This is a genomic window from Devosia sp. FKR38 (assembly GCF_005222805.1).
GTDB lineage: Bacteria > Pseudomonadota > Alphaproteobacteria > Rhizobiales > Devosiaceae > Devosia.
This window is the reverse complement of the sequence record NZ_STGC01000005.1, coordinates 1,399,514-1,457,184: the sequence shown is the minus strand read 5'-3', so window position 1 is coordinate 1,457,184 and position 57,671 is coordinate 1,399,514. Positions and strand designations below refer to the sequence as shown.

General features: G+C 64.3%; 48 protein-coding genes (1 of these 48 cut by a window edge). 23 read left to right on the top strand and 25 right to left on the bottom strand.

Going from position 1 to position 57,671, the window contains the following annotated elements:
• Positions 1-1,039 carry the 5' portion of a glutamate--tRNA ligase gene (gene gltX, locus E8M79_RS11975; protein ID WP_137152121.1) on the bottom strand. It extends 422 nt beyond the left edge of the window, so 1,039 of the gene's 1,461 nt are visible here — the first part of the coding sequence; its start codon is at positions 1,037-1,039; the stop codon falls past the left edge of the window.
• A 35-nt stretch (positions 1,040-1,074) separates the two neighbouring features.
• Here gltX and E8M79_RS11970 point away from each other — a divergent pair, with 35 nt between their 5' ends.
• Positions 1,075-3,222, top strand: a complete 2,148-nt coding sequence (locus E8M79_RS11970; protein ID WP_137152120.1) for a ComEC/Rec2 family competence protein — start codon at positions 1,075-1,077, stop codon at positions 3,220-3,222.
• Here the strand turns inward: E8M79_RS11970 and E8M79_RS11965 are convergent.
• From E8M79_RS11965 to E8M79_RS11950, 4 genes are read right to left on the bottom strand one after another with little or no spacing between them, the layout of a single operon-like run.
• Positions 3,191-5,149 (bottom strand): beta-galactosidase, encoded by a 1,959-nt coding sequence (locus E8M79_RS11965; protein ID WP_137152119.1) that lies wholly within the window; start codon positions 5,147-5,149, stop codon positions 3,191-3,193. The two genes, E8M79_RS11970 and E8M79_RS11965, sit on opposite strands and share 32 nt — an antisense overlap.
• Positions 5,150-5,160: 11 nt before the next feature.
• Positions 5,161-6,039 carry an SMP-30/gluconolactonase/LRE family protein gene (locus E8M79_RS11960; protein WP_137152118.1) on the bottom strand — a complete coding sequence of 293 codons (879 nt, stop codon included), beginning with the start codon at positions 6,037-6,039 and terminating at the stop codon, positions 5,161-5,163.
• A complete protein-coding gene (locus tag E8M79_RS11955) occupies positions 6,036-6,647 on the bottom strand; it encodes a 2-dehydro-3-deoxy-6-phosphogalactonate aldolase (RefSeq protein ID WP_137152117.1) in 612 nt (203 codons plus the stop codon). Before E8M79_RS11955 ends, E8M79_RS11960 begins: the two co-directional genes overlap by 4 nt.
• A 3-nt stretch (positions 6,648-6,650) precedes the next feature.
• Complete coding sequence (locus E8M79_RS11950; RefSeq protein ID WP_171015837.1) at positions 6,651-7,577, bottom strand: 2-dehydro-3-deoxygalactonokinase; 927 nt, start codon at positions 7,575-7,577, stop codon at positions 6,651-6,653.
• Positions 7,578-7,860: 283 nt separating this feature from the next.
• Between E8M79_RS11950 and E8M79_RS11945 the strand changes: the two genes are divergently transcribed.
• Positions 7,861-9,669, top strand: coding sequence for an IlvD/Edd family dehydratase (locus E8M79_RS11945; RefSeq protein WP_137152115.1), 1,809 nt, complete (start codon positions 7,861-7,863; stop codon positions 9,667-9,669).
• A gap of 151 nt (positions 9,670-9,820) precedes the next feature.
• Complete coding sequence (locus E8M79_RS11940) at positions 9,821-10,606, top strand: SDR family oxidoreductase (protein ID WP_137152114.1); 786 nt, start codon at positions 9,821-9,823, stop codon at positions 10,604-10,606.
• Here E8M79_RS11940 and aat read toward each other — a convergent pair whose 3' ends face one another.
• The 5 genes from aat to E8M79_RS11915 form a co-directional block, all read right to left on the bottom strand.
• Positions 10,607-11,254, bottom strand: coding sequence for a leucyl/phenylalanyl-tRNA--protein transferase (aat, locus tag E8M79_RS11935; protein ID WP_137152113.1), 648 nt, complete (start codon positions 11,252-11,254; stop codon positions 10,607-10,609).
• Positions 11,255-11,426: 172 nt separating this feature from the next.
• Positions 11,427-12,773 (bottom strand): acetyl-CoA carboxylase biotin carboxylase subunit, encoded by a 1,347-nt coding sequence (gene accC, locus E8M79_RS11930; RefSeq protein ID WP_137152112.1) that lies wholly within the window; start codon positions 12,771-12,773, stop codon positions 11,427-11,429.
• Between the two features lie 10 nt (positions 12,774-12,783).
• Positions 12,784-13,278: an acetyl-CoA carboxylase biotin carboxyl carrier protein gene (gene accB / locus E8M79_RS11925; RefSeq protein ID WP_137152111.1), complete on the bottom strand. Its 495-nt coding sequence runs from the start codon at positions 13,276-13,278 to the stop codon at positions 12,784-12,786.
• A 34-nt stretch (positions 13,279-13,312) separates the two neighbouring features.
• A complete protein-coding gene (aroQ, locus tag E8M79_RS11920) occupies positions 13,313-13,750 on the bottom strand; it encodes a type II 3-dehydroquinate dehydratase (RefSeq protein WP_137152110.1) in 438 nt (145 codons plus the stop codon).
• Positions 13,751-13,843: 93 nt separating this feature from the next.
• Entirely contained in the window at positions 13,844-14,716 is an 873-nt protein-coding gene (locus tag E8M79_RS11915; protein ID WP_171015836.1) for a DsbA family protein, read from the bottom strand.
• Between the two features lie 158 nt (positions 14,717-14,874).
• Between E8M79_RS11915 and E8M79_RS11910 the strand changes: the two genes are divergently transcribed.
• Together E8M79_RS11910 and E8M79_RS11905 are read left to right on the top strand one after the other, a co-directional pair.
• Positions 14,875-16,026, top strand: a complete 1,152-nt coding sequence (locus E8M79_RS11910; RefSeq protein WP_137152108.1) for an aminotransferase class I/II-fold pyridoxal phosphate-dependent enzyme — start codon at positions 14,875-14,877, stop codon at positions 16,024-16,026.
• A gap of 70 nt (positions 16,027-16,096) precedes the next feature.
• Complete coding sequence (locus E8M79_RS11905; RefSeq protein WP_137152107.1) at positions 16,097-16,678, top strand: hypothetical protein; 582 nt, start codon at positions 16,097-16,099, stop codon at positions 16,676-16,678.
• A 12-nt stretch (positions 16,679-16,690) separates the two neighbouring features.
• Here E8M79_RS11905 and E8M79_RS11900 read toward each other — a convergent pair whose 3' ends face one another.
• The 3 genes from E8M79_RS11900 to E8M79_RS11890 all read right to left on the bottom strand — a co-directional run bounded on the left by E8M79_RS11900 (position 16,691) and on the right by E8M79_RS11890 (position 20,570).
• Positions 16,691-17,053: a VOC family protein gene (locus E8M79_RS11900; protein WP_137152106.1), complete on the bottom strand. Its 363-nt coding sequence runs from the start codon at positions 17,051-17,053 to the stop codon at positions 16,691-16,693.
• 64 nt (positions 17,054-17,117) lie between these two features.
• Positions 17,118-17,810, bottom strand: coding sequence for a YafY family protein (locus tag E8M79_RS11895; RefSeq protein ID WP_137152105.1), 693 nt, complete (start codon positions 17,808-17,810; stop codon positions 17,118-17,120).
• Positions 17,811-17,858: 48 nt separating this feature from the next.
• Positions 17,859-20,570 (bottom strand): ribonuclease E/G, encoded by a 2,712-nt coding sequence (locus E8M79_RS11890; RefSeq protein WP_137152104.1) that lies wholly within the window; start codon positions 20,568-20,570, stop codon positions 17,859-17,861.
• A 607-nt stretch (positions 20,571-21,177) separates the two neighbouring features.
• On the opposite strand from E8M79_RS11890, the gene E8M79_RS11885 reads away from it, so the two are divergent.
• From E8M79_RS11885 to adhP, 5 genes are all read left to right on the top strand, one after another.
• The gene (locus E8M79_RS11885; RefSeq protein ID WP_171015835.1) at positions 21,178-22,443 is read left to right on the top strand and encodes an N-acetylmuramoyl-L-alanine amidase; all 1,266 of its coding nucleotides are present in this window, start codon (positions 21,178-21,180) and stop codon (positions 22,441-22,443) included.
• 188 nt (positions 22,444-22,631) lie between these two features.
• Positions 22,632-25,103 (top strand): penicillin-binding protein 1A, encoded by a 2,472-nt coding sequence (locus E8M79_RS11880; RefSeq protein ID WP_137152102.1) that lies wholly within the window; start codon positions 22,632-22,634, stop codon positions 25,101-25,103.
• Positions 25,104-25,598 carry a peptide deformylase gene (locus tag E8M79_RS11875; RefSeq protein ID WP_137152101.1) on the top strand — a complete coding sequence of 165 codons (495 nt, stop codon included), beginning with the start codon at positions 25,104-25,106 and terminating at the stop codon, positions 25,596-25,598.
• Between the two features lie 57 nt (positions 25,599-25,655).
• Positions 25,656-26,781 (top strand): peptide chain release factor 2 gene (prfB, locus tag E8M79_RS11870; RefSeq protein ID WP_137152100.1). Its coding sequence is split into 2 segments (ribosomal slippage): positions 25,656-25,724 and positions 25,726-26,781, totalling 1,125 coding nucleotides; the frame shifts between segments, so codons are not numbered across the junction.
• 126 nt (positions 26,782-26,907) lie between these two features.
• Positions 26,908-27,957: an alcohol dehydrogenase AdhP gene (gene adhP, locus E8M79_RS11865; protein ID WP_137152099.1), complete on the top strand. Its 1,050-nt coding sequence runs from the start codon at positions 26,908-26,910 to the stop codon at positions 27,955-27,957.
• Between the two features lie 54 nt (positions 27,958-28,011).
• Here adhP and E8M79_RS11860 read toward each other — a convergent pair whose 3' ends face one another.
• Together E8M79_RS11860 and E8M79_RS11855 are read right to left on the bottom strand one after the other, a co-directional pair.
• Positions 28,012-29,082 carry a peptidoglycan DD-metalloendopeptidase family protein gene (locus E8M79_RS11860; protein ID WP_137152098.1) on the bottom strand — a complete coding sequence of 357 codons (1,071 nt, stop codon included), beginning with the start codon at positions 29,080-29,082 and terminating at the stop codon, positions 28,012-28,014.
• Between the two features lie 161 nt (positions 29,083-29,243).
• A complete protein-coding gene (locus E8M79_RS11855) occupies positions 29,244-29,732 on the bottom strand; it encodes a peroxiredoxin (RefSeq protein ID WP_137152097.1) in 489 nt (162 codons plus the stop codon).
• Positions 29,733-29,925: 193 nt separating this feature from the next.
• Between E8M79_RS11855 and E8M79_RS11850 the strand changes: the two genes are divergently transcribed.
• The gene (locus E8M79_RS11850; protein WP_137152096.1) at positions 29,926-33,366 is read left to right on the top strand and encodes an AsmA-like C-terminal domain-containing protein; all 3,441 of its coding nucleotides are present in this window, start codon (positions 29,926-29,928) and stop codon (positions 33,364-33,366) included.
• Between the two features lie 97 nt (positions 33,367-33,463).
• Here the strand turns inward: E8M79_RS11850 and E8M79_RS11845 are convergent, their stop codons facing one another.
• The 6 genes from E8M79_RS11845 to E8M79_RS11820 form a co-directional block, all read right to left on the bottom strand.
• The gene (locus E8M79_RS11845) at positions 33,464-34,543 is read right to left on the bottom strand and encodes an AraC family transcriptional regulator (RefSeq protein ID WP_137152095.1); all 1,080 of its coding nucleotides are present in this window, start codon (positions 34,541-34,543) and stop codon (positions 33,464-33,466) included.
• Between the two features lie 85 nt (positions 34,544-34,628).
• The gene (locus E8M79_RS11840; protein ID WP_137152094.1) at positions 34,629-35,198 is read right to left on the bottom strand and encodes an HdeD family acid-resistance protein; all 570 of its coding nucleotides are present in this window, start codon (positions 35,196-35,198) and stop codon (positions 34,629-34,631) included.
• Between the two features lie 11 nt (positions 35,199-35,209).
• Complete coding sequence (locus tag E8M79_RS11835; RefSeq protein ID WP_171015834.1) at positions 35,210-35,611, bottom strand: PRC-barrel domain-containing protein; 402 nt, start codon at positions 35,609-35,611, stop codon at positions 35,210-35,212.
• Position 35,612: 1 nt separating this feature from the next.
• On the bottom strand, positions 35,613-36,029 hold the full coding sequence (locus E8M79_RS11830; protein ID WP_137152092.1) for a hypothetical protein: 417 nt from the start codon (positions 36,027-36,029) through the stop codon (positions 35,613-35,615).
• A gap of 338 nt (positions 36,030-36,367) precedes the next feature.
• Positions 36,368-37,618 carry a tyrosine--tRNA ligase gene (gene tyrS, locus E8M79_RS11825; RefSeq protein WP_137152091.1) on the bottom strand — a complete coding sequence of 417 codons (1,251 nt, stop codon included), beginning with the start codon at positions 37,616-37,618 and terminating at the stop codon, positions 36,368-36,370.
• 84 nt (positions 37,619-37,702) lie between these two features.
• A complete protein-coding gene (locus E8M79_RS11820; protein WP_137152090.1) occupies positions 37,703-38,365 on the bottom strand; it encodes an alpha/beta hydrolase in 663 nt (220 codons plus the stop codon).
• A gap of 289 nt (positions 38,366-38,654) precedes the next feature.
• Between E8M79_RS11820 and E8M79_RS11815 the strand changes: the two genes are divergently transcribed.
• From E8M79_RS11815 to aroA, 8 genes are all read left to right on the top strand, one after another.
• Complete coding sequence (locus E8M79_RS11815) at positions 38,655-39,785, top strand: aminotransferase class V-fold PLP-dependent enzyme (protein WP_171015833.1); 1,131 nt, start codon at positions 38,655-38,657, stop codon at positions 39,783-39,785.
• A 64-nt stretch (positions 39,786-39,849) separates the two neighbouring features.
• Positions 39,850-41,352, top strand: coding sequence for a Fe-S cluster assembly protein SufB (gene sufB, locus E8M79_RS11810; RefSeq protein WP_137152088.1), 1,503 nt, complete (start codon positions 39,850-39,852; stop codon positions 41,350-41,352).
• A 100-nt stretch (positions 41,353-41,452) separates the two neighbouring features.
• Positions 41,453-42,202, top strand: a complete 750-nt coding sequence (sufC, locus tag E8M79_RS11805; RefSeq protein ID WP_137153361.1) for a Fe-S cluster assembly ATPase SufC — start codon at positions 41,453-41,455, stop codon at positions 42,200-42,202.
• Positions 42,203-42,204: 2 nt separating this feature from the next.
• Positions 42,205-43,413, top strand: coding sequence for a Fe-S cluster assembly protein SufD (gene sufD, locus E8M79_RS11800; RefSeq protein ID WP_137152087.1), 1,209 nt, complete (start codon positions 42,205-42,207; stop codon positions 43,411-43,413).
• Between the two features lie 147 nt (positions 43,414-43,560).
• The gene (locus E8M79_RS11795; protein WP_137152086.1) at positions 43,561-44,781 is read left to right on the top strand and encodes a cysteine desulfurase; all 1,221 of its coding nucleotides are present in this window, start codon (positions 43,561-43,563) and stop codon (positions 44,779-44,781) included.
• Positions 44,782-44,797: 16 nt separating this feature from the next.
• Entirely contained in the window at positions 44,798-45,223 is a 426-nt protein-coding gene (locus E8M79_RS11790; protein WP_137152085.1) for an SUF system Fe-S cluster assembly protein, read from the top strand.
• A 53-nt stretch (positions 45,224-45,276) separates the two neighbouring features.
• Positions 45,277-45,657: an iron-sulfur cluster assembly accessory protein gene (locus E8M79_RS11785; protein WP_137152084.1), complete on the top strand. Its 381-nt coding sequence runs from the start codon at positions 45,277-45,279 to the stop codon at positions 45,655-45,657.
• A 96-nt stretch (positions 45,658-45,753) separates the two neighbouring features.
• Positions 45,754-47,031, top strand: coding sequence for a 3-phosphoshikimate 1-carboxyvinyltransferase (gene aroA, locus E8M79_RS11780; protein WP_137152083.1), 1,278 nt, complete (start codon positions 45,754-45,756; stop codon positions 47,029-47,031).
• A 3-nt stretch (positions 47,032-47,034) separates the two neighbouring features.
• On the opposite strand, the gene E8M79_RS11775 is transcribed toward aroA, so the two are convergent.
• The 3 genes from E8M79_RS11775 to parE all read right to left on the bottom strand — a co-directional run bounded on the left by E8M79_RS11775 (position 47,035) and on the right by parE (position 52,166).
• Positions 47,035-48,093, bottom strand: a complete 1,059-nt coding sequence (locus tag E8M79_RS11775; protein ID WP_171015832.1) for a GGDEF domain-containing protein — start codon at positions 48,091-48,093, stop codon at positions 47,035-47,037.
• A 143-nt stretch (positions 48,094-48,236) separates the two neighbouring features.
• Positions 48,237-49,817 (bottom strand): DEAD/DEAH box helicase, encoded by a 1,581-nt coding sequence (locus E8M79_RS11770; RefSeq protein ID WP_248304979.1) that lies wholly within the window; start codon positions 49,815-49,817, stop codon positions 48,237-48,239.
• Between the two features lie 336 nt (positions 49,818-50,153).
• Positions 50,154-52,166, bottom strand: coding sequence for a DNA topoisomerase IV subunit B (gene parE, locus E8M79_RS11765; RefSeq protein ID WP_137152080.1), 2,013 nt, complete (start codon positions 52,164-52,166; stop codon positions 50,154-50,156).
• Between the two features lie 212 nt (positions 52,167-52,378).
• Between parE and E8M79_RS11760 the strand changes: the two genes are divergently transcribed.
• The 4 genes from E8M79_RS11760 (at position 52,379) to E8M79_RS11745 (ending at position 56,135) form a co-directional block, all read left to right on the top strand.
• On the top strand, positions 52,379-52,867 hold the full coding sequence (locus tag E8M79_RS11760) for a hypothetical protein (protein ID WP_137152079.1): 489 nt from the start codon (positions 52,379-52,381) through the stop codon (positions 52,865-52,867).
• A 30-nt stretch (positions 52,868-52,897) separates the two neighbouring features.
• Positions 52,898-53,215, top strand: coding sequence for a hypothetical protein (locus tag E8M79_RS11755; protein WP_137152078.1), 318 nt, complete (start codon positions 52,898-52,900; stop codon positions 53,213-53,215).
• Positions 53,216-53,784: 569 nt separating this feature from the next.
• Entirely contained in the window at positions 53,785-55,305 is a 1,521-nt protein-coding gene (locus E8M79_RS11750) for an ATP-binding cassette domain-containing protein (protein ID WP_137152077.1), read from the top strand.
• A 134-nt stretch (positions 55,306-55,439) separates the two neighbouring features.
• A complete protein-coding gene (locus tag E8M79_RS11745) occupies positions 55,440-56,135 on the top strand; it encodes a hypothetical protein (RefSeq protein ID WP_137152076.1) in 696 nt (231 codons plus the stop codon).
• A 94-nt stretch (positions 56,136-56,229) separates the two neighbouring features.
• Here E8M79_RS11745 and glnA read toward each other — a convergent pair whose 3' ends face one another.
• On the bottom strand, positions 56,230-57,639 hold the full coding sequence (gene glnA, locus E8M79_RS11740) for a type I glutamate--ammonia ligase (RefSeq protein ID WP_137152075.1): 1,410 nt from the start codon (positions 57,637-57,639) through the stop codon (positions 56,230-56,232).
• Positions 57,640-57,671: the final 32 nt, after the last annotated feature.

Sequence of the window (57,671 nt, the reverse complement as noted above, 5' to 3'; positions counted from 1 at the left end):
CCAGTTCCTGGGCCGTGGCCAGCATGACGTCGTACAGATAGTCGGGCGTAGCCTCGCGGATATAGTGGCCGTTGATGTTCTCGAGCTTGACGAAGTCGAAGCGCGCCGCGCCCTTGTTGAGGGCATCCAGGCTAAACCACTCCACCATCTGGTCGGTGGTGAAAAACTCGTCGTCGCCATGGCTCCAGCCCAGGCGGGCCAGATAATTGCGCAGGGCGGCGGGCAGATAGCCCATCTGGCGATAGGCCTCGACGCCCAGCGCGCCATGGCGCTTGGACAGCTTTGCGCCGTCCGGACCATGGATCAGCGGGATATGCGCCATCTCTGGCACGGTCCAGCCCATGGCGTTGTAAACCACGATCTGGCGGGCGGCATTGGTCAGATGGTCGTCGCCGCGGATGATGTGGGTGACGCCCATGTCGTGGTCGTCGACCACCACGGCGTGCATATAGGTCGGGGTGCCGTCCGAGCGCAGGATGATGAAATCGTCCAGATTCTCGGCCTTGAATACCACCTTGCCCTGCACATGGTCGTTGACGACGATGTCGCCGCTCAGTGGAGCCTTGATGCGGATCACCGGCGCGACGCCGGCCGGGGCCTCGGACGGGTCACGGTCGCGCCAATAGCCGTTGTAGCGCGGCGGCTTGCCGGCGGCGCGGGCCTCTTCGCGCATCTGGTCGAGCTCGGCGGGCGAGCAATAGCAGTAATAGGCATGGCCGATCTTGACCAGTTCATGGGCGATCTCGGCGTGGCGGGCGGCGCGGCCGAACTGGCTGATCGGCTCGCCATCCCAATCCAGGCCGAGCCATTTCAGGCCATCGATCAGCGCCACGACGGCGGCTTCGGTCGAGCGTTCCCGATCGGTGTCCTCGATGCGGAGCAGCATCTTGCCGCCCTGGTTCTTGGCGAAAGCCCAGCTGAACAGCGCAGTGCGGGCGCCGCCGATGTGGAGGTAGCCGGTGGGCGAGGGGGCGAAACGGGTGACGACCTGGGACATGAGACCGGAGTGCTTGGAGAGAGTGTGCGCCGTGTGTAGCATAGAAGGGCACGAGCGCAAGGGCGGGGGCAGGGCCGGTGCAGCAGGGCGAAAGTCTGGAGACGGATCGGCTGGCCGCGCTTGATGTTGCGGCGCCACCGCCAGCTGTGCCCGGCCGGCTGGCACGCGGGCCATTCCAGCCGCCGCCCAGCCGTCTTTCGCGCGTCCGCACCGCCTGCGTTGATGCGGTGAACCATCGACGCGTCTTCGTAATACTGCCCTTTGCCATGATCCTGGGGCTGGTCGGCTATAGCGTTGCGCCGAACGAGCCGAGCGCCCTTGCGCTGGGTCTGGCCTGCGTCGCTATGGCCTGCCTGCTGATCCTGCTGCGACACGCGACGCATCGCTTCTGGGCCGGGCTTGTGGCGGCAGGATTGGTTGGCGCTTGTCTGCTGCCCGTCCATGGCTGGCTGTTTGGCACACCCATGCTGGCGCGCCCTGCCTATGGGCTTTTCGCGGCCCGCGTCGACGAGATTGTTCTCGCCACCGATGAGGTCCGCCGGGTGATCATCTCGGGGCTGGTGCCGCTCGAGGACACGCGGGCGGTGCCGATCCGCAAGGCGCGGCTGACAGTGCCGCCACAACCGCCGCTTGCGCCGGGCGACATCATCCAGGCGCAGATGCGTCTGGCGCCGGTGCCAGGACCGATCCTGCCGGGCAGCTACGACGGGCAGTTCCACGCCTTTTTTGCCGGCGTCGGTGCCTATGGCATGGCGACCGGTGATTTCGCCCTGGTGGAGACCGGCTCCAGTCTTGACCTGCTGCGCGGCGTCGAGGTCCTGCGCATGGGGATCGGTCAGCGCATTGACGCCCGGCTCGACGGCGTTTCCGCGGCCATTGGCCGGGCCATGGTGGTGGGTGACCAAAGCGCGATCAGCGACGAGACGCGGGATGTCATGGCGCGATCGGGGCTGGCGCATATCTATTCGATCTCGGGCCTGCACCTGTCGATCGTCGCTGGGGGCATCTTCTGGCTGTTGCGCTGGCTGCTGGCGGCTGTTCCCGCTGCGACCGGCCGCCTGCCGGTCAAACGCATTGCTGCCGTGGCGGGCCTCTTGGCGGCCGCGGGCTATATGCTGCTGGCCGGCGGGCTGGCCAATGTGCCGGCCCTGCGCTCGGCCATGATGCTGGGCCTGATCTTTGGCGCGGTGCTGGCGGGGCGGCGGGCCCTCACCATGCGCAATGTCGCGCTGGTCGCCATTGCCATCATCATCATCGACCCGGCCAGCGTGTTCCGCGCCAGTTTCCAGTTGTCCTTCGCCGCCGTGGTGGCGCTGATCGGCGTCTATGAAATGCCGCGCCAGCAACTGCCGGTTCTGCGCTCCTGGGCTGACCGGCTCTGGGAAACGATCTGGGCGACGGCCCTGACCAGCCTGATCGCCGGCGCGGCGACGCTCTTATTCTCGGCCTATCATTTCCAGCAGACGGCGCCGCTGGGCGTGGTCAGCAATGTGCTGGTGCTGCCGGTCGTCGGCCTTATCATCATGCCCTTTGCCGTGCTCTCGGTCTTGGCAATGCCGCTGGGCATCGAGGCGCCGTTCCTCGTGGTCATGGGCTGGGGCATAGATCGCATGGTCGATGTCGCCACGCTGATCGCAGGCTGGAGCGAGAACTGGACGGGTAACCCATTGCTGACGGGTTGGGCCCTGGTGATCGGCCTGCTCGGGCTCGCCTGGTTTGCCTTCTTTCCCGGGCGACTACGCTTCCTGGGGCCGGCTGCGGCGCTGCCGCTGGTGCTGATCGTCGGCCTTGATATCCGCCCAGACGTGCTGGTTGCCGACAGTACCCAGGCCGTGGCGATCCGCACGGGCGAGGGCATGGGGCTGATCAGCGGCAAGAGTGACAGCTTTGTGGTGCAGGCCTGGAGCGACCACTATCAGTGGCCGATCACCGAGGGCTTTGCTGATCTGGCCTGCGACAGCCTGGGCTGCATCGCCCATACGCCGGACTTCAGCATCGCTTTGGTCAAGAGCGCTGCGGCCTTTGCCGATGATTGCGGTGTTGTCGATCTGGTCATTGCCCGCATGGACGTGCCGCAGTTCTGCGCCGGCAGTCAGATCATCGATGCCGATATTCTGGCCACCGGCGGGGTGCAGTGGCTGGCCTGGAACAGGACGGCGGCGCGGTTTGATATCCGCGCCGCCATCCCGAGCATTACGAGGCCGTGGCGAGTCGTGCCACGGTGACACCGGCAGGCGGCATAGCGGCGGTGCCCAGCGCATAGCCGGCTTCGTCGCTGGCCGGCACCAGTGTGGCCGCATGGGCGCCGTAGTTGACATAGATGCGGAAGCCGTCGCGAGTGCGGCAGCGGACGCCGGCGGGCAGGGCCAGCGTCGGCAGGTCGGCTTCGGCGATCAGATAGTCCACCACGCGCTGCACCAGCGCCTTGGTGCCTGCGGCGCCGAGGTAGAACAGCTTGCCCTGCGACATCAGCACCGGCCAGCCTTCGACGTCCTCGAAGATCACATTGGCCTTGGTCTCGATGCGCTCACGCCAATGGGTGACGGCGCCGCCGCCCTTGACCTCGACTTCGACCGCCGGATTGATGCTGTCGATGCGCATGACCTTGACGTCGAGCAGATTGGCCGAGAGATCCGGTGCCAGGCGCGCCGGAATGGAGAAGTTCTCGGTCTTGGAGCCGGTGCGCGGGCCGATCAGCAGATGGCCCTCGAAGGCCTCCATGGCGGCACGCAGATCGTCGTTCCAGGTGAACAGCGCCGGGATGGCGACAATGTCGTAGCCGGCAAAGCTCTTGGTCTTGGGCGAGATGATGTCGATATCCACGCCATGCTTGCGGAAGGCCGCATAGAGGCCGCGCACATGGGCGCCATGCGAGAAGCCGTCGGCCTGCGGCTGGATCTGCCAGGCCCATTCGCTCTCATAGTCATAGACGATGGCAACGCGGCCCTTGTTGGCCGTGCCGGCGAGACCGATCTCGCGCAGTTCGCGGGCGACCTGGGCGGCTTCGCCATAGGCCGGTGCGGGTTCGCTATCGGGACGCAGCAGGCCGGCGTGCATCTGTTCCTGGGCAAAGGGGGCCTGGCGCCAGCGGAAGTAGGACACCACTTCGGCGCCATGGCCAAAGGCTTCCCAGGCCCACAGGCGGGCCATGCCGGGCAGGGGATCAGGATTGTGCGTGGCCCAGTTCACCGGGCCGGGCTGCTGCTCCATGATCCACCAGCGGCCATGGCCGACGGTGCGGTAGAGGTCATGGTAGAAGGCCTGAAAGTCGGGCTCGCCCTGACGCATATAGGCGCGCTTGACTTCGTCGGATTCCGGACCGCCATCGAGATGGCCGAGCGGATAGGCGTCCCAGGCGGCCACATCCAGCGTCTCGGCCAGATCGTAATGGTCGAAGTCGACAAAGCGACCCATGAAATTGTGGATCACCGGCAGGTCGGGGCGACGGGCCTTGAGGATGTCGTACTGCACCTTGTTGAAGGCGCCGACCTGATCGGACGAGTAGCGGCGGAAATCGAGCAGATGGGCCGGGGCGCCATCGGTCACCAGCAGATGCGGCAGCTCGATCTGGTCGAAGCGGTCGTAATCCATGGACCAGAACACCGTGCCCCAGGCGTGGTTGAGCGCTTCGATCGTGCCGTATTTTTCTTCCAGCCAGCGCTGGAAGCCAGCGGTGGCCGCGGGCGAATAGGACAGCGTGGTCTGGTGGCAGCCATATTCATTGTCGGTCTGCCAGCCGCCCAGCGCCGGGTGGTCGCCGATGGCGTCCGACAGCAGGCGCACGATGCGGGCGCATTCCTCGCGATAGCCGAGGTGCGAGAAGTCATAATGGCGGCGCGAACCGAAGCCGCGGCGGCGGCCCTGCACGTCGACGGCGAGCATATCGGGGTGCTTGTCCACGATCCAGCGCGGCGGGGTCGCGGTGGGCGTGCCGAAGATCACCTTGAGGCCGTGGCGGCCCAGCACATCCATGGAGCGGATCAGCCAGTCGAACTGCAGCTGGCCCGGCTTGGGTTCGAGGCGCGACCAGGCAAATTCGCCGATGCGGACATATTTGATGCCGACTTCGGCCATGCGGGCGGCGTCGGTTTCCCAGACGTCTTCGGACCAGTGTTCGGGATAGTAGCAGACGCCAAGCGTGGGGGTGGTCATGGGCAAAAGTCTCAGAGGGTAATTTTGGCTTCGGGGAGGCCGGCGATATCGAGGTCGATGGCGAAAAGGCCACCGGCCACCTTCTCGGCCGCGAGCTGTTCGGGGCTCATATTCTTGTTGGCGGTGGTGATGAACAGCGTCTTGAGGTCCTTGCCGCCAAAGGCGGGGCAGGTGACCTGGCTGACGGGGACGTCGATGATGCGGTCAACGCTGCCATCGGGCGCATGGCGCACCACGCAGCTGCCGCCCCAGCGGGCGTTCCAGAGATAGCCCTCGCTGTCGATCACCGCGCCATCGGGATAGCCGGGTTGGTCAGAGACATCTGCAAATAGCGTCCATTCGCCCACCGGCATGCCGGTGGCGGGATCGGTGGCGCACTGCATGATGCGGCGGCTGGGGGTATCGGTCCAATAGGCAATGCGGCCATCGGGCGAGAAGCAGGTGGCATTGGGGATGGCAATGCCGGACTTGAGCGTGGTCAGCACGCCGGCGCGATAATGATAGACCGCGCCAATCGGCGCCTCTGCCGGCCCGCGATCCATGGTGCCGATCCAGAAAGCGCCCGAGGGATGCACGCGGCTGTCATTGGTGCGGGTCTGGGCATTGTCTGCCTCGATCTCGTTGATGCGGTTCATGCCGCCGGTGGCGAGGTCGAACTGCTTGAGACCGGTATCGGTGGCCAGCACCAGCGTATCGTCATCCAGAATGGCCGCAGCGGCCACCGTCTCGTTGAACATCCAGCTGTCGGCGAATGCGCCGTCGGCAGTCACCGCAAACAGCGTCTCGTTGTTGATGTCAAAAAAGAACAGCTGCTGGCGGCCGGGGTGCCAGATCGGGCCTTCGCCCAGGGCGCACTGGCTGTCGATCAGAAGGCGGGCGGTCTGGTTCATGCGGGCTTTCCTGCGTCATAGGCGGTGACGGCAGCGGCGGCGCGCTCGGCGACCTGGCCGGCGTCCATGCCGGGCTTGTAGATATAGGTGCCCAGGCCAAAGCCCGCGCAGCCCGCGGCGAAATACTCGTTGAAATTGTCCGGATTGGCGCCGCCCACGGCATAGAGCGGCAGCTCGGGCGGCAGCACCGCCTTCATGGCCTTGATGCCCTTGGGGCCCAGAACCTCAGCCGGGAAGAATTTCAGCCCGGTGGCCCCGGCCTTGATGGCGCGGAAGGCGTCGGTTGGGGTGAACACGCCGGGGAAGGAGAACATGCGCAGGCGGATGGTTTCCTCGATCACCTGCTTGTTGGTGTCGGGGGACACCACAAAGGTGCCGCCCGCGTCGGACACGGCCCAGACCTGCTTCTTGCTCAGCACCGTGCCGGCGCCAATGGCCGAGCGCTCGCCCAAGGCATTGGAGGCCATGGCGATGGACGTCAGCGCGTCAGGGGAATTGAGCGGCACCTCGATCATGGTGATGCCTGCGTTGATCAGGGCCTCGCAGACGGCAATCGTCTCGCCGGGGGTGATGCCACGCAGAATGGCAATGAGATGGCGATTGTTCATGGTCTACTCCTGGGCGGTCCGGCTGCGCGCGGCCTTGAGCCCCGCCAGCACAATCTTGGTTGTATCCTGCGGCACGCCGGTCGCGCCGATCATGGCGAGCACCTGGGCATAGAGTCCGCACAGCGCTGCCGAGCCGATCAATGGCACGGGGTGTTCGCCAATCAGATGACGCTTGCTGCCCACCTCGGTGCCGATCAGCAGCCCCGAGAGATAGCCCGCGCACCAGTCCGGCTGGCGGTCGGAGAGCAGGGCGCTGGCGCGCACCTTGAACAGCGTGCCCAGCAGCTGATCGGGATGGTCCAGCCCGGCGCGGGCGCCGCTGACGAAGCCGGCGCTGCGGTTGGGACCATCGAGATCGCCCGTGAGCGAATGGCGCAGCACGGACTGGCTGCGCAGCAGCTCGAACATTTCCCCGGTCATGGCCGTGGAAAAATGGGTGATGCGGGTGCCTTCCAGGCGCGCCCATTTCGAATGGGTGCCCGGCATGCAGACCATGCCGTTGAAATCGGGATGCAGCGCCGCCAGGCCCAACAGCTGGGTCTCCTCGCCGCGCATCACATCATCGGCGCCGCCGCGCTGGCACACGCCGGGCAGGATGGCGGGCGCAAAGCGCGCGTCCGGCATGGCGGGGCGCACGGCGCCAGCGAAAAGATCGGCAAGATCGGTTGGGGCTTCGAGATAGGGCGCTTCCAGCCAGCCCTGGCGGGCCCCGGCCATGCCACAGATCAGCACCTGGATGGGGCCATCGTTGAGCCCGGAGATGCCATCCAGCAATTCGGTCAGGGCCTCGGGGAACTGCTCGCGGGTCAGCTTGCCCATGCCCTTGGGAGAGCTGCGCTCAACGGCCACGCTGCCGTCGGCGGCCAGGCCCCAGGCGCGCAGATTGGACGTGCCCCAATCCACCGCAATCCAATCTACTTTATCCGTCACAAATGCCTCGCTGATGCCCGGTTGCGGGCGCGACCCTACTGGTTGAGGGCCATTTCATCCAGACGGAATCTGACGGCGCCAGCCGGGCGCACCAAAGCGGCAAGACCGCCTTGCGTCTCCTCGATTGGTAAGCTTTTCGGGGCGTTCCGGCAGATCGAATGACCTCCAACGCATAAGTATGATTTTTCTGCGGATTCCCATTCACAGCTCCGCCAGCCATGCTAGAAAGAGGCCAAACCCGATGCGGCACAGCTGCGTCGGGCAGCAGCAAGGAAAGATCAAAATGACGGCAGGAAACGGCGGTACAGCGCCTCAAAAATTGCGCTCGCGCGCCTGGTTCGACAATCCCGACAACCCGGACATGACCGCGCTCTATCTCGAGCGCTACATGAATTTCGGTGTGTCGCGCGAAGAGCTGCAGTCGGGCAAGCCGATCATCGGCATCGCCCAGACCGGTTCGGACCTCAGCCCCTGCAACCGTCACCACATGGTGCTGGCCGAGCGCGTGCGCGAAGGCATCCGCGAAGCCGGTGGCATTGCCATCGAATTCCCGGTGCATCCGATCCAGGAAACCGGCAAGCGCCCGACCGCCGGCCTTGACCGGAACCTCGCCTATCTGGGCCTGGTTGAAGTGCTCTATGGCTATCCGCTCGACGGCGTGGTGCTGACCATTGGCTGCGACAAGACCACCCCGGCCATGCTGATGGGCGCGGCGACCGTCAATATTCCGGCGATTGCGCTGTCGGTCGGGCCGATGCTCAATGGCTGGCACAAGGGCGAGCGCACCGGCTCGGGCACCATCGTGTGGAAGGCGCGCCAGATGATGGCCGCTGGCGAGATCGACTATGCCCAGTTCATCGAACTGGTGGCGTCGTCCGCGCCCTCGACCGGCTATTGCAACACCATGGGCACGGCCTCGACCATGAACTCGCTCGCCGAGTCGCTGGGCATGCAGCTGCCCGGCTCGGCCGCCATTCCCGCGCCCTATCGCGATCGCCAGGAAATGGCCTATCGCACCGGCAAGCGCATCGTGGACATGGTGCATGAGGACCTCAAGCCCTCCGACATCCTGACCAAGGACAATTTCATCAACACCATCGTGGTCAATTCGGCCATCGGCGGTTCGACCAATGCCCCGATCCACATCCAGGCGATTGCCAAGCATATCGGCGTCGAGCTGGACCTGCAGGATTTCCAGACCTATGGCCATAAGGTGCCGCTGCTGGTGAACCTGCAGCCGGCCGGCGAGTATCTGGGCGAGGACTTCTACCATGCCGGCGGCGTGCCGGCGGTGGTCAACGAGCTGATGAGCCAGGGCCTGATCCGCGAGAACGCGCCCACCGTCAACGGCAAGACCATTGGCGAGAACTGCAAGACGACGACGATCCAGGACGACAAGGTCATCCGTCACTTCAACAATCCGCTCAAGACCGAGGCCGGGTTCCTGGTGCTGCGTGGCAATCTGTTCGACAACGCCATCATGAAGACATCAGTGATCTCGTCCGAGTTCCGCGATCGCTACCTCAACAACCCGGCCAGCCCCGGCGCGTTTGAAGGCAAGGCGGTGGTGTTTGATGGTCCGGAGGATTACCACCACCGCATCGACGATCCCGCGCTCGAGATCGACGAGAACACGCTGCTGTTCATGCGCGGTGCCGGCCCGATCGGCTATCCGGGTGCGGCTGAAGTGGTCAACATGCGGCCGCCGAGCTATCTGATCAAGAAGGGCATCACGGCGCTGGCCTGTATCGGCGATGGTCGCCAGTCGGGTACCTCGGGCTCGCCCTCGATTCTGAACGCCTCGCCGGAAGCGGCTGCCGGCGGCAATCTGGCCATCCTGCGCACGGGCGACCGCGTGCGGATCGATCTCAACACCGGCCAGGCCAACATCCTGATTTCCGATGATGAAATCGCGACGCGCCGGGCCGATCTGGAATCGATGGGTGGCTACAAGTTCCCCAAGAGCCAGACGCCCTGGCAGGAAATCCAGCGTGGCATCGTCGGCCAGCTCGGCGACGGCGCTATTCTCAAGCCCGCCGAAAAGTACCAGCGCATCGCCCAGACCAATGGTGTGCCGCGCGACAATCACTGATCGATTGGTCAGCGAAAAGTTACCGGAAAGGCCCGCCAGCAATGGCGGGCCTTTTTTGTTTTATGCGTGTCGAGACGGCCAAAGCTCGCCCGTCGTAGAGAGTGGGGCGGGCAGGGCCGCACGATTGGTGTGCCCAAAGAGGGGGAAATCCATGTTGCTCAAGAACAAGACAGCCATCGTCTATGGCGGCAGTGGTGCCGTCGGGGGCGCAGTGGCGCGGGCCTATGCGCGCGAGGGCGCACATGTGGTTCTGGCGGCGCGCAATCGGCCGCCGCTGGACACCGTGGCCGATGCGATCCGGGCGGCTGGCGGCAGCGTCGAGGTGACGACGGTGGATGCGCGCGATCCCGAGGCGATCCGCCAGCATCTGGCCGAGGTCTCTGGCCGGGTGGGGCCGGTCAAGATCATGTTCAACGGCATCTTCTGGGACGATGTGCAGGGCAGCCATATGGCCGAGCTGGGCTATGACGCGGTGATGGCGCCGATCCTGGGCGGCATGACCACCTGGTTCCACACCGGGACGATTCTGGCGCAGCACATGGCCGACAATGGTGGTGGCGTGATCGTGGGGATCACGGCCAATGTCGGCCGGGTCACCATGGCCAATGTGGGTGGCTTCGGCATTGCCTGTGCGGCGGTGGAGAATTTCCTGCGCCAGCTGGGCCAGGAAGCGGGCCCCAAGGGTGTGCGGGTGTGCTGGGTACGCTCGCCGGGCTCGCCCGATGCCCCGGGCGTACGTGACGCCTGGATGCAGCATGCCGCAGCGGTGGGCAAGACGTTCGAGGCGCTGTCGCAGGAATGGGGCAGTGGCGTTCCCCTCGGGCGGGTTACGGCGCTGGCGCAGGTGGCCGACGCGGCCGTGCTGCTGTCGAGCGATCTGGCGGCCGGCATGACGGCGACCTTTGCCAATGCCACCGGCGGGGCGCTGATCGACTAGTCAATCCGGCTGCTGCGCCAGTCGGTCAAACGCGTGCCAGTCGCCCTGGTGGAGGAGCGCGCCAGCGAGGCGCTCCTCATAGTCCTGGCGGGCAATTTCGATGCCGCCCAGCGAGGCCAGGTGATCGGTGAGGAACTGGGTGTCGAGCAGCACGAAGCCGCCGGCATTGAGCCGGGCGACCAGATGGGCCATGGCGATCTTGCTGGCGTTGGTGCGGCGGTGAAACATGGATTCGCCGAAGAAGGCGCCGCCGATGGCCAAGCCATAGAGGCCACCAACCAGCTCTGTGCCGTCCCAGACCTCGACGGTGTGGGCGACGCCGCGGTTGAACAATTCGCCATAGACCTGGCGAATGGTGCGGTTGATCCAGGTGGTGTCGCGGTCTTCCCCGACCGTGGCGCAGCCGTCGATGATCGCGGCGAAATCGGTGTCGACGCGCACGGTGAAGCCGGACTTGCGGATGGCCTTGCGCAGGCTGGTGGAGAGGCGGAACCCATCGAGCGGGAGAATGCCGCGGTGTTCGGGGCTCACCCAGAACAGGTTCTCGTCCTCGGCATCTTCGGACATGGGAAAGATGCCGGCGCTATAGGCGCGGATGATCAGCTCGGGCGTGATCTCGATGTCAAAGGGGTCTTGGCGTCGGGCCATCAAGCTATTCTCCCTTGGTGCCGCGACCGCCGGGCGGCACCTCCCCCTTGATGGGGGAGGCTGGGAGGGGGTGCGGGAGCCCCGATATCGGGACTACCCCCCTCCCTTGATCCCTCCCCACAGAGGGGGAGGGTGTCGACTGCACCATCAGCGCAGGCCAAGTGCAGCTCAATCAGACCTTGTTTTCCGCCAGGTATTTTTCCAGCCAATGGATGTCGTAATTGCCGGCCAGCACGTCGGGTTCGCGGATCAGGCGCTGGAACAGCGGCAGCGTGGTCTTGATGCCGTCGATGACGAATTCGTCAATCGCGCGGCGCAGGCGCTGCAGGCATTCGTCGCGGGTGCGGCCGTAGACGATGAGCTTGCCGATCAGGGAGTCATAATAGGGCGGGATCTTGTAGCCCTGATAGACCGCCGAATCGACGCGCACGCCCACGCCACCGGCGGGGTGGTAGAAGGTGATGGTGCCGGGCGAGGGCGCAAAGGTCTGCGGGTCTTCGGCATTGATGCGCACTTCGATGGCATGGCCATAAAAGCTCACCTGGTCCTGCGTCATGGACAGCTTTTCGCCCGAGGCGACGCGGATCTGCTCATAGACGATGTCGATGCCGGTGATGCGTTCGGTCACCGGATGCTCCACCTGCAGGCGGGTGTTCATCTCGATGAAGTAGAAATTGCCGTCCTCGTAGAGGAATTCCACCGTGCCGGCGCCGGAGTATTTCAGCTTGCGCATGGCGGCGGCGCAGATCTCGCCGATCTTGTCGCGCTCTTCGGGCTTGATGGTCGGGCCACCGGCCTCTTCCCAGACCTTCTGGTGGCGGCGCTGCAGCGAGCAGTCGCGGACACCGAGATGGACGGCATTGCCCTGGCCGTCGCCCATGACCTGGACTTCGATGTGCCGCGGCTTGCCGAGGTATTTTTCCATATAGACCGAGTCATTGCCGAAAGCGGCCTTGGCTTCGGAGCGGGCGGTCGACCAGGCGACGAGAACGTCGGCCTCCGAATGTGCCACCTTCATGCCGCGACCACCACCACCGGCGGTGGCCTTGATCAGCACGGGATAGCCGATTTCGCGGGCGGTCTTGATCGCCTCTTCGTCGCTTTCCACGGCGCCGGCAGAGCCGGGAACCACGGGAATGCCCAGCTCGACGGCGGTCTTTTTGGCCGTGATCTTGTCGCCCATGATCTCGATATGGTGCGACGAGGGACCGATGAAGGTCACCTTGTGCTCGGTCAGGATCTTGGCGAAACGGGCGTTCTCGCTGAGAAAGCCATAGCCGGGATGGACGGCGTCGGCGCCGGTGATCTCGCAGGCCGCCATGATGGACGGAATGTTGAGATAGCTGTCCTTGGCGGAGGGCGGGCCGATGCAGACGCTTTCGTCAGCCAGGCGCACATGCATGGCATTGGCGTCGGCGGTGGAGTGCACCGCCACGGTCTGGATGCCGAGCTCCTTGCAGGCGCGCAGGATGCGCAGAGCGATTTCGCCGCGATTGGCGATCAGGACCTTCTGGAACATGAAGTCCCCCTTACTCGATGACGACGAGTGGCTCGCCGTATTCCACCGGCTGAGCATCCTGGACGAGGATGCGCGTGACGGTGCCCGAGCGATGGGCCGGGATCTGGTTCATGGTCTTCATGGCCTCGATGATCAGCATGGTCTGACCTTCGGTGACCTTGGCGCCCACTTCGACGAAGGCCGGCTTGCCGGGCTCGGGCGAACGGTAGGCGGTGCCCACCATGGGGGAAGTGAGGGTGCCGGGGTTGGACGAGAGGTCTTCCACAGCGGCCGGCGCGGCGGCAGGCACAGAGCCGGCCGGGGTCACCGAGGCCGGTGCGGCCTGCGGCGCCTGCACATAGTGCTGCTGCGGCGCGGCATAGGTCACGGCCTCATTGGGATAGGAGCGGGTGACGCGGACCCGGAAATCCTCCTGCTCGATTTCGATCTCGGCGAGATCTTCCTTGTTGAGCAGTTCGGCGATGGCACGGATCAGGTCCTGATCCACTTGCGATGACTTGGTCATTCTTGTCGGTCTCCCGCGCGGTACGCGTTGATCGTTATTTGAGTTTCTCTGCGAGGGCTATGAGCGCCAGTCTATACCCGGTCACACCAAACCCGCAAATGACGCCCAGCGCGACAGCCGACACAAAGGAATGGTGCCGGAACGCCTCGCGCTGGTGAATGTTACTGAGATGGACTTCGGCCACCGGAAGCCCCACGGCCTTGATCGCATCGGCAATGGCCACCGATGTATGCGAATAAGCCGCCGGATTGATGACCATGGCATCGGCAGTCTTGCGGGCGTCCTGGATCCAGGTGACCAGCTCGCCCTCATGATTGGACTGGCGGAAATCGACGTGCATGCCCAGCTCGGTGGCCGTCTGCTTGCACAGCGCCTCGACATCCTTGAGCGTATGCGCGCCATAAATGTCCGGCTCGCGGGTGCCGAGCAGGTTGAGGTTCGGGCCATTGAGGACGAGAACGCGCTTTGCCATTATGTGTGCCTTGTGCACTGTGTCCGGATACTCAGGCAAGCGCGGTTACACGAATTGCACTGAAAAGGCAAAGCGCTCTGCAAGCGGCCCGTGTCAGCCGTCGCAGGCCGTCTCGCCACAGGCGCGCATATTGGCGATGCGGCTGCGCAGTTCATCCACGCCAATGGCACCCGGAATGATCTCATTGCCGATGATATAGGTCGGCGTGCCGGTGATATTGAGCGCCTTGGCGATCTCGTAGGAGGTCTGGATGGTCTGGGACACGGCAGGCGTGCCCATCTCGAGCTCGAGGTTCACCGGGCTCAGGCCCAGGCCGGCCGCTGCATCGAGTGCGGTCTGCTTGTCGACCTTGCCGCGGCTGGTGAATAGGGCCTCGTGGAAGCTCCAGTAATCGACGTCGGCATCGCTGACCAGAACGGCGACACGGGCGGCGTCGATCGATTCATTGGACAGAATGGGGAATTCCTTGAGCACGACGCGCAGATTGGGGTCTTCGGCCAGCAGCGCGGCCATGTCGGGCAGGGCGGAGCGGCAGTAGCCGCAATTGTAGTCGAAGAACTCGACCAGCGTGACATCGCCATCGGGATTGCCGAGCACGACCTGGCCGGGGTCGTTGAAGATCTTGTTCTGCATGGCGGCGATGGCCGAGGTGGCCTTGGCCTTTTCCTCGGCGCGCAGCTTGGTGTCGAGCGCCACCGACATGCGCTGCAGAATGGTGGGATCGGCCATGAGGAAGGATTCGATCATGGGATTGATCTGGTCCTGGCTGATGGCGGCGACATCCTGGCGCGGCGCTGCGGCTTCGGCACCCTGGCGCTTTGCATCATAGGCGGCGATGGCGGAGTCGATCATGGCCTGCACGCTGGTGGTGTCGGTCTGCGCGACGGGCTTGCTGAGCTGGGAATAGCCCAGGGCGCCGGCAAGAATGCCGGCCAGAGCGACAAGGGCGATGGAAACGCGCGACATGGGGGATTCGAACTCCGGAAGGGCAGGTGCGCAGCGTTCTAGCAGACGCCGAACCAGTTTAGCAGTGCGGAGTAAACGCCTGCCTTGCGGCGCCATCAATTGTTGTTGAGAGGGGCGGCTATTCGGGCTAGGCGGAAGCCAGAGCGAAGGGATGCGCCATGACCGATGCAACTGACGATGGACTGATGCCGTTCCAGGCCATGGAAATCCTCAAGCGTGCCAAGGCGCTGGAGGCCACGGGCCGCAGCATCTGCCATCTGGAGGTGGGCGAACCCGGCGCGCCGCCGGCGCCGCGCGTGCTGGAGGCGGTGCGCAAGGCGCTGCCCGATGCCCAGGGCTATACCAATGCCAAGGGCCTGGCTGAGCTGCGTGCGGGCCTGGTGGGCTATTACCAGAGCCAGCATGGCGTGGCGGTGGACCCCGAGGCCATTGTCTGCACCATGGGCTCCTCGGCCGGGTTCATCCTGGCCTTCCATGCCGCGTTCCGCCCCGGCGCACGCATCGCGGTGACCCGTCCGGGCTACCCGGCCTATGTCAATACGCTGCTGGGCCTGGGCTTTGGCGTGGCGGAAATTCCGGTGACGGCGGCCAATGGCTGGCGCCTCACCGGCGCCGATATCGCCGCTGCCCATGCGCGGGCGCCGTTCGACGGGCTGCTGTTCGCCAGCCCGGCCAATCCGACCGGCGCGGCAGTAGACCGGGCCGGCTTGCAGGAGATCGTCGAGACCTGCGCCCGCCTGGGCGTGACCTTCATTTCCGACGAGATCTACCATGGGCTGGACTATCGCGGCCCGTCGGTGAGCGCGCTGGAGCTGACCGACCAGGCCATCATCATCAACAGCTTCTCGAAATACTACTGCATGACCGGCTGGCGCATCGGCTGGATGGTGGTGCCCGAGCGCTTTGTGCGCCGCGCCGAAATCCTGCAGCAGAACCTGTTCATCTCGGCGCCGACGCTCAGCCAGATCGCGGCCACGGTGGCGCTGGGCGAGCGCGACTATGCCGAAGAGCAGAAGGCAGCATACGCAACCAATCGGTTACGGCTTAATGCCGGGCTGGCCGAGCTGGGGTTCGCCGTGGGGAGCCCTTCCGACGGGGCGTTTTACGCCTATGCGGGGATTTCCGCCTTCTCCAATGATGCGATGGAATTCTGCGCGCGGCTGCTGGACGAGGCCGGCGTGGCGGCGACGCCGGGCGTCGATTTCGACCGCACCGATGGGCATGGCTTCGTGCGCTTCTCCTATGCCGGGACGGGCGAGAGCATCGAGCGGGCCATCGAGCGCTTGCAGGGCTGGCTGCGGCGCGCCTGAAAGTCCTAAGGCATCGTTAAGCCCTTGCTGGCACGATTGGTGGGAGCACGATGGATTGGGAGGTCCGGACATGCATACCCATCCCGCCGACCCCAGCATATTGGCGCATTGCGTGGCGATCGTGCGTTCCGGCAACGACACCGATGGCGCGGCGCTGATGCGGCTGGCCGAGAAGCTGCGGTTCGGGGCCGTCCTGGGCCCAACCACCAAGGTGGTGCCGCATGATTACGACCACCGGCTGGTGTTCTTCCTGGTGCATTTCGATCTCGATGTGGCGGCGCGGCGGCTGGTGCTGCAGGCCGTGCGGCAGTCGGGCTCGGTGAGCCTGAGCTTTGCGCCGGTGGTGCTGTTCCTGCGCGAGGCCAAGCCGGAGGAGGTGTTGGCCAATGTCGAGCTGGGCTTTGACGATGTGATCAATGTGCCCGAGGACGGCCGGGTGATGGCGACCCGGCTGGCCACCCAGATCGGGCAGGAGCACCTCTATATCGAGACGCGCAATTATCTGGGGCCGGATCGCCATCGGCTGGACCGGCACCAGCCCGTAACGCCCAACCGCAAGCCGGAGGAGCCGCATGCGCGGCTGACCATCCTGCGCACGGTTGAGGCGGGGGTGACCATTGTGCGCCGCCAGGAGGCGCACAAGCCACACTGAGCGGCGCGGCGGTCAAGCGGCCGGGGCGAAGACGCGCAGGCGGTGGCCATCGGGATCGGCAGCGACAAAGGTGAAGCCGAAATCCATGGCGGTGGGCTGCTGCAGGATGGTGGCATGCTGCTGCCAGGCGGCGTGGGTGGCCCGGACATCATCGTCGCTGCTGGTGCTGAAGGTGACTTCGACGCCGCCGGCCGGCTGGGGCGCCGGGACGATCTCATTGGCAATCCACAGGCCCAGTTTGATGCCATTGGGCAGCACATAGAGCACGAAGGTGGGCGAGTTCTCGACCGGCTCGCGGCCGAGCAGGGCGGTGTAGAAGCGGGCGCTGGCGGCTGGGTCGGCAACGGCGAGCAGGATGTAGTTGAGGGTCGGCATAGTGTGTCTCCTTGGGTGTGCGGAGACCCTAGCGCTTGGGGCTGTCAGTTTTCGGCAGTGGCTGTCAGGCCTGGGGCGGCACGCTGTTGATGGTGCGCCATTCCTTGAGCATGACGGCGCGGCGGCGCGGGTAGCGATCCCCGCGCTCGGTCAGCGCGGTGATGCGGTCAATGCGGAAATGGCGATAGGCGGCGCGCAGTTCGCACCAGCCGGCCACGACGCGGGCCTCGTCAAAGAAACCGATCAGGAAGGGCCAGATGGTGCGCTCGGTCTCGGCGCCGTCGGGGCCGCGATAGGTGATGGTCAGCCTGTGCTCGTTGCGGATGGCGAGGCGGATGAGGCTGGCGTCGACCTGGGCGGGCGCGGGGGCATTGCGAGCCACAAGCAGATTGGTGGCCTCGGCGCGTTCGCGCAGATCCTTGGGCAGCACGGCGGTGATCTTGGCCAGAGCCTGCTGCGCCGATTGGCTCAAGCGGTGGTCATCGGAGCGGGCGGCGACCCAGCGTGAGCCGAGCACCAGCGCCTCGATCTCATCGGCCGAGAACATCAGCGGCGGCAGGGTGAAGCCGGGGCGCAGCACATAGCCCAGGCCCGGCTCGCCGACGATATCGGCGCCCTGGCCCTGCAGCGTCGCGATATCGCGATAGAGCGTGCGGATGGAAATGCCCAGCTCCTGCGCCAGGTCTGGCCCGGTGACCGGGGTGGAGCGGTTGCGCAGCAATTGCAGCAGGTCGAGCAGGCGGCTGGTGCGGGACATGATAGCTCAAAAGCAAAGAGGCGGCCCGGGGGCCGCCTCTTGTTGGTTCTAGCCGAGGCCGAGGCGGCGCTGCCACCAGCCGGCCTTCTTCTTGGGCTCGGGCTCGTCGCCGGCGGGCGTTTCGGCCGCTGCGGCGCTCGAGGACACCACGATGCCTTCGGCCGGCAGGTCCTTCTTGACGCGGCGCGACTTGGGCGCGGTCTCTTCGGCGGGCGCGGCAGCTGGCGCGGGCTCGGGAGTCGGGGCCGGCTCGGGGGCGGTCACGGTTTCGGGTACGGCTGCGGCAGCCACGGCCTCAGGAGCTGCGGCGGCTTCAGCTTCGGCCTTGGGCTTGCGCGTCCGCGGCTTGCGCTTGGGCTTGTCCTCGGCGGTTGCTTCGGGCGCAGCCTCGGCAGCAGGAGCAGGGGCGGCTTCAGCGGCCGGAGCCTCTTCGCCGGCAGCCGGCTTGCGGCGGCGGGTGCGCTTGGGCTTTTCAGCCGGTGCATCCTCGGGCGTCGACACAGCCTGGACTTCGGCATCGGCCTCGGCCGGCGCTTCAGCGACAATGCTAGCCTCGGGCTCGGCGTGCAGCGGGGTTTCGGCAGCATCGCTCACGGCAGCGGCGACGGCGGGCTGTTCGCCACCCTCTTCGCCATCGCGACGGTTGCGACGACCACCCCGACGGCCGCGGCGGCGACGCTTGCGCAGTTCGCCCTCGGCCTGGGTTTCGCCAGCCGGTGCGGCTGCGTTCTCGTCAGCATCATCGCTTTCGCCGGTGTCTTCACCCTCGGCATCGGCCTCGGCTTCAACACGCGGTGCCTGCGCAGCGCGCTGCTGCTGCGGACGGCCGCCATTGTCGTCACCGCGCTCGGCACCGCCACGACGGCGGCGACGGCGGCGGCGGCGGCCATTCTCGCCTTCGCCGGCTTCTGCGGCGGCTGCGGCGGGCTTGGCTTCAGCGTCGCTGTCTTCATCCTCGACCTCATCGACGATGTCATCGTCGATATCGTCCTCGATGATGGCGCTGTCGACGCGCACATGCTCGGTGGCGCGCTGGTCAGCATAGGCCATCACGCGGGCTTCGCCCTTTTCGATGGCGAACTGGTGACCGGTCATCTTGCCGTCGGCAGTGATGGTGATCGAGAGCTGGTTGCGCATTTCGAGCGCGATCAGGGTCTCGCGCTTGAAGTTGAGGATATAGAGCGCGACATCGACCGGCACGCGGACGTTGATCGACTGGCCCTGACGGCGCAGCACGTGATCCTCGATGTGGCGCATGATCATCAGCGCCAGCGATTCGGTGGAGCGCACCAGGCCCGTGCCATCGCACATCGGGCACTTGTGGGTGGAGCTTTCCACCACGCCAAAGCGGATGCGCTGGCGGCTCATTTCCATCAGGCCGAAATGGCTGATGCGGCCAACCTGGATGCGGGCGCGGTCGTCCTTGAGGCAATCCTTGAGCTTGCGCTCGACGGCCCGGTTGGAGCGGTTCTCCATCATGTCGATGAAGTCGATGACGATCAGGCCTGCCAGATCGCGCAGTCGCAGCTGGCGGGCGACTTCCTCGGCGGCTTCCAGATTGGTCTGGAGCGCGGTGTCCTCGATATTGTGCTCCTTGGTGGAGCGGCCCGAGTTGACGTCGATGGAAACCAGCGCCTCGGTCGGGTTGATCACGATATAGCCGCCCGAGGGCAGGGTGACCGTGGGCGAGAACATGGAGTCGAGCTGGGCTTCGATGCCATATTTGGAGAACAGCGGCTGATCGTCCTTGTAGAGCACCACGTTCTTGGCGTGGCTCGGCATGATCATGCGCATGAAGTCCTTGGCCTCGGCGAAGGCAGCGTCGCCGGCCACAAAGACCTCGTCGATCTCCTTGTTGTAGAGGTCGCGAATGGTCCGCTTGATCAGCGAGCCTTCCTCATAAACCAGGCATGGCGCCTGGCTCTTGAGGGTGAGTTCGCGCACGCTCTCCCACAGGCGCATCAGATATTCAAAGTCGCGCTTGACCTCGGCCTTGGTGCGGGCAGCACCGGCCGTGCGCAGGATCACGCCCATGCCCTGGGGCACTTCGAGATCGGAGGTGATTTCCTTGAGGCGCTTGCGATCGGCCGCATTGGTGATCTTGCGGGAAATGCCGCCGCCACGGGCGGTATTGGGCATCAGCACCGAATAGCGGCCGGCCAGGGACAGATAGGTGGTCAGGGCAGCGCCCTTGTTGCCACGTTCTTCCTTGACCACCTGGACCAGCATGACCTGGCGGCGCTTGATGACTTCCTGGATCTTGTAGTGCCGGCGATTGGGGCTCTGGCGGCGACGCTCGGGCACTTCCTCGAGCGCATCGGCGCCGCCGATGGATTCGACCGGCTCGGTGTTGGCCGGGGCCTGCTCGATGTGGCTGGCGTCATCATCGCCATGGGCATCGGCATCGCTGTCGGCGTCGGCCGCTGCTTCGGGGGCAGGGGTCTCGTCGATCTCATCGGCATGATCGTCATCGTGCTCTTCGTCGCGCAGCAGGGCTTCGCGATCGGCAACGGGGATCTGATAGTAGTCGGGGTGGATTTCGCTGAAAGCCAGGAAGCCATGGCGATTGCCGCCATATTCCACAAAGGCTGCCTGCAGGGACGGCTCTACGCGCGTGACCTTGGCGAGGTAGATATTGCCCCGCAGCTGACGGCGGGTCGCTGATTCGAAGTCGAATTCTTCGAGGCGGTTTCCCTCAGTGACGACAATCCGTGTTTCTTCCGGGTGGATGGCATCCACCAGCATTCTCTTGGTAGCCATAGAAAACTCCGCGCGCTCGCGCGCCGACAAGAGGGCGCCGGATAACCGGGGCCCTTCTGGTGGCGCAGTGCGAGGCGAATGGTTTGGGGGTGAGTGCGCGCAAAAGCTCTGCCCCATGCGCGCCGGTATGATTGATCAGGGCCGAAAGATGCAGCATGGCAAAACGGCAATCGTCATGTTCGATCGCGTCGCGTCTTGTCCGCTTGCGGGCCATCTGACCTCTTCCTATTGGGTTGTCCGCGACATAAATCACGCTGACAACCGTCCGGTCCGACAGGAACCGAAATTCGTAGCGAAGCGCTGGAATTGCCGCTTCTGAACCTGTCCCGGAGAATAGTCTTCGCTCCTGAACGGGCCCCCTCCCGCGTCGCTGTGGTGGTCCAAAGACTACCCAAACAGGTCTTGCGAGAAGCTCGCGCTTCCCCTCTAGCGTGTAGGGATGTTGCGTCCGATTGGCAACAGGAAAGTCAGAATCTGAATGGCCGGGCAAATTTATGTGCGCCGGTTGGCCGCGCCTGCAAATCATCGCATAAGAGCGCTCGCGCCGCAGAGTCGGGCCGTCTTGGGCCGCTGCGGCATCATCAAGTCTCCGGGAGCCGGCCTGCGCGTGTGCACACCTTTCCGTGAAGTGATGTTGGCCCTGGCCCTGGTGCTGGCGACGCTGATGCCGGGCCTGTCGCCGGCGCTGGCGCAGGAGGCGCCGGCCGACAGCGCCGCAGCTGCCGCCGCCGTTCCCATTGCCCTGCCCAATGTGATGGATGTGCGCGTGACCGCCACGCCCGAGCGGGCGCGGCTGGTGATCGACCTGGCGGCCAAGACCGAATTCGCGCTGGTGTCCCTCGACAATCCCAATCGCCTGGCCATCGACGTGCGTGCCGCGACCTTTTCAGTGCCCGAACCGGTGGGTACGCCGGCGGGCGGCGGCATGATCGAGCAATATGCGGTCGAGCAGGCGGGCCCGGACCGGGTGCGCACGACGCTGACGCTGACCGGGCCGGCGCAGGTGCAGCAGGCTTATGTGCTCGACCCGTTCGAGGACCAGCCGGCGCGGCTGGTGGTCGACATCATCCCGGCCACGGCTGCGGAGTTTGCCACCAATGTCGCCAGGGACCTGGTGGCGTCCAACAGCGTGCCGACTGCGGCCGCGTCAACGCCGGCGGGTGGCTCGGAACTGCCGCTGGCCACGCGGCCACTGGTGGTGATCGACCCCGGCCATGGCGGCATCGACAGCGGCGCCGAAGCGGTCGGCGGCGCCAAGGAAAAGGACATCGTGCTGGCCTTTTCGCTCAAGCTGCAGCAATTGCTGATCGCCTCGGGCCGCTTCGACGTGGCGCTGACGCGCGAGGATGATTCCTTCCTCAAGCTGGAAGAGCGCGTGGCCCTGGCGCGCGCCAACAAGGCCGACATCTTTATCTCCATCCATGCCGACAGTTTCCAGCAACCCGACATTCGTGGCGCGAGCGTCTATATCCGTGACGAAAATGCGACTGATGTGCTCGACAAGTTGCTAGCAGAATCCGAGAATAAGTCTGACATTATCGCCGGCTTTGCGGCGCCGCAGATGGCGCCGGAAGTGGTCGATATCCTCCTCGACCTGATGCGGCGCGAAATGCGGCAGCTGTCCTATACGCTGGCCGAGGACGTGGTACGTCAGCTCGAGCCCAGCGTCACCATGCGGCGTTTCCCGGTGCGTCAGGCCGATTTCTTCGTGCTGCAGGCGCCCGACGTGCCCTCGATCCTGGTGGAGCTGGGCTTTCTGTCCAACGCCGACGATATCGCCAATCTGATGCAGGGCGATTGGCAGGACCGCACGGCCGAAGCGCTGGCGCGGGGCATCTCGGCCTATTTCGACAACTTGGCCAAGCCGGAGTGATGTGACAAATCGGTCACGTCAGCCAGCAAGCGGCGGAGCTCCGGCTGTCCAACCGGCTTGTGATCCCCAACCGAGGCCGGTTCTGCTATGATTCTGCCAAATTTCGCATTGCGTCGCCGCCATGGCGTCCGTGCTGACATCATGCGCGCCGGCCGGGTCCGGACTGGCGCTGCGGAGAGACTGATCTGATGCTGCGCTTGTTCGGCTGGCTGTTCGGCTTTGGGATATTTCTGGCCCTGGTGGCTGTGGTCGGGGCCGGAGTCTATCTGACGACAGTGTCGGCGCAGTTGCCCGACTATACTGTGCTCAAGGACTATCAGCCGCCGGTGACCACACGCGTGCATGCGGCTGATGGCACGCTGCTGGCCGAATTTGCCCGGGAGCGCCGGCTGTTCCAGCCGATCGAGACCGTGCCGCCGCTGCTGATCCATGCCTTCCTGTCGGCCGAAGACAAGGACTTCTATACCCATGGCGGCATTGCTTTGGACGGCGTGTTCCGCGCGATCCGCGACAATGCGCTGGCGCGCATCGACGGCAATTCGACCATCCAGGGCGGCGGCTCCTCGATTACTCAGCAGGTGGCCAAGAACTTCCTTTTGACCTCCGAACAGACCTGGGACCGCAAGATCCAGGAAGCGCTGCTGGCGATCCGCATTGAATCGACCTTTTCCAAGGATCGGATCCTTGAGCTCTATCTCAACGAGATCTTCCTGGGCCTGAACTCCTATGGCGTGGCGGCAGCGGCGCTCAATTATTTCGACAAGGCGCTCTATCAGCTGACGCTGAGCGAAGCGGCCTATATCGCCGCGCTCCCCAAGGGGCCGAACAACTACCACCCATTCCGCCGCCCGCAGGCGGCCATCGAGCGCCGCAACTGGGTGATCGATCGCATGGTGGAAAATGGCTATGCCACGGCCGAAGAGGGCGCTGTGGCCAAGGCCGAGCCGCTCAATGTGGTGACACGCGCTGGCGGCAGCCAGCTTTATTCGGCGGAGTATTTCACCGAGGAAGTGCGGCGCGAACTGGCCAAGCTCTATGGCGAAGACCAGCTTTATGGCGGCGGTCTTTCGGTGCGCACCACGCTCGAGCCGCAGATGCAGGAATACGCCCGCCGGGCGCTGATGGATGGGCTGATCGCCTATGACCAGGGCAAGGGCTTCCGCGAGCCGGTGGCCAGTATCGCGCTGGGCGAGGACTGGGGGCTCGATGTCGCCAAGATCGCGCCGCTCAGCGACGTGCCGGAATGGCAATTGGCCGTGGTGCTGGAGCTGGGCGACAACCAGGCCCGCATCGGGTTGCGACCAGACAGCGCGGCCGACGGCGGGGTAGCGCCGGATCGTGTGGTGGGCACCTTGTCGGGTCCGGAAATCAAATGGGTTTCCAAGCCGGTCGATCAGTTTCTTAAAGTGGGGGATGTGGTCTATGTCGCCCCTGTGGCGGGCAAGACGGGCATCTATACGCTCGAACAGGTGCCTGAGATCGAGGGCGCTCTGGTGGCGATGGACCCACGCACCGGCCGCGTGCTGGCCATGGTGGGCGGGTTCTCCTATGCACTGAGCGAGTTCAACCGCGCCACCCAGGCGCTGCGCCAGCCGGGCTCGTCGTTCAAGCCGATCGTCTATGCGGCAGCACTGGACAATGGCTATACGCCGGCCTCGGTGGTGCTGGATGCCCCGGTGGAAATCCGCAACAGCGACGGCTCGATCTGGCGGCCGGAAAATTATGCGCAGGAATTCTATGGGCCGCAGACGCTGCGGCGCGGCATTGAGCGCAGCCGGAACGTGATGACGGTGCGGCTGGCCAAGGACATCGGCATGCCGCTGGTGGCCGAATATGCCAAGATGTTCGGCGTCTATGACAGCATGCAGCCGGTGCTGGCCATGGCGCTGGGCGCGGGCGAAACCACCGACATGCGCATGACGGCGGCCTATGCCACCATTGCCAATGGCGGGCGCAAGATCGTTCCGACGCTGATCGACCGGGTGCAGGACCGCTATGGCGCCACCATCTACCGGCATGACCAGCGGCTGTGCCAGGGCTGCGAGGCCGAGAGCTGGACCGGGCAGGGCGAGCCGGTGATCATCGACAATCGCGAGCAGGTGCTCGACCCGATGACGGCCTATCAGATCACCTCGATGATGGAAGGCGTTGTGCAGCGCGGCACCGGCACTGCCGCCAAGGTGCTCAACCGGCCGGTGGCGGGCAAGACCGGCACGACCAATGACTATAAGGACGCCTGGTTCGTGGGCTTTACCCCCGAACTGGCCGTGGGCGTCTATGTCGGCTACGACAAGCCGCGCTCGATGGGGCGCTCGGTGACCGGCGGCACGTTTGCCGTGCCGATCTTCACCGAATTCATGCAGAAGGCGCTGGCCGGCAAGCCGGCGACGCCGTTCAACGTGCCAGCAGGCATGAGCACGGCCTGGATCGACCCCAATTCGGGCGTGCAGGCTTTTGACGGCCAGGGCGGCATCGCGGAATCGTTCAAGCCAGGCACCGGGCCAAACCTGATGACCTCGGTGATCGGGCTCAGCACCACCGACTATGACGCGATCCTGCGCGAGCAGCAGATGCAGCAGCAATATGGTGGCGGCATCACCCAGCCGAGCGGCAATGGCACCTTCCTTGATCCCAACCTTGGCCGTGGCGGACTGTTCTAGGTGAGCGAATTCGTCACCTGGCCCGATGCGGCGCTGACCAGGGCTGCTATGGCGCGGCCGGTCGATGCCGCGCTGCTGGCGGCGGGCGCACGGCTGCAGGCTGCGGCTGCGGATGTGCAGGCCTATGGGCTGGCGGCGGCGCATCTGGGGCTGGTGGAGCCGGTGGTGGTGGTCAGCGTCAGCGATGCCAAGGCGGCGCGCGACTATCGGCTGCTGTTCAATCCGGTGATCGAGAGCCTAGCCGAGACCGGCAGCGCCGGGGCCGAGGGTTCGGTGTCCTTGCCGGGGATCGAGGTGCCGATCACCCGCGCCGACTGGTGCGTGCTGAGCTATGACGATGCGGACGGCGTGCGGCAGACGCTGCGGCTTGAAGGCTTTGCCGCGCGGGTGGCACAGCATGAGATCGAGCAGATGAACGGGGTGTTTTTCCTCAGCCGGTTGTCCCGGCTCAAGCGCGAGACGGCGCTGCGCAAGTTTGGGAAAAGCCAGCGCTAGGTTGATCGGGCCGGGCGTGTCGGCTACAGGATGCGGCCAAATCGAAGGAATTGTGCAATGCGTGCGGAAATTGAAAAGACCGTCGCCGAAATCGAGCGGGTTCTGACCCTGCTGAGGAGGCATCTTTGACTGGGATACAGCTGAACTTCGCCTCGACGCGCTGACGGCGCAGACGGAATCGCCGGACTTCTGGAATGACCCCGAGAAGGCCCGCGTCACCATGCGCGAGCGTGATGAGCTCGACGTTGCCGTCAAGTCGGTGCGCGAACTCGAGAGCGGCATTGCCGACAATGTCGAGCTGATCGAACTGGGCGAGGCCGAGGGCGACGCCGACATCGTGCGGGACGCTGAAGCGGCGCTGATGGCGCTGGCCGATCTGGCGCGCACAAGGCAGATCGAGACACTGCTGTCCGGCGAGGTCGACAGCAATGACTGCTATGTGGAAATCCACTCCGGTGCCGGCGGCACCGAGAGCCAGGATTGGGCCAATATGCTGCTGCGCATGTACACGCGCTGGGCAGAACGGCGGAAGATGAAGGTCGAAGTGCTCGAAATGCACGACGGCGAAGAAGCCGGCATCAAGTCGGCGACGATCAAGGTGTCGGGCCACAATGCCTATGGCTGGCTCAAGACCGAGAGCGGCGTGCACCGGCTGGTGCGCATCAGCCCCTATGATTCTGCAGCACGGCGGCACACGAGCTTTTCGAGCTGCTGGGTCTATCCGGTGGTGGACGACTCCATCGACATCGAAATCCGCGAATCCGACCTCAAGGTCGACACCTATCGCGCTTCGGGCGCCGGCGGCCAGCACGTGAACACCACGGACTCGGCCATCCGCATTACGCACGTGCCGTCAGGCATCATCGTGGCTTGCCAGCAGGAGCGCAGCCAGCACAAGAACCGGGCCACGGCCATGGCGATGCTGAAATCGCGCCTCTATGAGGCTGAGCTGCAGAAGCGGGAAGAGGCGGCCAATGCCCAGGCGGCCAGCAAGACCGATATCGGCTGGGGCCACCAGATCCGCTCCTACGTGCTGCAGCCCTATCAGATGGTCAAGGACCTGCGCACGGGCGTGGAAAGCAGTCAGCCGGCGGCGATCCTCGACGGTGACTTGGACGCCTTCATGCAGGCGGCATTGGCCCAGCGCGTGGGCGTGGCGACGGACGTGGTATCCGAAGACTAGAGCCTGCCTGGACCAAAGATGACGGCGGCTGGCCTTCTGGCGTGATCCAGGTCAAGGCAGCCCATGGCGCCATGTGAAATCTCTCTGGGCGGCGGGACATGACCCGCCGCCAATCAGGAGAGTGCAATGGCCAACATGATGAAAGCCGCAGTGGTTCGCAGTTTTGGGGAGCCGCTGTCGATTACCATGGTCCCGGTTCCAACGCCCGGCCCCGGAGAGGTTCTGGTCAAAGTGGTGGCCTGTGGCGTGTGTCACACGGATTTGCATGCGGCCGAAGGCGACTGGCCGGTCAAGCCAACGCTGCCCTTCATTCCCGGCCATGAGGTTGCCGGTACGGTCGCGGCCCTGGGGGAAGGTGTCACAACCCTTGAGATTGGCGACGCCGTCGGGGTTGCCTGGCTGCATGACGCCTGCCAGGCCTGTGAATATTGCCAGACGGGCTGGGAAACGCTGTGCGAGCACCAGCACAATACCGGCTATGGCGTTGATGGCGGCTTTGCCGAATATGTCATCGCTTCGGCGGCCTTTGTCGCCCGGCTGCCAACCAATGTCAGCTTTGCCGACGTCGCGCCGATCCTGTGTGCCGGGGTGACGACTTATAAGGGCCTGCTGGAAACCGAGGTGCGGGCCGGCGAATGGGTGGCAATCTTTGGCATCGGCGGACTTGGCCATGTTGCGGTGCAATATGCTGTCGCCATGGGCATTCGTGTCGTTGCCATCGATATCGCGCCCGAAAAGCTGGCGCTGGCCAAGGCCTCTGGCGCCGAGGTCGTGGTTGACGCCCGCGATGCCAATGCGGTGCAAAAGGTGCTGACAGCGACAGGCGGCGGCGCGCAGGGTGTCCTGGTGACGGCGGTATCGCCGCCGGCGTTTTCGCAGGCGCTGCAGGTGGTTCGCCGCAAGGGCACGGTGGCGCTGGTCGGCCTGCCGCCCGGCGAGTTTCCGACACCGATCTTTGATGTGGTCCTCAAGCGCCTGACGGTGCGCGGCTCGATCGTCGGCACGCGGCGCGACCTTGACGAAGCGCTTGCCTTTGCTGGGCAGGGCAAGGTCCATGCCGAGATCACCAAGGTCCCGCTCGAGCAGATCAACACGGTTTTTGCCGACCTCAAGGCCGGCAAGATCGAGGGGCGGATTGTGATCGATTTCACCGACCATTCCGGCGAAGCGGCCTAGACGGCCGACGGCAAACCCTGGCTGCCGCGGTCCCTCGGGACTGCGGCGGCGCTGCTATGAAGCCTCAAAGAGCCGGACCAAGCGATCACCGGCGGACAGGAAGACCTGCGGGTTGACTGCGGTGTCGTTCTTGCGCACCTCGAAATGCAGGTGCGGGCCGGTGGAGCGGCCGGTAGAGCCGACCTTGGCAATCGGGGTGCCGGTATTGACGGCCTGACCCTCAACGCTGAGATAGCCCGAGAGGTGACCATAGCGTGTCACCAGGCCATTGCCATGGGTGACCTCCACTGTCTTGCCATAGCCGGAGCGTTCCCCCACGAAGGTGACAACACCCTTGCCGGCGCTGAGGACAGCGGAGCCCGAGGGGGCCGCGAAATCAAGGCCGGAATGGAAGGCGCGACCGCCCGAGAAGGGATCGGTGCGATTGCCGAAGCCGGAACTCCTGCGGAAATTGCCGGTGATGGGCATGTGGACAGGGGCGCTGTCGATGCCGTCGCGCGCCGCCTTGTAGCGCACCAGCGCGGTCAGCACCGCGTTGGCGTCATCCACCATGGGGCTGGCCTCTGTGCCATCCTGTGGCGGCAGCAGGGGGCCGCCGACGCCATCGTCAGGGTCGGGCAGGGTGAGCCTGATGCCCAGATCCGAGAGTTCGGAGACGATGGAATCGGTCCGCGTGATGGCCGTCTCGGCGATCGAGGCCATGGCAGACTGGGTCTCGTCCATCATCCGGCTGACCGAAGCGGCAGTGGCGCCAATATCGGGGTTGCCCGAGGCCGTTGCAGGTGTGGCGAGGGCGACGGGCGTGTCGACTTCGCCGGATTGGGCCAGCGTTGCCGGCTCGATGCCCAGCTCGCCCGCCTTGTCGACCAGGGCACGCACCAGCTGATGCTGCTCGAGCAACACCTGCTGCTGTTGGGAGAGTTCCTGGAGCTGCAGATTGATGTCGCCAGCCTGGGCATAGCTGCGCGAATGCAGGCGATCGACTTCGACGCGCAGTTGGGCGATGCGATCCTCATAGGCTTCCATGACCTGTTCGGACTGCTGGCTGAACAGGCGGGAAATGTCGGGGCTGAGCAGCAGGGCCGTGCCGAGCAGGCCGTTACCACCGAGAAGTACGGCAAACATGGCATAGAACAGGGCCGGGTGGATGCCCTGGCGCGCCGGTCTATGGCTCGCGGAAGCCCCGGATTCAGTTCGGCCAAACTGGGCATGTTTCCGCACGCAAGGCACTCCAGCACGTCATCACACACGATGGCCGGAGTGTGACGCAGTATGGTTAACAAAGGCTATTTTGCTGGCGGATTGCCCAGCGCAAGCTGCAGCGCTTCCAGCACTTTCTGGGCATGGCCGAGGATGCGGGTAGCGCGGATGATGCGCAGGATGCGCCCGTCGGCGCCAATGATGAACGAGGTGCGGATCAGGCCCATGAATTCCCGGCCATAGAGCTTTTTCAGCTGCCACAGGCCAAAGGCCTCAATGGCGATGCGCTCGGGATCAGCGCCCAGGGGCAGGGTGAATCCGTATTTGCGACGGAACTTGATGTGCTTGTCGATGGGGTCGGGGGAAATGCCGACGAGGCGCGCGCCCAAGGCGTGGAAGGCCGCGGCCCGGTCGGAAAACTCGCGATTTTCGTCGGTGCAGCCGCCAGAATCATCCTCGGGATAAAAGTAGAGCACAATGGGATGGCCGCGCTCGGCCGAGAGGGTGAACGAACTGCCGTCATCCAGTGTCACGGTGAAGTCGGGGGCAAGATCGCCTTCATACAATTGTGTCATGGTGCCGCTTCCATCAGTTCCGGGCTGCCGACATTGTGGGTGTTGGCGCCTGATTGTGGCCGGTATCATCGTGCATGAGATCGCATTCTGCGGTTGATTCTTGAGGGCGCCGAGCACTATCGACGGAGCCCGGTTCCGGAAGCAAGTGAGCGCGTCGATCTTACCAGCAGACACACCGATACCGCCGCCATCCGTGGTCAGGCGCCCGCGCGCGCGGCATGCAGCCAAGCTGGCTGTGTGGATATTCGGCATTCCTGCGGTCTTGCTGGTGCTGCTGTTTGCCGTGCTGCTGGTGACGCCGGTGCGCCTGCCGTTCGGCAGCGAGGCGGCGCAGTCGCTGGTGCGCTCGGCCCTGCCGCCGACCAGTTCGCTCAGTCTGGGTGACATGTCGCTGGCGCTGGAGGACGGCGTCTGGCCGGTGATCCAGTTCGCGCCTGTGGTCTTTGCCGACAGCAAGACCGGCGCAAAAGTCTCTATTGCGGCGCTTGAGATCGGGTTTTCGCCGGCGCGGGCGCTGTTCGGGCAGCCGGGCGCCACAGTGACCGTTGTCAGACCGCATGTGCAGATGGTGCAGGATCTGTTCGGGCCGCGCCTCACCAGTTTCGAGGTGGTGGAGGACCCCACTGGCGGTGCGCCGACGGTCCGGGTGCAAGAGGGCGACGACGCCTTTCCGGCCGTCGATATCGGCTCGCGCGGCATTGATCTGAGCCAGATCGACCAGAGGGCGCCGATGCGCTCGGACAATGACTGGCTGATCTACAATCTGGAGGCCACCGAACAGGGCATTGCCAATCTGGTGGAGCAGACGGCGCAGGGGCGGTTCTCGCGGCTGCGGGTGCGTGATGGCATCGTGGGCATGTCGGACAGTGTCTATGGCCTGTTCCGGCGCTTTGAGAATATCGATCTCGAAATCGGGCCGAGCGCCAATCTGCGTGACACGCTGGGTAGTTTTTCCGCGACGCTGGGCGGGCGCACCATGGCCGGCGGCATTGCCCGCACGGTCAATGATGCGGGGGCTGTGCGCATCGAGGCCGATGTCACTAATATTGATTTTGCAGCCTTCCTGCCCTTTATCGACGACCCCACCAGCATGGCGGCATTGCGCGGGGCAGGGTCGCTGTCGATCGATGTCAATTTCGCCCGCTCCGGCGGCAAGCTGGTCGATGGGCGGTTCAAGGTCGATCTGACTGGGCTCGATCTGCGGCTCGAAGACGCCTATTTCCCCATTGCCAGCTCGATCATGGACGTGAACTGGTCGCCCAAGGACGGGCAGTTCACGCTGGAGGAGGCTGCCCTTCAGATCGGCAATAGCTCGGCCAAGGTCTCGGGCGTGTTCGCCATGGGGCTGGACGCCGCCTATGGGCCGACGGTGGGGCTGTCGCTCAAGGCAAGGGACGTCGTGGTGCAGCCCAATGATATGGCAGCGCCCGAGATGCCGATCGACAGCATGGAGTTCAGCGGCTGGTCGGCGCCGCTCTATGGCGCGCTGGGCATAGACGCCCTGGTGGCGCGCAAGGGCGATGCGGTGGTGGAGGCCAAGGGGCGGCTTGACATGCTGCAGGCCGGGTTGGGCGTGGACATGGCGCTGGCCAGCAAGGGGCTGAGCGCCGACGATTTCAAGCGGTTGTGGCCCTATATGATGGGCAGCGAGAGCCGCGACTGGGTGGTGGCCAATGTCACCGATGGCGCGGTGCGCCAGGCGCGCATGGCATTCAAGTTCCCGGTGGGGTCGCTGGCCAAGCCTGGCGAAAAGGACAAGCCGGTGCCAGCCGGCGCAATTGCCATCGATCTGGTGGGCACCGGCGTTTCCATCAAGCCGACGGACACTATGGCGCCCATCGCCATGGATGGCGAAATGCGGGTACAGGTCAGCGACAGCAAGGTGACCATCTCGGCCGGTGGCGGCACGCTGCCGACGGCGTCTGGCGATATTCGCGTGAGCAATCCGGCCGTCATCATCGACAGCGCGGTGCCCGGCGAGGGCATTGTCGAGGTTTCGGGCGATATCGCCGGGGGCATTCCGGCCATTCTCGCCCTGGTGGACGAGCAGCAGCCGGGGCTGTTGGCCAATGCCGACCTGCCAGTGGACCTGAGGGCGCTCAGTGGCGTGGTGGAATCGGGACTGGTGGCGACGGTGCATCTGCCCGATGCCGACAGTGGCAAAGCGCCCAGCTTTGACTATGTGTTCAATGGCACGGCCAAGGATTTTGCCAGCACAGTGCCGATCGAGAAGCGCATGATCAGCAATGGTCAGCTGGCGTTCAGCGCCTCGCAGGATGGCTATCAGCTGGGCGGCACCGCCGATATTGACGGCATCCCGGCGCAGCTGGAGATCACGGGCACGCCGAGCACCGACCCGGTGTTCCGCCTGTCGTCCACGGTGGATGTGGCGGGGCTGGCCAAGATGGGCCTTGACGCCTCGGCCTTCCTCAGCGGCAGCCTGCGCTTTGTGGCGCAGCCGATGCGCGACGGAACTCTGAAAATGGCGGTGGACCTCGAGGGCGCAGGCCTGAACATCAAGGATCTGGGCATCAGCAAACCGGTGGGGACGCCGGGCACGGTGAGCGCAACCATGCGCCAGACCGGGGAGGTGACCAGGCTCAGCGATATCGTGCTGGCCTTTGGCACGGTGCGGCTGGAGGGTGCGCTGGAGTTCCACGCCAAGGACGGGCTGGTGGCCGCCGATTTCAGCAAGTTCGCGCTGGGTGAGGGGGACGATGCGCAGGTGGCGGTGGCGCCGATCCGTGGCGGCTTTGCCGTGCGCGTGCGGGGCGACCAGCTTGACCTCAAGCCCGTGCTGAAGCGCTTCTTCAGCATCGAGGAGGGCAAGGGCGGCGTTCAGACCGAGCAGTTCAACCAGACCATATCGCTGGATGTGCAGCTTGAGCGCGCCATCGGCTTTTATGCAACGACAGCGTTCAAGCTGAACCTGGACATGCTGCTGTCGGGCAGCGACATGCGCCGGGCGAACCTGACTGCCACGTTCAGCGACGCCAATAGCCTGTCGATCACCACCAATCCGGCCAGCGAGGGGCGCACGCTCTCGGTGGCCTTCAACGACGCCGGCACGGTGCTGCGCTTCCTGGGGGTCTATTCGCGCCTGGTTGGCGGCACAGGCAGCCTGGTGCTGACCACGGACGGCAAGCAGGACATCGAGGCCGGGCAATTGCTGATGCGCAGCTTTGCCATCGTGGACGAGGACAATGTGGTGCAGGTGCTGGGCAATCGCTCGGATTCCCTGGCCAGCGTCGCCCAGAGCAAGCGGCTCGATTTCGATGCGGCGCAGGTGGACTTCCAGCGCAGCACCGACCGCGTGCAGATCACCAATGCCATTCTGACCGGGCCGACGGTGGGCGGCACGCTGCGCGGCTTCATCTACACCAGCCAGCATCAATATGACCTGACCGGCACCTATGTGCCGCTGTTCGGGCTCAACAGCGTATTCCAGAAGATCCCGCTGCTCGGGCCGATCCTGGGCGGGCGCGATGGCGAGGGGCTGGTGGGGGTGACTTTTGCGGTCAACGGGCCGCTGGAGAATCCGCAGTTCCGCATCAATCCGCTGTCGGTGCTGGTGCCGGGCGTGTTCCGCGAGCTGTTCGAGTTCCGCGCCAAGGCGCTGCCGCCCGCGCAATAAACGCCCGCCAACCGCGTTTCCTGGCACAGGCGATTGGGTGGCCCGACCGGAGAGCCGGCAGGCCTGGGCCTGTTGGACGGCCCGCTTCGGCAATCCGTTAAGCCTTGGGCTCGCTACCCAGAACACGAGCCGAGCTCGAGCGAAACGAGCGTGGCGCCGCGGCTGTCCAGCGTCGAAAGGCATGCCGGAAATTGGCCGCTTCGCTGAACCCAAGGGCGAAGGCGATTTCCTCGACGGTGCGCGATTCATCGGCCAGGGCCCGCAATGCCAGATCGCGGCGCAATTCGTCGAGGAGCAACCGAAACGATGTGCCATGTTCGGCCAGGCGACGGCGCAAGGTGCGCTCGCCCAGGCCCAGCGCCGCGGCGACCGTGGGCAGGTCGACAGGGCGCATCAGGTTGGCCAGCAAGAGCTGGCGGACCTGTCCGGCTGTGCCGGCTCCCATGCCGATCTCCCGCAGCAAACCATCGCAGAGCTCAACGACGCTGACATAGGTCAGCCTGTTGCCATGCACCGGCGGCGCATCCAGCCATTGGGCAGCAAACATGAACCGGTTGGCAGGCTGGCCGAACACGACCCGCCCGCAGATTTGCCTAGTATGGTCGCGGATCGCCTCTGGCATGGTCCAGCTGAACTGGGCCTCATCAAAGGTGAAGTCCGGTCCCATGACGTCACGGTGGATCGTCGTCAGAATGCCGACTTGCATCTCGACAATGAAGCGGTAGAGCGCGGCATCGACATAGGGGTGGCGCACCGGTTCAATGATCCAGCTGGCCATGCCCTCGTGTTCCTCGAATGTCACATCGGTCAATGGCACGGCCAACTGGTGATACCGGGTGGCAAACTGTGCTGTCTGGCGGAAGTTGGTGCTGGAGAGCATGGCAAAGCCATACATGCCGAAGGAAGACAGGTGAAAATCCATTCCGACCTTGAAGGCAAAGTCCTCATCTGCCGCAAGGCGCAGAGCGGTGCGATAGACCTTCAGGATCTCGGTGAGCGAGACGCGCGTGCGCGGCGACGCGAGGGCCGGTTGTGTCAGCGTGGTTCCCGCAAGGACGTCCGCTATGGGCACGCCATCGGCCACGAGCCGATCCACGACCGCGGCCAGCTTGGCCGGCGAATGCACACGATCATCCGGGCCCAGCAGCACGCCGGGTTGCTTGAGCGTTTTGTCCATCGACCTTGCACTCCGGCGGGGCAGCCGGTGAGCGGCTACCCCGCCGCATTAAGCAGGATAAGGTCAATGGCATCAAGGGTTAGGCTTAGTGGGCGACCGAGCGCAGCTGAAAACCCAAGACGATGAGGGCTATGCCGAACACGATGGCATAGGCGCCCAGCCACCAGGTCAGCACCACGGCACCGGTAAGCGGCGCCCAGATCAGGACGATGCCGAAAAATACCGAAGACACCGCACCCAGGACCATCCACCAGCGGCCGGCCGCCGCATCGAGGCGGAAGGCCGATCCGAGCATCAGGGCCCCGGTGATAATCGACCAGAACGCCATAAGACCGACAAAGCTGATCACGGTGAGGCCCGGCCAGGCCAGCGCCGCCACAGCGGCCAGGATGCTGACGATGCCCTCGAGCAGCAGCAGGCTCCAGCGGTCGTGGCTCGCCATGGCGCGAACGCTGGCAATGATGGTCAAAACGCCCCCGACCAGGGCATAGGCCGCAAACACCACGACCAGCGACAACATGGTCGACGCCGGCCAGACCAGCGCCACCATGCCAAAGACTATGCCAAGCAAGCCGCGAAGGGCCAGGGCCCACCAGTTGCGGGCCAGGCCGGCGAAGAGCCCGGTGGGCTGGTTATCGGACGCAACGGAATCCATTCCGACCTCCTTCAATTGTATTGGAACTGCGGGGCGGCCGTGAGGTTGTCCCGGGTGGTGCCTGGCAGCGTCAGACGATTGTCCACCAGGCCGAACTGGGAGACCGCGATGGCGACGTCGTGCCGCATCAGCGCGCCGCCGGCATTGAGGATGATGTAGGACACCGCCTTGCCCGGGGAGACGATGAGATCGTCCACCGTGCCAAGCAGTTCGCCCTTGTCGTTATAGACTGAACGACCGAGGACCTGGCGTTTGGCGCTCCAACCCAGGGCCAACTGCCGCAGTTCGGTGACATCGACCTCGACCACGGTCGAGCCGGCGACCTGGGCGGCAGCCGGCGCGGGCGTCAGAGTGACGGCCACGCACACGAGAACCGCTGCGGAAAACAGCGTGGGGAAAGTGGGCTTGTTCAATTTAGCCTCCGGCTGCCAGATCGGCATCAAGACGGGCGAGCCAGGCATCGAGGGCCGCGCTTTCGGCTTCGTCCACCGCCGCCAGGGCGATCTCGGCGATATCGCTGGCATAGGCTTCTGCCGACTGGGCGCGGCGTTCGAGCTTGTCGATTTCGCGACTCTGCTTCCAGGCGTCAATCTGAGCCTGGGTTTCCAGCTTGCGGCTTTCGCCCCAGGCCATGGCGCGGTGGTTTGCATCCACGATGTGCTGGTGGCGCTCCTTGATGCGGGCGTCCAGCGCATCGCGGCGGTCGCGGACATGCTGCACGAGTTCGCTATTGTGCTCTTGCACATTGGCCTTGAGTGCGGTCACGCCATCATCAATGGCGGTCAGCTTGAGACGAAGATCCTCACAGAATTGATCGATACGCTGTCCCATGATCTGTCCTTTCCGGTGTGGTGGGTACGGTCGGACAAGGCCACGGAAACGCTGCTCCCGAACAGGTGACGTCTGGCCAATATCGGGTGCGAATAGGACACGATATTATTCTGCCTGAACAGTTTAGTGAGTTGATTCGCCAACCCCAGATGTCATGATTCCGTCACTGTGTGGCGCCGGAATTGCGCTCAAGCCTGCGCTGCTGAATTGCTGATCCCAGCCAAGTCACTCCCTGCAACTTGCCGTCGCATATAGGCGCCGCGGCCGGTCGATCCCTACAGGGAGCAAGAAAAAAGGGCGCCGGTTGCCCGACGCCCCTTCAAAGCATTTTGTCCGTCTCAGACCGGCTTGATCAGCGCGTGGCGCTTCTTGCCGACCGAGAGCTTGATGACGCCTTCGGGCAGTAGCGCATTGTCGCCAATGGCCAGCTTGTCATCCTCGATCACCGCATCGTTGACGCGCACGGCGCCGGACTGGACATGGCGGCGGGCTTCACCATTGGAGGCGGCCAGGCCCGCCGTTACCAGCGCGGCCAGAATGCCCAGGCCGGTGGCCAGCTCGGCATGGCTGACGGTGGCGGTGGGCAGCGACAGATCGATGGCGCCGGACTCAAAGGTTGCCTGGGCGGTGTGTGCCGCTTCGGTGGCGGCCTGTCGCCCATGGACGATGGCGGTGACCTCGGTGGCCAGCACCTTCTTGGCCTCGTTGATTTCATTGCCGCCCAGGGCCGCGAGCTTTTCGATTTCGCTCAGGGGCAGGCGGGTGAAGATCTTGAGGAACTTGCCGACGTCCGCGTCTTCGGTGTTACGGAAATACTGCCAGAAATCATAGGGGCTGAAGAGGTCGCCATTGAGCCAGACGGCGCCGGAGGCCGACTTGCCCATTTTCTCGCCCGAGGATTTGGTCAGCAGCGGCGTCGTCAGGGCATAGAGCTGCTCGCCACCCATGCGGTGGTTGAGGTCGACGCCATTGATGATATTGCCCCACTGATCCGAGCCACCCATCTGCAGGATGGTGCCATAGCGGCGGTTGAGCTCGGTGAAGTCGTAGCCCTGCATGATCATGTAGTTGAATTCGAGGAAGCTGAGCGACTGTTCGCGGTCGAGGCGCAGCTTGACCGAGTCAAAGCTGAGCATGCGATTGACCGAGAAATGCCGGCCCACGTCGCGCAGGAATTCGACATAGTTCAGCTTGAGCAGCCAATCGGCATTGTTGACCATGATGGCAGGGTTGGAGCCGCCATAGTTCAGGATATTGCCGTAAACGCGCTGGATGGAGTCGATATTGGTCTGGATCTGCTCGACGGTGAGCAGCTTGCGCTGGTCGTCGCGGAACGAGGGGTCGCCCACCATGGAGGTGCCGCCGCCCATCAGGCTGATCGCCTTGTGACCGGTCTCCTGCAACCAGTAGAGCATGGTGACCGAGATCAGATTGCCGATGTGGATCGAGGTGGCCGTGGCGTCATAGCCGACATAGCCGCAGATCTGGCCCTGGTGGGCCTTGGCGTCGAGACCCTCGGGGTCGGAAATCTGGTGGATGAAGCCGCGCTCATCGAGGACGCGCAGGAAGTCGGACTTGAACTTGGTCATTGTGGGGCGATCCGGAAGGCATTGAGGAGTCCGGGGCGCCCACTGGCTGCCCCGGGTTCATGATCGCTAGTATGCGCTCGGTTGTCAGCGCCCGCCGCCGTCGGCGATCTCCTGACGGCGACGGTCGAGATATTCGGCGCAACGGGTGGTCAGCTCGTCCACCTTGCCCTCGAAGAAGTGGTTGGCGCCATCGACGATCTGCTGCTCGATGGTGATGCCCTTCTGGGTCTTGAGCTTGTCGACCAGCTTCTGCACCGAAGTGGGGGGCGCGACGCGGTCCTTCTCGCCATGGATGATCAGGCCCGAGGACGGGCAGGGGGCCAGGAACGAGAAGTCATAGAGATTTTCCGGCGGGGCGACGGAGATAAAGCCTTCCACTTCCGGCCGGCGCATCAGCAGCTGCATGCCGATCCAGGCGCCAAAGGAGAAGCCGGCGATCCAGCAGCCGCGCGATTCCCGGTTGATGGTCTGCAGCCAATCAAGCGCCGAGGCGGCGTCGGAGAGCTCGCCCACGCCATGATCGAACATGCCCTGGCTGCGGCCGACGCCGCGCGAGTTGAAGCGCAGCACGGCAAAGCCGCGCTCGGCGAACATGTAGAACAGGTTGTAGACGATCTGGTTGTTCATCGTCCCGCCGAACTGCGGATGCGGATGCAGCACGATGGCGATGGGGGCGTTGGGCTCCTTGCCAGGCTGGTAACGCCCTTCCAGACGACCCTCGGGTCCGTTGAAAATTACTTCTGGCATGGTCTCACTTCTTCCGGCCGTTTCGGCTCTGTTCGTGTCTGTTGCGGGGCCCGCGCGGCGGCCTTGCGGCTTGACTAAGCCCGCCCGGCTGCCTAAAACATGGGTCACAAAATCCAGTTTAGAATTGTTCGAAACTCGATTTTTTGAGGCCGCATGCGGCCTGCAAGAGCGCCCCTTGTAATGAAGTTGGGCGTCAAATTTCAAGAAGTGTTTGAGGTTGAGGGCGCATCAGCGCTCCGCCCCGGACATGGATGGTATGACCTGCGCACATGCGCCTGACGGGAATCCGATGACCAGACCGGCGATCTATCTTGATCATAACGCCGCGTCCCCGCTTCTGCCTGAAGCGCGGTCGGCTTTGCTTGCCGGGCTTGACCTTGTGGGCAATCCCTCCTCGGTGCACGGCCATGGCCGCGCACTGCGCAATCTGATCGACACCGCCCGCGGGCAGGTGGCAGGCCTGGCCGGCGCTGAGCGCAAGCAGGTCGTCTTTACCGGATCGGCCACCGAGGCGATCACCCAGGCGATCGTCGGCGGCGCCAAGGCCTTTGCCAGCACTGCCATTGTGATCAGCGCGGGCGAACACGCCGCGGTCACCAAGGCGGCCGAAGCGACGGGCCTTCCAGTGATCACCATCCGGCTTTTGTCTGATGGTTGCATTGATCTGGATCAACTGGCGGGCGTGATTGCGACTGAAGAGGGCAATCTGCTGGTCGCGCTGGGTTGGGTGAACAATGAGACCGGCGTTGTGCAGCCCATGGGCCGCATCAATGCGCTGGTGGGGCCGACCCGGCACACGCTGTTTGTCGATGCCGTGCAGGCCTTCGGCAAGCTGGATCTGGCATTTGCCAGCACGGCACCCGACATGATGGCCATCAGCGGCCACAAGATCGGCGCACCGGCCGGCGTTGGCGCGCTGCTGGTCAAGGCCCATGCCGATCTGGTGCGGCTGATCCCCGGCGGCGGCCAGGAACAGGGCCGGCGCGGCGGCACGGAAGCGGCAGCGCTGATCGCGGCCTTCGGCGCGGCAGCTGAGGCCTTTCCGGCGCGCTATGCGGCGGCCGATGTTGAAACGCTCACCGCAAAGCTGCAGGCGGCCTTGCCGGCTGAGGCCGTGGTGTTCGGCGGCGCGCGGCTGGGCAATGTGATCAATTTCGCCGTGCCCGGCGTAAAGAGTGCGACTGCGATGATGGCGCTGGACCTGCTTGGTCTGTCGGTGTCGTCAGGGTCGGCCTGTTCATCGGGCAAGGTGGGGCCCAGCCATGTGCTGGCCGCCATGGGCGTGGCGCCGGAACTGGCCGAATGCGCGCTGCGCGTCAGCCTGGGCTGGAGTTCGACGGCAGACGATATCGATGCGTTTATTGCCGGTTACCAATCGGTCCTGACACGCCAGCGGGCGCGGCAGGGGCAGGCGGCCTAGGCCGCAAGAGTTTTACGGTTCGCGGCGACCTTGAATCGCCGAGGAGCAATCAGGAGAAGCCATCATGGCGGACTACGACCATATTCCCACGCTCAAGGAGAACATCGACAGGGCCACCGTGGATTCGGTGCTGTCGCTCGATGTGGACAAGTACAAGTACGGCTTCGAGACCGATATCGAATCCGACATGGCGCCCAAGGGGCTGAGCGAGGATACGGTCCGGTTCATTTCGGCCAAGAAGAACGAGCCCGAGTGGATGCTGGAATGGCGTCTGGATGCCTATAAGCGCTTCCTGACCCTGACCGAGCCGACCTGGGCCAAGGTGCATTATCCGCAGATCGACCTGCAGGACATGTATTACTACGCTGCGCCCAAATCGACGCCGGCGCCCAAGAGCCTGGACGAGGTCGATCCGGCGCTGATCGCCATGTATGACAAGCTGGGCGTGCCGCTGCGCGAGCGCGAAATCCTGGCCGGCGTCGAGCGCCCCAATGTGGCGGTCGATGCGGTGATGGATTCGGTGTCGGTGGTGACCACGTTCCGCGAGGAACTGGCCAAGGTCGGCATCATCTTCTGCTCGATCGCCGAGGCAATCCGCGAGCATCCCGATCTGGTGCGCAAGTACCTGGCGTCGGTGGTGCCGGTGTCGGATAATTACTACGCCACGCTCAACAGCGCCGTGTTCACCGATGGCTCGTTTGTCTACATCCCCAAGGGCGTGCGCTGCCCGATGGAGCTCAGCACCTATTTCCGCATCAACGAAAAGAAGACCGGCCAGTTCGAGCGGACGCTGATCATCGCCGAAGCCGACAGCTATGTGAGTTATCTCGAAGGCTGCACGGCGCCGATGCGCGATGAGAACCAGTTGCACGCTGCGGTGGTTGAGCTCGTTGCGCTCGACAATGCCGAGATCAAGTATTCCACCGTCCAGAACTGGTATCCGGGCGACAAGGACGGCAAGGGCGGCATCTATAACTTCGTCACCAAGCGGGGCGACTGCCGCGGCGCCAATTCCAAGATCTCTTGGACGCAGGTGGAAACCGGTTCGGCCATCACCTGGAAGTACCCCAGCTGCATCCTGCGCGGCGATGGTTCGCGCGGCGAGTTCTATTCGATCGCCATTTCCAACGGTCACCAGCAGGTCGACAGCGGCACCAAGATGATCCACCTGGGCAAGAACACGTCCAGCCGCATCATCTCCAAGGGCATTGCCGCCGGCTTCTCGGATAATACCTATCGCGGCCAGGTGTCGGCGCATGCCAAGGCCAAGAATGCCCGCAACTTCACCCAGTGCGACAGCCTGCTGATCGGCGATACCTGTGGGGCCCATACGGTGCCCTATATCGAGAGCCGCAATGGCAGCGCGGTGTTCGAGCATGAGGCCACGACGTCCAAGATCTCGGACGATCAGATGTTCTACTGCCAGCAGCGCGGGCTGAACGAAGAAGAGGCCGTGGCGCTGATCGTCAACGGCTTCGTGCGCGACGTGCTGCAGCATCTGCCCATGGAATTCATGGTGGAGACGCAGAAGCTGATCGCCATCAGCCTTGAAGGCAGCGTGGGCTAGGCGTCCCGCCTGCCGCAACTGAATGCTCAAAACCTATCGCCCGGTCGGCGCCAAATGAGCGACACCGGGGCCAAATTGGAGACTGCACATGACCACCCCAATCCTTGAAATCCGCAACCTGCATGCGCGCATCGAAGAGCGCGAAATCCTCAAGGGCGTGAACCTGATCATTCCGCCCGGCGAAGTGCATGCCGTGATGGGCCGCAATGGCTCGGGCAAGTCGACGCTGAGCTATGTGCTGGCCGGCAAGGAAGACTATGAGATCACCGAGGGCGAAGTGCTGCTCGATGGCGAGAACCTGCTGGAGATGGATCCGGCCGAGCGCGCTGCGGCGGGCCTGTTCCTGGCCTTCCAGTATCCGATCGAAATCCCCGGCGTGGCCACCATGACCTTCCTCAAGGCGGCCATCAATGCCCAGCGCAAGGCGCGCGGCGAGGGCGAACTGTCGACCCCGGACTTCATGCGCGCGGTCAAGACGGCGGGCACCGAGCTCAATGTCGATACCGACATGCTCAAGCGCCCGCTGAACGTGGGCTTTTCGGGTGGCGAGAAGAAGCGTGCCGAAGTGCTGCAGATGGCGCTGCTGCAGCCCAAGATGTGCATTCTGGACGAGACGGATTCCGGGCTCGACATCGATGCGCTGCAGGTTGTCTCCAAGGGCGTCAACGCGCTGCGCGCGGCCAACCGCTCCATGCTGGTGATCACCCATTACCAGCGCCTGCTCAACCACATCGTGCCCGACGTGGTGCATGTGTTCAGCGACGGACGGATCGTCGAAAGCGGAGACAAGGATCTGGCGCTGCAGCTGGAAGCCAAGGGCTATGCCGACTTTGACGGCGCGGCGGCCTGATCATGCGCCAGACCATGCCCGTGCGGCTCGGACCCGCTGAAGACACTTTGATTGCCCAGCTCACCAGCGTGGGTGCATCGGCTGAGGCTGACCGGATGACGGTTGCCGGCCTGCCGACGCGCCGCGTCGAGAGCTATCACTATACCGACCTCAAGACGCTGCTGAAGACGGTGCCGCCGCTGGCGACGCCGGCCAACCAGGCCAGTGCTCCGGCGCTGCGCGTGGCGGGCGCCTATCAGCTGATGATCGCCAATGGCGTGGTGCAGGGCGCCAGCACGGCTCCGGCCGGCGTGATCGTCGGCAAGTCCGCCGGTGGCGTGCTGACCAGCCGCGACGACGTGCTGGTACATCTCAATGGTGCTTTGGCGCGCGAGGCGCTGACGCTGACGCTCGAGAGCAGTGTCGATCCGGTGATCCAGATCGACCGCCGCTGCGAGGGCGACGCCGCCCATGTCGCCGATGCGGTCAAGATCTTTGTCGCCGACAATGGCTCGGCGGTGATCCTGGAGACCTTCTCGGGCTCCGATGCCGCCCATGTGGGCAATCACGCCACCTATCTGGCACTGGGCAAGAATGCGGTGGTGACCCATATTACCGTCGATCTCTCGGCCAAGGCGTCGTCGCATTTCGCCAGCAATGAATATAGCCTGGCCGAAGGCGCCAAGCTGCGCACGGTGACCATCCATGCCGGCGCCGGCCTGTCGCGCAGCCAGGTGTTTGCGCGCTTTGTTGGCGCTGGGGCGCATGCCGATTTCACCGGGCTCAACCTGGTGGCCGACGGCCAGCACAATGACATCACCATCGATATCCGGCATGGCGTGGCCCACACCACCAGCCAGGAAATGTACAAGCAGATCGCGCGCGGCCGCTCCAAGGCGGTGTTCCAGGGCAAGATCGTGGTCGAGCGCGATGCGCAAAAGACCGATGCCAAGATGATGATGCAGGGGCTGATGCTGTCGGACGAGGCGGAGATCCTCTCCAAGCCCGAGCTCGAAATCTATGCCGACGACGTGGTGTGCGGGCATGGCTCGACCTGTGGCGAGCTGGATGAAGACTCCATGTTCTACCTAATGAGCCGCGGCATTCCCAAGGCCGAGGCCGAGACCATGCTGGTGCGCGGGTTCATCGCCGAAGTGCTCGACCCGATCGAGGACGAGGCCCTGAACGAGGCGCTCAACGGCATTGTCGATGGATGGCTGCTGGGGAAATAGGACAGGGGACTTTGGTGTCTTGTCCTTCCCTCCCCCTTGAGGGGAGGGACCGAGGGAGGGGGTAATTGCGTGGGTCACTGTTGGACCCCCACCCCCAAATCCTCCCCTCAAGGGGGAGGGGAGGCAGACTGCAAGGCCGGTGAATCAATGACCTTCGATCTCGAAAAAGTCCGTGCCGATTTTCCGATCCTGTCCGAGGTCATCCATGGCAAGCGCCTGGTGTATCTGGACAGCGGCGCGTCGGCGCAGAAGCCGGTGCAGGTGCTCGACCGCATGGATCATGCCTTCCGGCATGAATATGCCAATGTGCACCGCGGCCTGCATACGCTGGCCAATCGCGCCACCGAGGGCTTTGAGGCCGGGCGCGAGTCGGTGCGGCGTTTCATCAATGCCAAGCGGAGCGAGGAGATCGTCTTCACCCGCTCGGCGACCGAGGCGATCAACCTGGTCGCGTCTTCCTTTGCTGGGCCGCGGATTGCCGAGGGCGACGAGATCGTTCTCTCCATCATGGAACATCATTCCAATATCGTGCCCTGGCATTTTCACCGCGAGCGCAAGGGCGCGGTGATCAAATGGGTCGATGTGACCGATGATGGCAGCTTTGATCTCGACGCTTTCGCGGCCACGCTGACCGACCGGACGCGTATGGTTGCGGTTACCCATATGTCCAATGTGCTGGGCACGGTGACCCCGATTGCCGAGGTCATTGCCATTGCCCATGCGCGCGGCATTCCGGTGCTGATCGATGGCAGCCAGGGCGCGGTGCATACGAAGGTGGACGTGCAGGCGCTGGACGCCGATTTCTATGTGATGACCGGCCACAAGCTTTATGGGCCGACCGGCATCGGCGTGCTCTATGGCAAATATGATCTGCTGGCCGAGATGCAGCCCTATCAGGGCGGCGGCGAGATGATCGACACTGTCAGCTTGGACATCGTCACCTACAATGCCCCGCCGCATCGGTTTGAGGCCGGTACGCCGCCGATCGTGCAGGCCATGGGCCTGGGAGCGGCGCTGGACTATATGACCGGCCTGGGCCGCGTCGCCATTGCCGAACACGAGGCCGAGGTGGCGGCCTATGCGGCCGAGCGGCTGAGCCGGATCAATGCGCTGCGCATGATCGGCACGGCGCCGGGCAAGGGCGGCATTTTCTCGTTCGAGCTCAAGGGCGCCCATGCCCATGACGTCTCGACCATTCTCGACCGCTACGGCATTGCCGTACGCGCGGGCACCCATTGTGCCCAACCCCTGTTGAAACGCTTCGGTGTCACCTCCACATGCCGTGCATCGCTTGCCCTCTACAATGGCAAGGACGATGTCGACGCGCTGGTGGATGGCATTGAACGCGCCCAGACCTTTTTCGCTTGATGGCGAGGATTTGACTATGACCGACGACACCAAGACCGACGAGATTATCATCGACGAATCCAAGATCGCGCCCGCGCCGGCCTTGCCCGTGCCGGGCATTCAGCCGACGATTTCGGGCGACCTGCCGGAGTCCGAAGTCGAGCGCATCACCACCGATCTGATCGGGGCGCTCAAGACGGTCTATGATCCGGAAATTCCGGTCGATATCTATGAGCTGGGCCTGATCTACAAGGTCGACCTCGATGACGACCGCAATCTGGTGATCGACATGACGCTGACCGCGCCGGGCTGCCCGGTGGCCGGCGAAATGCCGAGCTGGGTGGAGAATGCTGCGCGCGGCGTCGAAGGCATCCGCGATGTGACGGTCAACATGGTGTTCGATCCGCCGTGGGATGCCACGCGGATGAGCGAAGAAGCCCAGGTTGCCCTCAACTGGTGGTAATCGCGCCCGGTTCGTCCTATATATCGTGAGACGCCGATAGAAAGATCCCGCCCATGGCCTTCAAGATCATGACGCTGAGCGATGCCGCTGCCGAGCGCATCACCGAAATCATCGAGGACTCCGACAAGCCCGTCATCGGCGTGCGCGTCGGCGTCAAGAATGCCGGTTGCGCGGGCATGGCCTATACCATGGACTATGTGACCGAGCCGGTGGCCGGCGACGACCATGTCAGCGACAAGGGCGTGGAGGTCTATGTCGAGCCCAAGGCCACCATGTTCCTTTTGGGCACGGTGATGGATTTCGAGCAGTCCAAGATGAGTTCGGGCTTTACCTTCCGCAATCCCAACCAGACTGGCGCCTGCGGCTGTGGCGAGAGCGTGCAGCTCAAGCCGGCCGATCTCAAGGCCATTGCCGAGGCCCGCGCCAACGGCTGATGCGCCCCCACGTGCGCCCTGTTGCGCGCGCGCCGGGATTGGCCTAACAGGCAGGTGCATTTCGCCTCCGGCCCATCCTGTTTCCGAGTTCGCCCCATGACCGACCTGCCTGCGGCCCTGTCCATCATTCCGCCCACGCACAAGCTTGTCGGCCGCGTGTCACCACCGGGTTCGAAGTCGATCACCAATCGGGCGCTGCTGCTGGCGGCGCTGGCCAATGGCACCAGCCGGCTGAGCGGTGCGCTCAAGAGCAAGGACACGGTGCTGATGGCCGCGGCCCTGTGTCAGATGGGCGTGACGGTCGAAGAGCCGGATGCGACCAGCTTTGTGGTCACCAGTTCCGGGCGCCTCACGGCGCCGTCCGAGCCGCTGTTCCTGGGCAATGCCGGCACGGCGACGCGCTTCCTCGCGGCGGCGGTGGCCACGGTAGATGGTACAGTGATCGTCGATGGCGATGCCGAGATGCGCCTGCGTCCGATCGGGCCGTTGGTGGATGCGCTGGTGTCGCTGGGCATTGATGCGTCGAGCCCCACGGGCTGCCCGCCGGTGACCGTGCGGGGCAAGGGCCATTTCGGCCATGGCCGCGTCGAGATCGATGCCGGCCTCTCCAGCCAATATGTGTCGGCGCTGCTGATGGCGGCGCCGCTGGGCGATGGGCCCATCGAGGTGGCGCTGGCGGGCAAGGATATCGGCGCGCGCGGCTATGTCGATCTGACACTGGCCGCCATGCGCAGCTTTGGCGCCGAGATCGAGCAGATTGATACGGGCAGCTGGCTGGTGCAGCCGAGCGGCTACACGGCTTGCGACCTGCTGATCGAGCCTGATGCTTCTGCGGCAACCTATCTGTGGGGCGCCGAAGTCCTGACCGGTGGCAAGATCGACCTGGGGGTGGCGGCTGATGCCTTCACCCAGCCCGATGCCGCCGCCCAGGCGGTAATTGCACAATTCCCCGATATGCCGGCAGTGATTGACGGCTCGCAGATGCAGGATGCCGTGCCGACGCTGGCGGTGCTGGCGGCGTTCAACAATCAGCCGGTGCGTTTCGTGGGCATTGCCAATCTGCGGGTGAAGGAGACCGACCGCATTCGCGCGGTGGCCAATGAGCTCAACCGCATCCTGCCGGGCCTGGCCACCGAAGAGGGCGATGAGCTGGTAGTGGCGTCAGATCCTTCGCTGGCGCAACGGCTAGCTGGGCGCAACAGCCGCATCAAGATCGAGACTTACCACGATCATCGCATCGCCATGAGCTTTGCCCTGGCGGGGCTGCGCGTGCCGGGAATCGTCATCCTGGATCCAGCCTGCACCGGCAAGACATATCCAGGCTATTGGGACATGCTGGCGGGCCTGGGCGTCGAGCTGGTTCCGACGACCTAGCTGTCAGGCGGCGCTGATCTTGATTGGCGCCATGTTCACCAGGTCGTCTTCCTTGATCACCTTGTTGCGGCCGGCATGCTTGGCCGCATAAAGGCACCGGTCGGCGCGTTCGATGAGCGAGGCAGCGGTGTCCGTCGGGTGATAGACGGCCAGGCCGAACGAGGCGGTGATGCGGCCCAGCTTCTCATTGGTGGAGCGCTTGAGCAGTTCCTTGGCCTGGATGGCCTTGCGGATCTTCTCGGCCAGAGTGTGGGCGCCCTCCAGGCTGGTTGCCGGCAGGATGGCGACAAATTCCTCGCCGCCATAGCGCGCTGCCAAATCCTTGCCCTTGATGTTGGACTTCAGCGTCATCGCCACCAGGCGGAGCACCTGGTCACCGGTCTGGTGGCCATAGGTGTCGTTGAAGGTCTTGAAATGGTCGATGTCGAGCAGCATCAGGCACAGCGGGCCGCCCGTGACGATGGCCTCGGCAATGGCGCTGTCGAGACTCTCGTCGAAGCTCTTGCGATTGGCGATCTTGGTCAGCGGATCGAGCAGGGACTCGCGGCGCACATCATCAAGATCGCGCTGCAATGCGGCGATATCGTCGCGCGAGGCCTCGAGCTTTTGTTCCAGCGAGCGGTTGGTTTCCTGCATGTGCCGGGTTTCGGCGAGCAGCTTGTTGGCCAGGGCCTTCATCGCTGACACCGAGATGTCGCGGTCGAGATCGCCGCTGGCCATCTGCAGCGAGCCGGAATAGGCATTGGCCGTGGTCATGGCGGTGTCGATGGCGTCGTGCACGGCCTCGATACGGGCGTGCATGCGCTCGGAGACGTCGGTCATGCGGTCGCTGACGTCGGCCTTGAGGAACTCGTTGTAGAGCGACTCGGCCAGATTGAGCGACGGCGCATCGCCGCTGCGGAAGATGGCGTTGATGCGGTTGTTCAGGGTCGGATTGACGCCGGACGCATAGGTGTACAGGAGTTCGTAAAACTGCGGGTAGGGCGGAATGGCACTGCGCTTCAGCAGTTCAAATGCTGAATTGGCATAGCCGATCGCCCGCTTAAGTTCCTGACTAGACACCGAACCCCTCGCGCCGTTGCGCCGGAATCGCATGGGCCTCCTGCCGTCTGCGATTCCGGTGAGCCAAACTACATGTCACAGGTAAATGAACACAACTGCCCAGCAGCAATAAAGCGCTGCTTACACAGTAATTACGTCGATCACTAGGGCGTTATCCTCGTGGGGCGCAACAGGAAAGCCGGAATCGGTCCCTCGCTGCCGAATGGTGACTTGTCATCACTATTGGTTTCCGACTCGCGGGTCTCTGCGGGGCGGCGGTTGCGACCCCGCTGCGGCCGCGATTCGCTGCGCACGGGAGCGATTTCGGCGGTCTCCACCGGCTCGACAATAGGCTCGACGGCGGCAGCGACCGGCGCGGGACGCTCGGCCTTGGCCGCAGCCGGACGACGACGGCTCTGCGGCCGTTCGCTGGCGGCGCCAGCGGTCGGGTTGCCGGTCGTCGCACTTTCCTGCGCCGGTGCAGCCTGGGCCGATGCCTCGGCGGCAGCGCGGGTGCGCGGACCGCCACGACGGCTGCGGGCCGGACGGGCAGGGCGCTCTTCGCCACTGTCTTGGCTGGCTTCCACCGAAGCCGTCTCGGGAGCCGACCTGCGGCCCTTGAGTTCGAGCCAGTCGATGGGCTTCTGGATCAGCTTGAGGATGGCGTCGAGATGCTTGCTGTCGCTGGGGGCGACAAAGGTATAGGCGGCGCCAGAGCGACCGGCGCGGCCGGTGCGGCCGATGCGATGCACATAGTCCTCGGCATGCACGGGCACGTCGAAGTTGAACACATGGCTCACGGCCGGGATATCGAGGCCGCGGGCCGCCACGTCACTGGCGACCAGCAGGGTCAGCCGGTTGTTCTTGAAGGCATCGAGCGTCTCGGTGCGGCTCTTCTGGTCCATGTCGCCATGCAGGCCTCCGACCGACAGGCCGTGGCGTTCGAGCGAACGGGCAAGCGTGGCCACGTCGCGCTTGCGATTGCAGAAGATGATGGCGTTGGTCAGCCCGTCAGCCGCCGCAATCAGCTCGCGCAGCATTTCGCGCTTTTCCTCGGGCTTGGCGCCGACCTTGACCAGCTTCTGGTCGATGGTGTCGGCGGTCGAGGCGGCACGCGAGACCTGGACATGCACCGGTTCCTTGAGGAACTTCTTGGTGAGCTTTTCGATCTGGGCGTCCATGGTCGCCGAGAACAGCAGGGTCTGGCGGCGGGGCGGCAAGCGATTGACGATCTTTTCGATGTCGTCGATGAAGCCCATGTCGAGCATGCGGTCGGCTTCGTCGATGACGAGGATCTCGACGCCATTGAGCATGATCTTGCCGCGCTCGATCTGGTCGAGCAGGCGGCCGGGGGTGGCGATCAGCACGTCGACGCCGCGATCGAGTTTCTTATTCTGATCCTCAAAGCTCACGCCGCCGATGATCAGCGCCATGGTGAGGCGGTGGTTCTTGCCGTATTTTTCGAAGTTTTCGCTGACCTGCGCGGCCAGTTCGCGCGTCGGCTCAAGAATGAGCGTGCGCGGCATGCGGGCGCGGGCGCGGCCGTTTTCCAGCAGCGTCAGCATGGGCAGCACGAAGCTGGCCGTCTTGCCGGTGCCTGTCTGGGCAATGCCGATGACGTCCTTCTTCTCAAGGACGTGCGGGATGGCCTGGGCCTGGATTTCGGTCGGCTTGGTATAGCCTGCGGCGGCAACCGCATCGGCTACCTTGGTGGACAGACCCAGCCCGGAAAATTCATCAGTCAAATTCTGTAATCCACGTGAGAGGCGTAGCCCGGGGCCAATTCCAGTTCGAGACATTCGAACGGTGCGCCGGGGTGTTCAGTCGTGGTGCAGCCCACGGAGACGCGACTTGCGTACACAACTGGGGTGGCCACCGGACGGGATGCAGCGAGTGCAGAGACGACGGAGTGGCCCTGAGGCACATTGGCTAAGGCGGGCGTTGTCAGGTGACAGACCGTCAAGCAAAAAATGCTCCAGCGGCGCGGACCATAGCGCAAAGGCCTTGTCTGTCAACGGGGTTGCGTTGTTTAGCCTTAATTGTGGCCGCTGCGCCGACCCAAGAAATCGGCGCAGGCGCGGCTAGATGTCGAGGTCGGTGACGAAGGCGGCATTCTCCTGAATAAATTCAAAGCGCGCTTCGGGCTTTGTACCCATCAGCCGGTCGACAGTAATCCGTGTGGCATCAAGATCATCGCGCACCTTGACCTGCAGCAGTGTCCGGCTCTTGGGCGACATGGTGGTCTCGCGCAGATGCGCGAAGGGCATTTCGCCCAGGCCTTTGAATCGGGTGATGTCCACCTTGCCCTTGCCGGTGAATTCGCTGGCCATCAGCTCGACACGATGGGCGTCGTCCCGGGCATAGAGCGTCTTGCCGCCTTGGGTGATGCGGTAGAGCGGCGGCATGGCCAGGAACAGATGACCGTTGTCGATCAGCTTGGGCATTTCCTGGAAGAAGAAGGTGATGAGCAGCGAGGCGATATGGGCGCCGTCCACGTCAGCATCGGTCATGATGATGATCTTGTCGTAGCGCAGGTCCTCGTCGCGATAGCGGTCACGCGTGCCGCAGCCCAGTGCCTGGATCATGTCCGAGATCAGCTGGTTGGCGGCCATCTTGTCACGGGTGGCGCCGGCGACATTGAGGATCTTGCCGCGTAGCGGCAGCACAGCCTGGCTGGCGCGGCTGCGGGCCTGCTTGGCGCTGCCACCGGCCGAGTCGCCCTCGACGATGAACAGTTCCGCGCCCTGGGCGGCCGTCTGGGTGCAATCGGCCAGCTTGCCGGGCAGGCGCAGCTTGCGCGTGGCGCTGGCGCGATCGATTTCCTTTTCCTTGCGGCGGCGCAGGCGTTCCTCGGCGCGTTCCACGGCCCAGTCGAGCAGCTTGCCGGCTTGGTTGGGTGACGCCGCCAGCCAATGGTCGAAGGCGTCGCGCAGCGCGGTGTCGACGATGCGGGTGGCTTCGCCGGAGGCCAGCTTGTCCTTGGTCTGGCCGACGAATTCCGGCTCGCGCACGAAGACCGAGAGCATGGCATTGCAATGGGCGAAGATATCCTCGGCGGTGAGGATGGCCGCGGCCTTGTTCTTGGTCAGCTCGGCATAGTTCTTGAGGCCGCGCAGCAGGGCGCTGCGCAGCCCCGCCTCATGGGTGCCGCCATCGGGCGTGGGCACGGTGTTGCAATAGGATGAGACGCCGCCATCGCCCAGCGTCCAGGCCACGGCCCATTCGACGCCGCCATGCGTGCCCGGCTTGCCGGAGCTGCCAGCAAAGAGTTCGTCCACGATGCGGGTTTCGCCCTCGATGCGGGCGGTCATGAAGTCCTTGAGGCCATTTGGATAGTGGAACACGGCCTTGGCCGGCGCCTCTTCGCTGACCAGGGATTCGTCGCAGCTCCAGCGCAGCTCGACGCCGGCAAACAGATAGGCTTTGGCCCGCGTCATGCGGTAGAGGCGGCCGGCCGAGAAATGGGCGTGCTCGCCAAAAATCTGCGGATCGGGATGGAAGCGCGTGCTAGTGCCACGGCGGTTCTGCACGCGGCCGAGCGCCTCGATCTCGCCCACCGGCTTGCCGCGCGAAAAGGCCAGGCGGTGCAATTGCTGCTCGCGCGCCACTTCCACGATCATGCTGTCAGAGAGTGCATTGACCACCGAGACGCCGACGCCATGCAGGCCGCCGGAGGTCTCATAGGCCTTGGAGTCGAACTTGCCGCCGGCATGGAGCACGGTGTGGACGATCTCGAGCGTCGAGCGGCCGGGAAATTTGGGATGGTTCTCCACCGGGATGCCGCGACCATTGTCAACCACGGTGATGAAGCCGTCGGCGCCCAGATGCACCTCGATGCGGGTGGCGTGGCCGGCGATGGCCTCGTCCATGGAGTTGTCGATGACTTCGGCAAACAAATGGTGCAGCGCATTGGTGTCGGTGCCACCGATATACATGCCGGGGCGCCGGCGCACCGGCTCGAGCCCTTCGAGCACCTCGATGTCGGCAGCCGAATAGGAGCCGGTCGTTGCGACTGGCTTGGACGATGCCCGGGGTGTCTCGGAAGGCTGGGGCGCTGGTTCAGCGCCGCCGAATAGATCTTCTGCTTGCGACATGCACGTTCCGTCTCTCGCGCCCGAATCAGGCGTTCCGAACGCTAGCATAAACGAGCCGGGCGCTGGCACGCCGCTCCCGCACCGCTGCGGTTACGCTTTCCCCACAAAGCTGAACCGCCGATGAACGGGCGGTTGGCTCCCGGTTCAAGGCGGCCGGACTAGTTAATGGGGCAAGGGGTTATCGACGCCTCACCAAAGAGCAGGAGTTACCCATGACCATTTCTCACAACAAGACCCGTTCCGCTTTCGGCGCGGCGACCCGTGCCATCGTGGTTACGCTTGGCCTGAGCCTGGCGGCCGTTTCGGTGGTTCCGGCAGCCGCACAGTCGTTCTCGATTCAGATGCAGGCCGGCAGCAATGGCGCTGGCGACCGTCATCATGGCGGCCACAATGGCGGCTGGAACAATGGCGGGGGCTATAATCTGCGCTGCCTGACCAATCGCGAAGTGGCGCGTGGCGTGGCCGGCTACGGCTATCGCGACGTGCAGGTGGTGCGCGAGCTGCGGCGTGACCGGGTGGATGTGCAGGCCGTCAAGCGCGGCTACGTCTATGCCATGCGGGTGGACAAGTGCTCCGGCCGCGTCAGCCCGCCCGAGCGCATCGGTCGCGCCCCCGGCCAGGGTGGCCAGCACGGTGGTCACCATGGTGGCCAGTTCGGCAATGGTTCGGGATTCGGCTTCCAGTTCAATTTCGGCAACTGAGGTCAGCGCTGACGCTGCCAGGAGGACGTGATGATGCGATGGACATCGGCACTGGTTTTGGCGGCTGTCCTGGGCCTGGGCACACTTGCCCCGGCCCAGGCGCAGCGTTTCGGCATCATGTTTGGCGATGAGCGTTCGGATTTCTTTGCCGAGCGTCTGAGCTGCATGAACGATCACGAGATCCGCACTGCGGTGGCGGCCCGTGGCTATAGCGACATCCTGCTCAATGTGCCCGATAGCAAGCATGTGCAGGTGCAGGCGACCAAGGGTGCCTGGGTCTATCTGCTCGATTTCAACTATTGCACCGGGCAGATCGAGAGCCAGCGCAAGCTGCGCCGGGCTCGCTAAAGGACTGGGATAGAGACAAAGTCGTCCCAAGATCGGGCGCCTGATTTACGTTCCGTTTGCTTCTTGGGAGCACTTTCTTAAACGCCGGCTGGTAGATCAGTGGACATACGGTTTTTGTCTGGAGTTGCCGTATGCGAACCCAACGGACTCTTCGTTCTGCGTATCAGAATCCGGCTGGTTCGGTTTCCTTCGGTGTTTGGCCGCAAGCCGGGTTCTCTGGTATTGCGTACCGGCTGGCCAAGCTCTGTGTACCGCGTGGCACTGCGGTGTTTCTGGTGTCCGCCTTGTTTTACCTGGTCTGATTGGCTGCGGATTGATTTCCGTGGCCCGTTTGGCTATCGCTGGTGCCATCGTCAACGCCAGTCACAGGAGGGCTGCATGATTGTGTTTGAGCATCATCGTCAGTGTGGCCCTGTTTATGCCCTGCAGCATGTGATGCAGGGCTGACCGGAGCTGGTTCGGACGCTTTTGGCTATCCCCCTTTCTGGTTTGCCCGTCGTGGCGGTCACCTGACCGCATTCTGATGGTCTCTTGGCGCCTGCTGGCGCCGCTCCGGAAAGTTACAAGACATGGGTTCGATCAGCCTCCGCAATGCCGGCCTGGTGGCCACTGATACGCTTTTTTCCAATCTCAATGTCGTCATCGGCGACGGCGACCGTGTGGGCCTGGTGGCCGGCAATGGCCGCGGCAAGACCACGCTGCTGCGCGCCATGGCCGGGCAGGGCGAACTGACGCAGGGCGAGCTGGTGCGTTCGCGCGGGCTGACCGTGGGCTATGTCGAGCAGGACATGCCGGCCAGCGCCATGGGCCTGACGCTCTATGATGCGGTGCTCGACGCGCTGCCGGTGGCGGACCGCGATAGCGACAGCTGGCGTGTCGATGTGGTGCTGGACGAGTTCGAGACGCCCGAGGCGCTGCGCGGACGGGTGCTGAGCCAGCTCAGCGGCGGCTGGCAGCGCATTGCGCTGATCGCCCGCTGCTGGGTGCTGCAGCCCGATGCACTGCTGCTGGACGAGCCGACCAACCATCTGGACCTGGCCAAGCTGTTTCAGCTCGAAGCCTGGATCAACCAGGCGGCGCGCAATATTCCGGTGGTGATCGCCAGCCACGACCGGCAGTTCCTGGACGCCACCACCAATCGCACGCTGTTCCTGCGCCCGGACGCCTCGCCCTACTATGCCTTGCCCTATAGCAAGGCCCGGCTGGCGCTGGCGGAGGCGGACGAGGCGGCCGAAGCAAAACGCGAGCGCGAGCTCAAGGAGGTCAGCCGGTTGCGCAAACAAGCGGCCAAGCTGACCAATGTGGGGATCAACTCGGGCAGTGACCTGTTGGTGGTGAAGTCAAAATATCTGCGTGAGCGGGCCGAGAAGATCGAGGCATCGCTGCAGTCGGTGCACAAGGAGCGCAGCGGCGACATTCGCCTGAGTAACAGCGGCGCCCAAGCGCGGGTGATGCTGGCGATGGACAATGTCGAGGTGAAAACGCCGGTTGGCGAGCCGCTGTTTCGCATCGACAAGCTGCATGTGTTCCAGGGCGATCGCATTGTCATTCTGGGGCGCAATGGTGCCGGCAAGTCGCAGTTCATGGGCCTGCTCAGCCGGGCGCTGGCCGGGGCGACTGTCGAGGGGCTGCGCATCAGCCCGCAGGTGGTGGCCGGCTATCTCGACCAGGCCATGGCCTATCTGCCCGATGCCAGCTCGCCGCTGGGCTATATCACCGACCGCTTTGACCTGGGCGATCAGCGCAGCAAGAGCCTGTTGGCCGGCGCCGGCTTTGTGGTGGAAAAGCAGGATCGGCCGATCCGCGAGCTATCGTTCGGACAACGGGCGCGGCTGGGGCTATTGGCGCTGCGGCTGAGCGCACCCAATCTCTATCTGCTCGACGAACCGACCAACCACATCGACATCGTCGGGCAGGAGCAGCTCGAGGACGAGATCCTCAGCCACGGCGCCACCTCGATCCTGGTCAGCCACGACCGCAGCTTTGTGCGCGGACTGGGCAGCCGGTTCTTCGAGATCGAGCGGCGGCGGCTCAAGGAAGTGCCGAGCCCCGAGGCCTTTTTTGCCGCCATGGCGCGCGAGGCTGGTTAGCGGGGTCGGTGAAACGGCTGCTTTTGAGGTGAATGGTCCGGCTGCAAGGTCGGACCATTTGCACCGAGAGGTTAAATGCCGCGTTTACAGCATTGGCATAGCCTTGGCCGCGTCACTGGATGAGGAGGACCGCCATGGCACATGACGCGACTGTCGAACAGCTGCATTACATCAGCAGCGTTGCAGGCCGCTATACGCTGGGCGACCGACCACAAATCCCGGGGGTCAATATCCTGGCCTGCCGGCTGCGCGCCATTTCGGAGCGCTCGCTGATCGCGGCGGCGCCGGTGGCGGGCTCAGTGGGCGATGCAATCACCCTGCGCTTTGCGCCGTTCGGCACGCTGCGCGGCCATATCGCCCGGCATGTGGCCGATGGCTTCGTTGTGGTGCTGGACCAGACCGCAGAAGCTCAGGCAGCGCTGGCCAGGCGCATCGGGCAGTTTCAGCATCGGCGGTGGACCGGGATGACCGACAAGCGGGCGGAAAAGCGCTTTATGCCGGCCGAGCCGCGCTCGGTGCTGATCCGCAACAATCGCGAGATGCTACCCTGCCTGGTGGTGGATTATTCAGCCTGCGGCGCAGCCGTGTCGGCGCAGGTGCAGCCGGAGCTGGGCGAGCGGGTGATGGTCGGGCAGGTGGAGGCTGACGTGGTGCGGCTGTTCGATGTCGGCTTTGCCGTGCATTTCGCCGAACCACAGGCGGTCGACGATATCGAGAGCCTGTTGGAATCGCCGCAGGAATGGCGGCTGGCGGTGGCCGTGCTGCCGCCCAGGACTGCCGATGGCGACGACATTATCGAATTCGCCGATCTGATCGGTTTCAGCGACTGAGGACGCTGCGCCGGCCAGTTGGCGGGTCATATACGGAGCGCCAGATGCAGAAAGGGCCCCTTGCGGGGCCCTTTCGTCGTTTCATACCAGGCGATTAGGCCGAGTAGTACATTTCGTATTCGACCGGATGCGGGGTGTGCTCGAACTTGACCACTTCCTGCATCTTGAGCTCGATGTAGCTGTCGATGAAATCGTCGTCCATGACGCCGCCGACTTTGAGGAACTCGCGGTTCTTGTCGAGGTTTTCCAGGGCTTCACGCAGCGAACCGCAAACGGTCGGGATTTCCTTGAGCTCTTCCTTGGGCAGCTCGTAGAGGTCCTTGTCCATCGGATCGCCGGGGTGGATCTTGTTCTTGATGCCGTCCAGGCCAGCCATCAGCAGCGCGGTGAACGCCAGGTAGGGGTTCGCCAGCGGATCGGGGAAGCGGACTTCGACGCGCTTGGCCTTCGGCGACTGGCCGAAGGGGATACGGCAGGAGGCCGAACGGTTGCGAGCCGAATAGGCCAGCAGCACGGGGGCTTCGAAGCCGGGCACCAGGCGCTTGTAGCTGTTGGTGGTCGGGTTGGTGAAGGCGTTGATGGCCTTGGCATGCTTGATCACGCCGCCGATGTAGTACAGGCAGTCCATCGACAGGCCAGCATACTGGTCACCGGCGAACAGCGGCTTGCCGTCCTTCCAGATCGACTGGTGGCAGTGCATGCCCGAGCCATTGTCGCCATAGACGGGCTTGGGCATGAAGGTTGCCGACTTGCCATAGGCATTGGCGACCTGCTGGATGACATACTTGTAGATCAGCACGTCGTCGGCCGACTTGATCATCGGCTGGAACTTGATGCCGAGCTCGTGCTGGGCGGACGCCACTTCGTGGTGGTGCTTTTCAATGACGACGCCCATCTGGCCCATGGCCTCGAGCATTTCGCCGCGCATGTCCTGGGCGCTGTCCAGCGGGGGAACCGGGAAGTAGCCCTTCTTGAGGCCGATGTGGTGGCCGTTGTTGCCGCCTTCGTACTCGCTGTCGTTGTTGATCGGCAGTTCGGAGTGATCGACCGAGAAACCGACCTTGTAGGTGGTGTTGGAATACTTCACGTCGTCGAAGATGAAGAATTCGGGCTCGGGGCCGAACACGACCGCGTCGCCGATGCCGGACGACTTGACCAGGGCTTCAGCCTTCTTGGCGATCGAGCGCGGGTCGCGGTTGTAGGGCTGGTAGGTGGCGGGCTCGAGAATGTCGCAGTTGATCGCGAGGGTCGAGGCCGAGAAGAAGGGGTCGATATAGGCCGAGTTCGGATCGGGCATCAGCACCATGTCGGACTCGTTGATGGCCTTCCAGCCGGCGATGGAGGAACCGTCAAACATGACGCCTTCCTCAAACATGTCGGCATCGACCACGGACGCGTCCATGGTGACGTGCTGCAGCTTGCCGCGCAGATCGGTGAAGCGCACGTCGAGATACTTGATGTTCTCGTCCTTCATGCGCTGAACGATATCGGCTCCGGTGGTCATGAGGTCTTCCCCTGTCTAATTCGGAATGCTTG

What these genes read in the sequence shown, in the direction of transcription:
- E8M79_RS11965 (WP_137152119.1), bottom strand. Translation starts at nt 5,149, where the DNA reads ATGACCACCCCCACGCTTGGCGTCTGCTACTATCCCGAACACTGGTCC.
- E8M79_RS11960 (WP_137152118.1), bottom strand. Translation starts at nt 6,039, where the DNA reads ATGAACCAGACCGCCCGCCTTCTGATCGACAGCCAGTGCGCCCTGGGC.
- E8M79_RS11955 (WP_137152117.1), bottom strand. Translation starts at nt 6,647, where the DNA reads ATGAACAATCGCCATCTCATTGCCATTCTGCGTGGCATCACCCCCGGC.
- E8M79_RS11945 (WP_137152115.1), top strand. Translation starts at nt 7,861, where the DNA reads ATGACGGCAGGAAACGGCGGTACAGCGCCTCAAAAATTGCGCTCGCGC.
- E8M79_RS11940 (WP_137152114.1), top strand. Translation starts at nt 9,821, where the DNA reads ATGTTGCTCAAGAACAAGACAGCCATCGTCTATGGCGGCAGTGGTGCC.
- aat (WP_137152113.1), bottom strand. Translation starts at nt 11,254, where the DNA reads ATGGCCCGACGCCAAGACCCCTTTGACATCGAGATCACGCCCGAGCTG.
- accC (WP_137152112.1), bottom strand. Translation starts at nt 12,773, where the DNA reads ATGTTCCAGAAGGTCCTGATCGCCAATCGCGGCGAAATCGCTCTGCGC.
- accB (WP_137152111.1), bottom strand. Translation starts at nt 13,278, where the DNA reads ATGACCAAGTCATCGCAAGTGGATCAGGACCTGATCCGTGCCATCGCC.
- aroQ (WP_137152110.1), bottom strand. Translation starts at nt 13,750, where the DNA reads ATGGCAAAGCGCGTTCTCGTCCTCAATGGCCCGAACCTCAACCTGCTC.
- E8M79_RS11915 (WP_171015836.1), bottom strand. Translation starts at nt 14,716, where the DNA reads ATGTCGCGCGTTTCCATCGCCCTTGTCGCTCTGGCCGGCATTCTTGCC.
- E8M79_RS11910 (WP_137152108.1), top strand. Translation starts at nt 14,875, where the DNA reads ATGACCGATGCAACTGACGATGGACTGATGCCGTTCCAGGCCATGGAA.
- E8M79_RS11905 (WP_137152107.1), top strand. Translation starts at nt 16,097, where the DNA reads ATGCATACCCATCCCGCCGACCCCAGCATATTGGCGCATTGCGTGGCG.
- E8M79_RS11900 (WP_137152106.1), bottom strand. Translation starts at nt 17,053, where the DNA reads ATGCCGACCCTCAACTACATCCTGCTCGCCGTTGCCGACCCAGCCGCC.
- E8M79_RS11895 (WP_137152105.1), bottom strand. Translation starts at nt 17,810, where the DNA reads ATGTCCCGCACCAGCCGCCTGCTCGACCTGCTGCAATTGCTGCGCAAC.
- E8M79_RS11890 (WP_137152104.1), bottom strand. Translation starts at nt 20,570, where the DNA reads ATGGCTACCAAGAGAATGCTGGTGGATGCCATCCACCCGGAAGAAACA.
- E8M79_RS11880 (WP_137152102.1), top strand. Translation starts at nt 22,632, where the DNA reads ATGCTGCGCTTGTTCGGCTGGCTGTTCGGCTTTGGGATATTTCTGGCC.
- adhP (WP_137152099.1), top strand. Translation starts at nt 26,908, where the DNA reads ATGGCCAACATGATGAAAGCCGCAGTGGTTCGCAGTTTTGGGGAGCCG.
- E8M79_RS11860 (WP_137152098.1), bottom strand. Translation starts at nt 29,082, where the DNA reads ATGTTTGCCGTACTTCTCGGTGGTAACGGCCTGCTCGGCACGGCCCTG.
- E8M79_RS11855 (WP_137152097.1), bottom strand. Translation starts at nt 29,732, where the DNA reads ATGACACAATTGTATGAAGGCGATCTTGCCCCCGACTTCACCGTGACA.
- E8M79_RS11845 (WP_137152095.1), bottom strand. Translation starts at nt 34,543, where the DNA reads ATGGACAAAACGCTCAAGCAACCCGGCGTGCTGCTGGGCCCGGATGAT.
- E8M79_RS11840 (WP_137152094.1), bottom strand. Translation starts at nt 35,198, where the DNA reads ATGGATTCCGTTGCGTCCGATAACCAGCCCACCGGGCTCTTCGCCGGC.
- E8M79_RS11830 (WP_137152092.1), bottom strand. Translation starts at nt 36,029, where the DNA reads ATGGGACAGCGTATCGATCAATTCTGTGAGGATCTTCGTCTCAAGCTG.
- tyrS (WP_137152091.1), bottom strand. Translation starts at nt 37,618, where the DNA reads ATGACCAAGTTCAAGTCCGACTTCCTGCGCGTCCTCGATGAGCGCGGC.
- E8M79_RS11820 (WP_137152090.1), bottom strand. Translation starts at nt 38,365, where the DNA reads ATGCCAGAAGTAATTTTCAACGGACCCGAGGGTCGTCTGGAAGGGCGT.
- E8M79_RS11815 (WP_171015833.1), top strand. Translation starts at nt 38,655, where the DNA reads ATGACCAGACCGGCGATCTATCTTGATCATAACGCCGCGTCCCCGCTT.
- sufB (WP_137152088.1), top strand. Translation starts at nt 39,850, where the DNA reads ATGGCGGACTACGACCATATTCCCACGCTCAAGGAGAACATCGACAGG.
- sufD (WP_137152087.1), top strand. Translation starts at nt 42,205, where the DNA reads ATGCGCCAGACCATGCCCGTGCGGCTCGGACCCGCTGAAGACACTTTG.
- E8M79_RS11795 (WP_137152086.1), top strand. Translation starts at nt 43,561, where the DNA reads ATGACCTTCGATCTCGAAAAAGTCCGTGCCGATTTTCCGATCCTGTCC.
- E8M79_RS11790 (WP_137152085.1), top strand. Translation starts at nt 44,798, where the DNA reads ATGACCGACGACACCAAGACCGACGAGATTATCATCGACGAATCCAAG.
- E8M79_RS11785 (WP_137152084.1), top strand. Translation starts at nt 45,277, where the DNA reads ATGGCCTTCAAGATCATGACGCTGAGCGATGCCGCTGCCGAGCGCATC.
- aroA (WP_137152083.1), top strand. Translation starts at nt 45,754, where the DNA reads ATGACCGACCTGCCTGCGGCCCTGTCCATCATTCCGCCCACGCACAAG.
- parE (WP_137152080.1), bottom strand. Translation starts at nt 52,166, where the DNA reads ATGTCGCAAGCAGAAGATCTATTCGGCGGCGCTGAACCAGCGCCCCAG.
- E8M79_RS11760 (WP_137152079.1), top strand. Translation starts at nt 52,379, where the DNA reads ATGACCATTTCTCACAACAAGACCCGTTCCGCTTTCGGCGCGGCGACC.
- E8M79_RS11755 (WP_137152078.1), top strand. Translation starts at nt 52,898, where the DNA reads ATGATGCGATGGACATCGGCACTGGTTTTGGCGGCTGTCCTGGGCCTG.
- E8M79_RS11750 (WP_137152077.1), top strand. Translation starts at nt 53,785, where the DNA reads ATGGGTTCGATCAGCCTCCGCAATGCCGGCCTGGTGGCCACTGATACG.
- E8M79_RS11745 (WP_137152076.1), top strand. Translation starts at nt 55,440, where the DNA reads ATGGCACATGACGCGACTGTCGAACAGCTGCATTACATCAGCAGCGTT.
- glnA (WP_137152075.1), bottom strand. Translation starts at nt 57,639, where the DNA reads ATGACCACCGGAGCCGATATCGTTCAGCGCATGAAGGACGAGAACATC.